The sequence below is a fragment of the Thalassotalea algicola genome (assembly GCF_012932965.1).
GTDB lineage: Bacteria > Pseudomonadota > Gammaproteobacteria > Enterobacterales > Alteromonadaceae > Thalassotalea_F > Thalassotalea_F algicola.
On the sequence record NZ_JABBXH010000002.1, the window covers coordinates 804,651 to 862,321 of the forward strand.

Genomic DNA, 57,671 nt, shown 5'->3' on the forward strand with positions numbered 1-57,671 from the left:
CTGGCTTGCTGGTTTTAAGTAGTTTTTGCAAACCACCCCCAATAACCATAACGACTTTTTGCATTACGTTTAAGTAATAAAGAACAGCAATTAAAGAAGAAAAGAAGATGATAACTGGCAGTACACGAATGGCGAAAACAAACCCAACACCATTATCAAACATCGCATCGGTTCCTAGCCCACCGAATAGGAAGTCAATACCAGCCTTGGCTGAATCAATAACATGTTGAACACCATTTGACATGGAGGCAAGTACATCTTTACCAAATGGAATATATAAAACGAAAGCACCTAGAAATATTTGTAATGCAAAGGCAAAACCTACTGTTCGCCAGTTAATAGCACTTCGTTTATAAGATAAAGCAAACGCTATTGCTAGCAACGCGAGTATCCCTAATACACCTCGTAATGCAGTTAAATCCATAAAATCCTCTTATTATTTTTATTGGCTAAGTTGGCGTATTTTTGCCTTAATGACTTCAATGGCCATTCTATTTTTGCCACCGCGGGTTATTACTATATCAGCATGTATTTTTGCTGGCTCGATAAATTGATAATACATGGGTCTAACGGTAGAAATGTACTGTTCAGTAATCGATTCAATCGTTCTATCTCTTTCAACTGTGTCACGTTCAATTCGTCTTAATAAACAAATATCAAGCGGGGTGTCCATATAAACTTTAATATCGAAGCGATCTCGGAGATTTTTGTCAGTAAGCAGCATAATGCCTTCAATAAGCACTATTTTGGTTGGTTCAATGGTGTTGCTCTTTTCAGTTCTCGTATGATTTTTATAGCAATAAACAGGGCATTCAATCGATTGACTAGACACTAGCTGTTCTAGATGTTGGCTTAGCAATTCATGCTCAAAAGCTTTTGGGTGATCGTAGTTTGTTTTAACACGTTCCTCGAAGGGCATATGTGTTTGATCACGATAATAAGCATCTTCTTTTATTATTGCGATAGAGTTGGCTCCAAGCTCTGGCAATAGCTCGTCGTAAATAGTTTGTGCAAAAAGAGATTTGCCAGAAGCTGAAGCACCAACGATAGCGATAAATGTTGGTTTAGGAGAGTTTTCTTCGGGCATTTTAGTTTGATTCATATAAGTGTGTTAACGCTTTTATTGAATATATTGTGGCTTATCTTCCATTAAATTTCACAAGCAAAAATTAATTGAACCCAGTAATTTTTGAAAAATTAATAGTAAAGCGGAAAAATTTGCGTAACACTAACATAAGTTGACCGACTGGTCATGTTTATTGTTAAAATAAATAAGTATTTCATTTATTATAGCGTATTACTATTTAGTGATTTGTATTAGCTTAATCATAAGCTGGTCTATATTTACTACTAGTAGATAGCGAAATTTATCTTAGGAGAACAAATGGCACGAGTCATTTTGATGGTGATTGATAGCTTTGGTATTGGTCATGCCCCTGATGCCGACAAATTTGGTGACGTCGGTGCTAATACATTCGCTAATTTATCTAAAGCGTTAGAAAAAGAAAAGGGTAGGCCTATCCACCTTCCAAATTTTGCCAAACTAGGTTTGCTGTCTGCTGGTGAACAGGCGTCAGGTGTTCGAGTTAATCATGAAAAAGTAGAGAATGTTAAAGGTGCATATGGTTACGCAGCTGAATTGAGTACAGGAAAAGACACACCGTCAGGTCACTGGGAAATGGCTGGAGTACCTGTTTTATTTGATTGGGGCTATTTTGATAAAAAAGAAAATAGTTTTCCATTAGATTTAATTAATAAAATTAACGAAGCAACGGGTTGCCTGGGAATGCTAGGCAATTGCCATGCCTCAGGAACGGTAATAATAGAACAACTAGGTGAAAAGCATATTAAAACAGGTTTACCTATTTGTTACACCAGCGCTGATAGTGTCTTTCAGGTTGCCGCACATGAAGAGCATTTTGGTTTAGATAACCTATATAGATATTGCGAAATAGTACAAAAAATTGTTGGTCCAATGAACATTGGGCGAGTTATCGCTAGACCATTTGTCGGCGATGACGCAAAGTCCTTTACTCGTACAGGCAATAGACGCGATTATTCTATTTTACCGCCTGCACCTACTGTTTTAGACAATATCCAAAAAGCCGGCGGTACGGTTATAAGTGTTGGAAAAATCGCCGATATATTTGCTCATCAAGGTATTAGTGAAAATACTAAAGCAACTGGCATAGATGCGTTAACTGATGCAACTCTTGACCATATTAATACGGCAAAAGATAACACCATCATTTTTACTAACCTTGTTAATTTCGATCAAGACTTTGGTCATCGTCGTGACCCAGTAGGTTATGGGTTAGCACTAGAAGCGTTTGATAAACGTATTACCGAAATAAAAGCGGCGATGAAAGATGATGATATCTTATTTTTTACGGCAGACCATGGTTGTGATCCAACATGGCCTGGAAGTGATCATACGCGAGAATACGTTCCTGTTCTGGCATATCACCATCACATAGGCCAAGTAAATTTGGCTGAGCGAACAACATTTGCTGACTTAGGACAAACGATTGCGGATATCTTTAATGTAACAAAGTTGTCCTATGGGACAAGTTTTTTAGACGAATTGGTATTTAAGTAGTAAACTTTACTCCCGAAGCATAAGGTTCAGAAAACAAAAATAAAAAGAACCAAAAATAACTTATTTATTTTGAAACACCTTCGGGAGAATATAATGAAACTGTTAAAGCAGTCTTCTATCGCACTATGTGTAAATGCAGCATTGTTTGCATCAGCTACCAATTTTGTTCATGCAGCTGAATCAGCTGATAAAGAAGAAGTAGTTGGTATTGAGGTTATTGAAGTAACCGCACGTAAAAGAACAGAAAATGTTAAAGACGTACCAATTTCTGTTTCTGCTCTAACCCCTAAAAAATTGGAAGTTTTAGGCTCTTCAGGTATGGACGTTCGTGCCTTATCTGGTAAGGTGCCTAGCCTTTTAATTGAATCATCTTTTGGTCGTACTTTCCCACGCTTTTATGTACGTGGTCTAGGTAATACTGATTTTGATTTATTGGCCTCTCAACCTGTTTCACTTGTCTATGACGATGTTGTACTTGAAAATGCCTTAACTAAAGGTATGCCAATGTTCGATATAGAGCGAGTAGAAGTTTTACGTGGTCCGCAAGGTACGCTTTTCGGTCGTAATACAACAGCGGGTATTGTTAAGGTTCAATCTAAAAAGCCAACTCAAGACTTTGATGCAACTGTTTCAGGTTCATATGGTTCATATGGCTCGACGGATTTTCGTTTGGCTGTAGGCGGTGCTTTATCTGATACGCTTTCTGCTCGTATATCTTTATTACAACAAGATAGAGATGACTACATTGATAACAAAGCGCCTGGTTTTGAAAAGAAAGATGAGTTAGGCGGCTACAGCGAAACTGCTGGTAGAATTCAGCTTTTATGGGAGCCTAGTGACGAGTTTAACGCTTTGTTTAACTATCACTTTAGAGATGCAGAAGCAGATTCTCGAATCTTCCGTGCAAACATTATTAAGCCAGGTACAAACGACTTAGTTGACGACTTTGATCGTGAAACGGTTTACCAAGATGCTGCTAGCCGAAATGATCAAACTGTAGACATGAAGGGCGGTAGCTTAAAGTTAGAGTATGACTTTGGTGATTACACATTAACTTCTGTTAGTGGTTATGAATCAGCTGAAATGTTCTCAGTTGGTGATATTGACGGTGGTTACGGTGCAGCGTTTTTACCTGACTACATGGGACCAGGATTTATTCCTTTCCCATCAGAAACTGGCGCAAAAATGCCAGATCATGAACAGCTAACTCAAGAGTTACGTATTGCTAGTAACGAGTTAGGTAAATTAGATTACCAGTTTGGTTTCTTCTATTTTGATGAAGACTTAACGATTAACAACTTGAGTTTTGATACGCTGGGCGGTGGTGCACAAAATGGTATCGCTGTACAAAATATGCAAACAACTGCATGGGCTGTATTTGCGTCAGTAGATTATGAAGTATCTGACAGAGTAAATGTTAACGGTGGTTTACGTTATTCTGACGACGAAAGAGAGTGGGACGGCACATTAGTTCAATCACCATTCGGCGCACCAAGCTTTAGCGAAGAAACTAGCGTAGATGATTCACAAGTAAGTGGTGATTTAAGCGTTAATTACCGCTATAGCGATCAAACAAACTTCTATGGTCGTATTGCTCGTGGTTACCGCGCACCAAGTATTCAAGGTCGTAACTTATTATTCTCTGGGAACGCAACAACAGCTGACTCTGAAACAGTAGTATCTGTTGAAACTGGTTTTAAATCGACAACTGAAGATAATATGGGTCGTTTAGATGGCTCTGTATTTTATTATGAAGTGAGCGACCAGCAATTAACTGCAGTAGGTGGGTCTGGCAATTTAGCAACCTTGCTTAATGCCGACAAAGCTACAGGTTATGGTTTTGAATTAGACGGTGAATACTATGTTACTGCTGACCTAGTGTTTACTGGTAGTTTAAGTTATAACAATACTGAAATTCAGCAAAGTGACTTAGGTGTAGCGCCTTGTGGTGCAAGCTGTACAGTTAAAGATCCAATCAATGATCAAGGTTTTGCGCTTATCGATGGTAACTCGTTACCACAATCGCCAGAATGGATTAGTAATTTTGCTGTTCGTTGGTCAAAAGAGATTGGTGATGGTGAATTATATGTATACAGCGACTGGTCTTACCGTAGCGAAGTAAACTTTTTCTTATATGAGTCGGTAGAATTTGAAGGCGACGCATTACTAGAAGGCGGTATCAGAGTAGGTTATGAATGGTTTGGTGATGATGCTGAATATGAAGTAGCAGCATTTGGTCGAAACATTACTGATGAAGAGCAATTAACAGGTGCAATTGATTTCAATAACTTAACTGGTTATATCAATGAAGGCCGTTTCTTCGGTATTGAGTTTAAGGCTAACTTCTTCTAAACATTTCTCATAAGAAAGAAACTAAAAAAGGCTGCAAATGCAGCCTTTTTTATGATCAATGTTTATCTATAAAATACTTTCTAAGGTAAGTTCCATCATATCTTTAAAGGTACTTTCACGCTCGTCAGCTGTGGTTTGCTCACCTGTTTTTATATGATCGCTTACAGTTAATACGGTAAGTGCTTTTTTACCTAGCTCTGCAGCTACGCCATATAAACCAGCAGCTTCCATCTCAACCGCTAAAATGCCGTGTTTTTCCATTAATGCGAACATTTCTGGTTGCGGTGTATAAAATAAGTCAGCAGTGAAAATATTACCTACGTTAACAGGTTTGCCTAACTTTTCAGCAGTGTTTACTACTTTGTGTAGTAAGCCAAAATCTGCACATGCAGCAAAGTCACAATTGTTTAAACGTTTACGGTTAACATTGGAATCCGTGCTTGCTGCCATACCAATAATAACATCACGAACTTTAATATCGTCTCGCACTGCGCCACATGAACCGATACGAATGATGTTTTCTACACCATATTCGTTGTAGAGCTCAGTAGCATAGATCGAAATTGAAGGAACGCCCATGCCCGAACCCATAACGGATATTCGCTCACCTTTGTAGGTACCGGTATAACCAAACATGTTTCTTACACGAGTAATACACTTCGCGTCTTCTAGGAAGTTCTCTGCGATAAATTTGGCGCGTAGAGGGTCGCCAGGCATTAAAACTGTTTCTGCAAAATCGCCAACAGCTGCTTCAATATGTGGTGTTGCCATAATTAAACCTTATGTTGTCTAATGTCAGTAAGTTTCTAGCCAGAAAAATCTGCTATCAAGGGTTTTTTACTGAAGTTTTATAAAAATGAAATCTAGATTAGCTAAAAAATCGTTCAACTAACCAGTTATATCCTATCCCGCCAAGGTATATACCTACAATGCCAGCAATGCCAGAGATTACCGGCGGTGCAGGTAAAGGTAGCTTTAACAGCGAGAAAATCACGCCAACTAATGCACCTGTGGCCAAGGATAAAAGAACTTCAGTCATTTTCTCTCCTTTATATCTTAGTTCTCATTTGTTTTTATGCTTCGCAAAGTTTGTTTTTCAGAGTCTGAAAGAAACGCCATATTAATAGCGTTTTCTTGCAAGACGGTGAAATCTTTCTCTGAAAAATTAAACAGTTGCTTTGCTAATTTGAATTCATCCTTAATTTCAATCCCTTCAACTGCTGGATCGTCAGTGTTTAAGCATACCAAGTTACCATTTTCTAAGAATTTGGTAATAGGATGTTGAGCTAAATCTTTAACAGTGCCAGTTTGAAAATTTGATGTTAAGCATGATTCAAGTCCAATATTATACCTGACCATGTGGTCAAGTAAATCCTGATCTTGATAACTATTTACGCCATGGCCAATTCTTTCAGCACCGAGCATGTTAATTGCTTGCCAAACACTGTCTGGTCCCATTGCTTCACCAGCATGCACTGTAATACGCATGTTTTCATCTCGTGCTTTTTTGAATAAATCGACAAACATAGTACAAGGGTAATTAATTTCGTCGCCTGCTAAGTCAATGCCAGTAATATGATTTTTATGATCAAGTATTGCATTTAGTTCTGTTGTACAGTGCTTTACGCCAAACGTTCGGCTCAAAATACCTAATAAATTAATCTTTATCGCATATTGTTGCTGACCCGCATTTACGCCATCTACTATCGCAGCCACTACGTCAGAGACAGGCAATTGATGGTTCATTGCCATGTAAAACGGGGAAAACCTAAGTTCTGCATAGCTTAAACCAGCATTAAAGGCATCTTCGACATTTTCATATGCAACACGTTTAACATCATCCAGAGTCTTTAATACTTTTACACCCCAATCAAGCTTTGCGAGAAAAGATAACAGATCGGGCTCATTTTTTTGAATTTGCACATGTGGCATTAATTCTTCTAGATTTGAAGCGGGCAACTTTATATTGTTCTGATTCGCTAAATCCCAAATAGTTTGTGGTCTTATATTACCGTCTAAATGACGGTGTAAATCTATTAAAGGAAGTGCTGAATTATAAATGGTCATAACTACCTATTATTTTCATAGCGCCGTTAGTTATTGTGTACATAAATTGACGCATGTTAATGATAGTTAAAATTATACCCTGTTTTTCGTATTTATGGTTGGTATTACCAAGTTATCCTGTTAGATTAACTGCGGGATTACTCATCTAGGCGTCTAGACGTAAATATAAATAAGAAGTTAAGAGAAAACACATGTACCAAACCGACGATATTCGTATAAGTAAAATTAAAGAGTTATTACCGCCAATTGCATTAATTGAGCGATTTCCTGCAACTGAAAAAGCGTCGGAAACAGTGTTTGAGGGCCGTGAGGCTATTAGTAATATTTTTAATGGTAAGGATGACCGTTTATTAGTGGTTATTGGTCCGTGTTCAATTCACGATACCAAAGCAGCGATTGAATATGGAGAGCGTCTTGTTCAATTACGAGAAAAGTATAAAGATAATTTAGAAATTGTGATGCGTGTATATTTTGAAAAACCACGCACAACTGTGGGCTGGAAAGGCCTTATTAACGACCCTTATTTGGATAACAGCTTTAAATTAAATGACGGCTTACGAATGGGGCGCAAGTTATTGCTAGATTTAAATGATCTTGGCTTACCTACTGCTGGTGAATTTTTAGATATGATCACGCCACAATATATGGCGGACTTTATGTGTTGGGGAGCGATTGGTGCTCGTACTACAGAAAGTCAGGTTCATAGAGAACTTGCTTCTGGTTTGTCATGTCCAGTTGGTTTTAAAAATGGCACGGATGGCACGATTAAGATTGCCATTGACGCTATTGGCGCTGCAAGTGCGTCACACCACTTTTTATCGGTAACTAAGCACGGTCACTCTGCTATTGTTGAGACGGCAGGCAACCCTGATTGCCATATTATTTTACGCGGTGGAAAATCAACAAACTTTGATAGCGAAAGTGTAAATGAAGTGACTACTCAACTATCTGGTGCGAATTTAAATACTAAGATTATGATTGATTTTAGCCATGCCAACAGCCAGAAAAAGTTTGAAAATCAAATGCTAGTTAGTGACGATGTTAGTCAGCAAATAGCGTCAGGTAACCATAATATTTTTGGCGTAATGGTAGAAAGTCATTTAGTTGAAGGTCGTCAAGATTTAGTCGACGGTAAAGTACAAACCTATGGGCAGAGTATTACTGATGCCTGTATAGGGTGGCAGGATACTGAAAAATTATTGGCACAATTAGACGAAGCTGTTGCAAAGCGCCGATAAAGGTTAACATTTTATTTTATAGAAGAAAGTCGCGAAAGCGGCTTTTTTTTATGGAGAAAGTTTTATGTGCATTACGGATAATTATACGTTAGTGTTTGCCGACTAAGAGAAGTAAAGAAAGCTATGAATATGGAAAGTTTAATCAACGGCGTTATTAGCCAAGTTAGTAAAGTGGTGTTAGGGAAACCTAACGAAGTTAAGTTATCTGTAGCTTGTTTACTGGCAAAAGGGCACTTATTGTTGGAAGATCTACCAGGTATGGGGAAAACAACCTTAGCTCAAGTATTAGCTAAAGTATTTGGGTTAAGCTTTCAAAGGACACAATTTACTAGCGACATGTTACCTTCTGACGTCACCGGTATCTCGATATTTGATCAAGAGCAAAAAGCTTTTGTCCTTCATAAAGGGCCAATTTTTAGTCAGCTTTTATTAGCCGATGAAATAAATAGAGCGAGCCCAAAAACACAAAGCGCGCTACTTGAAGCCATGGAAGAGCACCAAGTTAGCATTGATGGCACAACCTATGAGCTTGCTTCACCATTTTTTGTCATAGCGACGCAAAACCCGTTATTTCATGCAGGGACTAACCCATTGCCTGAGTCTCAACTAGATCGCTTTATGATGCGACTATCGCTAGGCTTTCCTGATGTAGAAGCAGAAAAACAAATTTTACTTGGTAAAGAGTTAAAACAAAAAATTGAAAATGTTGAAACGGTGTTAACTCATCAACAACTCATAGATATTCAGCAGGCAGTTTCTAAAGTAACGGTTTCTGACGCAGTACTAGAGTATATTATCGCTTTGTGCCAAGTAAGTAGAAATGATGAGTTTTCTGGAAATCCATTATCACCGCGTGCAGGTAAGGCGCTATTAAAGTCTGCGCAAGCTTGGGCATTTATACATCAACGAGATTACATTACACCAACCGACGTGCAGGCAGTGTTTGCAAGTGTCTGTGAACATAGACTCGATGCCGGGGTGATGGAGTTAAATTCTGAAAGCTCGGTGGCAAGCCAAGTTCTCAGTAAAGTTGATGTGCTAGCACCAATTACGCAATAATTATCATGTTAGGGGCGCTTAAGCAGCAAGTTAATCAACGTTTTAATCAATGGTTAATTAAACGTGTACCTACAGCTCAAGTATTTACGCTGTCCAATCGTAATATTTTCATATTTCCTACGTTGTTTGGTTTTGCTTATTTAGTCATTGTCTTGCTGTTGTTCTTGTTAGGTACTAACTACCAAAACAATGTCATCATGCTGTTAAGTTATTTAATGGCAAGCTTTTTTGTGACAACTATGCTTACCGCGTTTTTCAATTTAAAAGGCTTATCGTTACGATCTGCAAAAACGCATAACGGTTTTGTAGGTCAAATGCTGCACCCGTCAGTAACCCTTCAATGTGATAAACCAGTTTTTGACATTAATTTGAGTTATCACAATTCAGCAGTAAGTAAAATTAACACTGTTGAGGATTGCCAAAACGCCAAAATAGCACTGAACACCTCTAAAAGGGGGGTGTTAAGACCAGGCCGACTTAAAGTGCTAAGCGAATATCCCTATGGTTTATTTCAAGTATGGGCAAGATTAGATTTCGACCATCAATTTATAGTTTTTCCAGCACCTAAAGCAATAGCGACTAAGCAACTTAAAGCATTAGTAACCTCTGACCAAGAAGGTGGTGCAAATTTACAAGAAACCTCCGGTGACGAATTTAATGAATTAAGAAGCTTTCTGCCAGGGGAGTCAATGGCAAGAGTTGCTTGGAAACAACTAGCAAGAGGGCAAGGCAAATTTACTAAGCATTATCGTCATAATCTTGGAGAGTCGCGTTATTTGTCACTTGAGATGCTACCGAATGTTAGCCTGGAACGTAAGCTTGAGTATTTAAGTTATCTAGTGCTGCAATATCATCAATTAAACGCACAATATGGTCTTGTATTGACAACGACTAAAATTGAAATTAATAGCGGTGATTTACATCGTGACGAGTGTTTAACAGCGTTGGCTATGTATGCTTTACCTAATGGTGTAATTCATGAGTGAAACTAAGCCATTTTTATTAAATAAGTCCCTTCATTTGCATTTGTTGTTGGTTCAACTTTCGACAGTCGCCTTATTTGCTAACGAGCTAACGGCTTGGATGTTAGCAATAATTGCACTAAGTTTTTTGTGGCAATTTACTCAATTAGCAGTGCCCAAACGCACGAGACAACACCATTCTGTTTCTACACCTAAGTTGGTTACCGTGTTGTTTGCGCTGGCAGGTGCAGGAGTCATCGTTGTTAATAGCAAGTCACTTGGTTTGTTACTGGCTATGGTGCATTTAATTTGTTTTGCTTACGGAATTAAATCTCTTGAAATTAAAAGTCGGAAAGACTTTTACATTATTATTTTAATTGGTTTATTTTTACATGCCTGTGCCTTTATTTTTATACAAAGCATTTGGTATGCGTTAGTCGTACTTACTGTCATATTGTTAAACCTTGCTTTGCTCTATCGTATTTTTTCCGTTAACGTTGCGCATCTAAAAAGCTATCTTAGTTCATTGAAATTGTTAGCCTTTAGTGTTCCTTTTGCGGTTGCTTTGTTTGTTTTCTTTCCAAGGCTTTCTCCATTTTGGCAGGTACCTTTGGCTAATACGGCCAAAACGGGTTTAGGTAGTGACGTACAACCTGGTGATATCGCTAAATTGGCACTTTCCGATGCATTAGCTTTTAGAGTAGAGTTTGCAGGAAAAGCGCCGAGTAAAAGTCAAATGTATTGGCGAGCAATGACTATGTCATATTATGATGGAAAAAAATGGTCACGAAATAATGGCAACCGTTTACCTTTCTATTTAATGCAAAAACCTAATATAAATTACTTATCTGGTGATACTTATCAATACCAAGTAATGGCAGAAGCGAGTAATCGTTCGTGGTTGTTTTCGTTAGATACGGCAAGGTTAGATAATAATAAAATAACCCAACTCGCCGACTTTAGCTTAATAAGTGATAAACCAATTACTAAGACAGTCAATTACCAAGTGGTTAGTTTTGCTAATGCCGGCAAAGAGTTAAATTTAGCTAACCGAGCCAAACGTTTTTACTTGCGAATACCTGAAGACAGTAATCCGAAATTGCAACGTTTAGGTCAAGAATTACGACAACGGTTTAATGATAAGCAACAAATAATTGATCACGTCTTGAATCAATTTAGGCAGCAACCCTATTTTTATACCCTTGAACCTCCTGTGCTTGTTGATAATAGCTTAGATCAATTTTATTTCGATACTCAAACAGGTTTTTGTGAACATTACGCAAGCACCTTTGCATTCTTAATGCGTGCCGCAGGTATTCCTGCTCGATTAGTAACAGGCTATTTGGGAGGGGAATATAATCAACAAGGTAATTATTACAGCATTTATCAATATGACGCACATGCTTGGACAGAAGTGTGGTTAGAAGGGCAAGGTTGGGTAAGTGTTGACCCGACCTCAGCAGTAAGTCCTGAACGTGTAAGTGATGATATGTCGAATGCCCTGCGACAACAACGAGTCAATATTGCCGGAGCATTTAGCTGGCAAGCATTTAGCACTAATGCCTTAATCGCCAAATTAAAAATGCAAATTGAAGCAATTGATTATCAATGGAACCGTTTAGTACTTAGCTATACCGTTGAAAAGCAGACGGAATTCTTAAAAACATTACTTGGACAAGGTCGTTTGTGGAAAGCTGCACTTGTCATGTTACTCACTTTTGTTTTGGTTGTCGGCTTGTTGTGGTATCGAGATCTTAGGCCTAAACAATTAAATCGACGATCTAATTGGCAATTGCAATTTGATAAATTGTTTATACAACTAAGTAAGATTGGCATAACGCGCGAACCTTCGCAATTACCACTGCAGATGATTAATGATATTGAAAAGGTTAATCGTTCGCTTGCTGTAGATTATCAACAACTTTGTTTAAATTATGAACGCTTAAGTTATAGCCAGTTAAATGCTAAAGATAATATGGCGATAGCTAAGCAGTTCATTGAGCAATGTAAAAAGTTTAATAAGCAGCTTAAAAGGCTTTAAGCATCGGTGCCTTTTTTAATTGCGTGACTGTTACATTGATTTAGCAATGTTAAGAAGTCATCTAATGGTCGATCTAGAGACGAGGCAGGTAAAAATAGGTGGTAACCAAACGCCTTTTCTAATGCATCTATATGGTGAAATAATAGCGCTTTAGGACCATTTAACTTAGAGCCGTCACTAAGTCGATAAGGTGCAAAATTAACTTGTGCTTGTTCAATAGTTAATAATTCACTACTAATCGCCAATGTCGCAAGTGGCCTTTGTTCATGAGGTAACCTATTAGCGAGTCGCAAACTGATATTTTTAGCTAAGACTTCACTATTTTTTAATTTTATTCCTATATAAGGTAAAACTTGATGGTTTACGCTCGAGCTTAATTTTACGTTTCCGACACGTTGAATGTTTTGCCAGCTTATTTGCCAATGGCCATATTTATGGAAATAGCTTAAAGCTGTAGGCGTAAGGTGAAAGCTAAATTCAGGTTCTAACCGTTTTGCTATACCAATAAAAATCAATACGATACTAACTAATATCACCAGAATCAGCACTAAACGTAATGCATGCCAATAATGGTGCGATAGCGCAATAGATATGCATAGTAATGCTATACCAGCAACGAGTAAAAATCGGCCATGATAATTTGCAAAAGGTTTAATTTTTATTTCAGGCATATTTTCTAAAGTAATTCAAAATGCTATCTCAAAAGTAGTTTTTTTCGGTCAATATATTAATGAAAAATCACTTGTTTTGAATAAGTTTTAAGTCTAAGTTTAGAGTATGGATGTTAACAAAGGTAATTGCTATGCATTCGCAAATGAGTACCCATACGGAACATGATTATGCTCGCCTTATTGCGGTTTTAGGTTATCTGACAATAGTTGGTTGGCTTGTCGCTATGTTGTGCTATGGAAGCTATAAGAGTAAGCTTGCGGGCTTTCATTTACGCCAATCTTTAGGCTTAATCATTTTAGCGGCTTTATTGTCTTTTATCCCACTTATTGGCTGGGCGTTAAATATCGTTGTAGCGGCGTTCTGGCTGGTTAGCGTTTATCACGCTTTTAAGGCTGACTACTATACCGTTCCTTGGCTGGGTGTAACTTTTCAAACTCACTTAAGATTTATTGTATAAATACAAAATTAAACTAGTGTTCATAATTGGGCTGTGATTAAATTTATAAAAAATAAATTTGTCCGGCACACATTTGATTTATCTTTATCCTGCTAACAAAATGGAAAATTTGTTGGCTCTGTTCAACAAAGTTCAACAAGTTTCACCGCTAACCTTATTCGAACAAGAGCATGTCATTGTTCAAAATGCAGGCATGCAGCATTGGTTAAATATGGCTATTGCTGAATCTCGAGGCATAGCGATGAACATTCAGTTCAGTTTGCCTGCCCAATACCTTTGGAAGCTACTGCGTTCTATCGCTAGTGATGATGACGTTCCGGATCAATCACCATACTCACGAGAAGTGTTGGTTTGGAGAGTTTTTCAATTACTTAAAAGTGACAAAGTGCTTGGTAGCGAATCATTTTCAAAGGCAAATCGATATTGGCAAAGTGAGCAAGGCGAAGCAAATCAACAGCAAAAACGATATCAACTGTCGCTAAAATTAGCAGATTTGTATGAGCAGTATTTAATTTTTAGACCAGAGTGGATAGAAAGCTGGAGTGATGGTGATTTTAATTTGCCACAAGAATTAGCCACACACGAAGAGCTCAGTGAACCATTTCTTTGGCAAGGAAAGTTATGGTTGATGCTTCACCAACAGCAGCCTTATAACCCAATGGAATTGCTTCATTTAGCCAGTAAAAATATAGCAACCAAAACGAGTGAACTACCTAAACGGATTTCATTTTTTGGAATTAATGCGTTAGCGCCAATGTGGCTGGAGTTCCTACAACAAATTGGACAACACATAGATATTCATTTTTTTCATTTAAATCCATGTGCCGATTATTGGGGCGATATACAGTCTGAAAAGCAACTAGCTAAGCAAATAAGTGATTGGACAGGCAGTGTTAAAGATGTTTCTGAGCAAATAGGGAATCCTTTATTAGCAAACTGGGGGCAGCAGGGGCGAGAATTTTTATCCTTGTTACAAAATATCAGTACAATTAATATTGATGTCTTCGATGAGGTGGATGCCAAAAGTAGTACAGAGCAAAGGTTACTTACTGCAATCCAGCACGATATTCTTTGCCTAAAAGATACCAGAATTGAGCCGGTTATTCTTAATGACGACAGCCTGACTATTACAAGCTGTCACAGTGCATTTAGAGAAATTCAAGCGTTACATGACTGGTTACTTCACCAACTTAATCAAGATAAAAACTTAACACCAAAAGATATCTTGGTTATGTGTCCCGAGATAGAGCAGTATGCGCCTTTTATACAAGCAGTATTTACTAGAGGTTGGCAAGATATAGATGAACACATTCCACCTTTACCGTGTTCAATAGCTGATAGAAATGCGCAAGATGCAGACCCTCTTATAGCTAATTTTGTCGACATGCTTTCATTACCAGATAGCCGATTTCAAATTACGTCAATTATAGCCATGCTTCGTTTAGAAGCTGTTCAGCATCAGTTTGGTTTGAATAGTGAAGATATCGAACAACTGAGTTATTGGCTTGAACAGGCCGCAGTTCATTGGGGGTTAAATAGCGAACATAAAAACCAAGTACTAGGAAGTGATAATGCCTCTGGGGTGTTTACTTGGCAACAAGGCTTGTCTAAGTTATTAAAAGGCTTTGCTTACTCAGATGCCACAGCATTAGTTGGCGATGAGCTTTATCTACCATTTGTTGAAGGTGATTCAGCTCGGATTCTTGGGCAATTCATGTTGTTTCTAGAAAGCCTTAGTATAAATAGCAAATCACTCAACCAAGCTAAGTCCGCCAATGAATGGCATCAATATTTAACGTTATTAGTCGAACAGTTTTATCATCCTATAGCAGAAGAAAGTGTTAGCGCTATTCACCATGCGATTGGCCTGTTGTCAGAATTTAATGCCCAAGCAGAAAATCATGCACCATTAACTTTGCCGGTTGTTAGAGAGTTCTTATCCGCGCATTTTTCTACGCCTGATACAGGTCGCCAGTTTATGGTAGGGCAAGTTACATTTTGCTCTATGCTACCAATGCGTAGTATTCCTTTTAAGGTCATTGCTGTACTTGGGCTTAATGACGGTGAATACCCTCGACAAAGACAACCGCTAGCGTTTGATTTAATGGCAATGTCTAACCCTAAACTGGGTGATAGGTCGCGCCGTGGAGATGATCGTTACTTATTTTTAGAAGCATTAATTTCAGCACGTCAAAAACTGTACTTAAGCTATCAAGGCCGAAGTGTCCAAAATAACAAAACACGAGAACCTAGTATCATCTTACAAGAGTTATTTGACTACTTGACTGATGGTTACGGTTGGCAATGTGAATTAACGCCAAACAGCGATATTCGCCAGATGCCGCTACAAGCATTTAGCAAGGGCAATTACCTTAGTGAATTCCCGAGCTTTGACGTTAATTGGCTTAACTTAGCGATAGGTGATTCTCTCAAAGCTAGTGAACAGGCTAAAAAAACCAAAGTAAGCAATTCAATAGTGAGTTCAAGCAATGAATTAACAATTGATATCGATGACTTAGTAAGGTTTTTTCAACACCCGAGTAAGTGGTATGCCCAAAAAGTACTGTCGATATATTTTGAACATTATCAAGCGCAGCTAGAGGATACCGAGCAGTTCAGCTATGACCGGTTAGCGAGTTACCAGCTTAAGCAACAACTTTTAGAAATAGCTTTAGGCAGTGAAGAAGAAGTAGCGGTAAAAGTAGAACAGGCCTTAAAACAAGCAAAACTTAGTGGTCGATTTGCTGACACGCCACTTACTGATGAATACTTTGAAAAGTGGCAAGAGGACAATACTATATTTAGTGAAACGATTTTAAGTGAAGGCTTTGTAAACACTAATTTAGAAAGCTTCTCGGTAATATTAGAAATAGGCGATGAGTTAACCAATAACCCTCCTGTTGACGTCAAAATCAGTGCGCAATTACCTATTGTTAGTAATAAAATTGCTTATTACCGTAGCTCTACCGCTAAAGCAAAAGATCTTTTTACACTGTATTTAAGTAATTTGATCGTAAATGCAGCTTATCAGCAAAGTAGTATTGATAATGATGTAGCTAGTACTGGGTTGTATTTTGATACCAAACAACAAAAAGTCTCTCAATATGCCGTTCCACCAATAGCTGAATCGCTGGTTTTATTAACTAAAATTGTCGAGCAATTTTTAAATGGGCAAACTAATGCATTATTAGTGAGTGCAGAGCTTGCTCACAAAATATTTAATTCAAGGAAATTTGAACAAGCGCAACTAGAGAACTTTTGGTTCGACACAAACAGTTTTAGTGCGCCAATAACCGACCCATACATGCAGTTCTTTTGGCCCGATTGCCCAAACGTAGAAGATGTAATTAGTGAAGCAAACCCAATTTACCAGCATATGTACCAGGTAATGGAAAAGGTTAAACGATGAACTTACTACCATTAGTTGCCGAGCAAATTCCATTAACAGGTAAACATTTAATTGAAGCAAGTGCAGGTACAGGCAAGACATTTAATATCACCCGAATTTATTTGCGGTTATTACTAGAGAAAAAGTTAACTGTAGAGCAAATTTTAGTCATGACCTTTACTAAGGATGCGACTGAGGAAATTCGTAGTCGCATTGGTAATACTTTGAGAGCAACGCTAAGTCAATGGGATGAACTGGTAACTAGCGATCCGTTTTATCAGTCATTGGCACAAAGCGTTGCCAAGGAACAAGCATTTGCTCTTATTAATCGAGCATTGCTTTTTCTAGATGACGCAGCAATATTCACCATACATGGCTTTTGTAAAAGGGTGCTAACCCAATATGCATTTGATAGTGGCTTACTGTTTAACATGCAAATGGAGTCAGGTTGCCAAGATCAAATGCTAGAAGCAGTGCAAGACTGGTATCGACTGCTGTCTAAAAGCCACCCTGAGCAGTATTTGTCTGTGGCAGAGTTTTGGCCAGAACCAACGACATTTATCCAAGTGTTTAGTCGGGCATTAAATCGAAAACACGAAATTTTAGTACCTAATAAACAATCGATATTTGATGTGTATATTCAAGAAGTACAAGTTGCTAAATCTTCATTGTTAGCGAATCAGCCGTTATTATTTGAAGCCTTGGTAGATAACCAAAAAGGTGATAAACGCGACGTTAGAATTCATGAGTATGAGCAACTCATAGGTTGGCTGGAAAAAGCTTCAGTTACAACATTAGATGACGTTACTAAGTATGTAAGTCAGTCCATTCCTGCATCTTTTTGCGATGGACGCCGCTATTCAAAATCTAAAGTTAAGTCGCAACTTGTTGACGCTTTCACTCCGGTTAATACATTAAAAGATACGGTTAAAAGTCTAGAGCAACGTTTAAAGAAAGCCGATGCGTTCCAAATTATTGTTCAGGGTATTAACGATATTAATATCAGTATTGAACAAAAGAAAAAACAAGGTTCTTTATTAAGCTTTGATGACTTAATTGAAGTGCTGGCTGACAAGCTGGATGAAATAGACAATAACAAGCTTAGCCAGCAGCTGTATCAGCAATTTCCTGCGGCAATGGTTGATGAATTTCAAGATACAGATCCTCATCAATTTAGTATTTTACAAGCGATTTACCAACATCAAGCTAAGAGCTGTCTATTCTTAATTGGTGACCCCAAACAGGCTATTTATGGCTTTAGGGGGGGCGATATATTTACTTATCTTTCTGCAAGAGGGTTTTGTCAGTATCAGTGGGTAATGGATACAAACTGGCGTTCGAGTGCTCAGGTGATCCAAGGGTACAATCGACTGTTCTACGGTGGAGACCTAAACAGTGAAGGTAAAGAAATATTTGGTCACGGCATACCTTATAATCCGGTGACCCCTTCATACAAAATACCAGCTGAACAATATAAAGATAATGATTGTGCGCTGCAGTTTGTTCATTTTAGTAATAATGAAGATAAACCGTTTAAACCAGCGTTTCGTGCAACGATGGCTGATTGGTTGTCTAATAAAATTGTTACATTATTAAATGATAATACTGAAGGTGTATCAGCAGCAGATATTGCGATATTGGTGCGCGACGGTACTGAAGCAAATATTGTTAAGGAATCGCTAGAAGCTAAACAATTGGCATCGGTCTATTTAAGTAATCGAAGTAATCTATGGTTAACGGCTCAAGCTAGTCAGTTATTACTTGTGCTTAAAGGAGTATTGTTTTACGAACAAGACAGGTTTTTCAACGCCGCACTTGCTTCTGGTTTACTTGGTTTTAATGCTGATAGCTTATTAGCCTTACAACAGGATGAACTTGCTTGGCAAGATCAAAAGTTTGCCTTTAAAGCATTAAAAGATGAATGGCGATACAAAGGCTTTATCTCAGCTGCGCTAAAACTATTACATCAGCACATTAAACTAGACTCAGGTGGTAAGGAGCGCGCATTAACTAACTTATTACACTTGGTAGAGTTACTACAAAATGCCAGTAAACGTCACCATCAAGCCGAAGAGTTATTGTATTGGTTTGAACAGCAGCAACGTCTTGATTTAAGTGACAATGAAGCTGAACTAAGGCTAGAAAGTGACGAACACCTAATCAAAATTGTTACGCAGCATGGCTCCAAAGGCCTTGAATATCCAATTGTTTTTGTTCCTTTTGCGACTCGACATAAGAACCCCAATATGATTGGTAACCGTAAAGTTACTGTACTTGACTATCACAATGAACAAGGTCAACTTATTACGGCACTAGAGGGAAGTGATGAAGCTCGTCAGCATATGTGCGAAGAAGCTTATGCAGAATCAATAAGATTACTATATGTAGCCGTTACACGTGCTGTTCAGCGTTGTTATATGCTGACGGCGAACTTTGAACAATGTCATTTATCACCGCTAGGTATAACTCTAGGTTGGCAAGAAGATACCGATCTTCAAAATGCGCTATCTACGCTTTCTGTTAATAATCCTGACTCAATCGGGTTAGAACTGGTGGACGATGGTGAGAGTAATCAAGTTGACATTAATAATTCACAATTTGAAGAAACTCTAGTAATTCACGCTGCTAGGTTTTTAGGCAGTATCGAACGTGATTGGTGGTTAAGTTCGTTTACTGCATTGAGCCGAAATTTGCGACATGGCGGTGTTTCATTGCCCGATAGAGATACCAATGAGACAGCAGAGCAGTTTATAGCGTCCAAAGGTGTTGAAATGCGATTTGAGTTAGCTAAAGGTGCTCATACTGGTAATTTGCTTCATGATTTATTAGAGCAAGTAAGCTTTGATGAATGGGACTGGTTTGCAATTGCACAGAGGCTACAAACTAAGTACCTAAGTATATTAGACGGTTGGCAATTAGACACTTTGGTAGATTGGCTAAGAAGCATAGCATCTTCTCCGTTATCGGACTCTTTAACCCTTGAATCATTAACTGAAAAAAATGTGTTAAAAGAACAAGAGTTTTATTTTCCAATGAAAAAAGCGAGTAGCCAAAAATTAGCTTCGCTTCTTTACCAACATCGAAATCGAATTTCGCCAAATATGGCTAGCGGAGCGATAAAATTACCCGCATATCAACAGTTAAAAGGCATGATGCATGGCTTCATTGATTTAATATTTGAACATAAAGGAAAATATTACGTCTGTGATTACAAATCGAGTCACCTAGGTAATCAATTTGCTCATTATGAGAATGAAGCGCTCAACAGTAATATTGCTAAGAATTATTATGACCTACAGTACTTAATTTATAGTTTGGCTTTACATCGCTTACTTAAGTCTCGGCTGCCTAACTATGATAGTGAAATACACTTTGGTGGGGTTTATTATTTATACTTACGTGGCATGGCACCCAATACTACTAGTGGTGTCTTTTATTCCGACATTTCCACTCAAGAGCTAGATGCATTAGACATGTTGTTCGACGGAGAAAGTTGCTAATGAGTTATTCAACTTTCCACAAAGCAAGTGAGCAATTAGCAGGCATAACAGCGATAGATTATTTTTTTGCAAATGAATTTTGTGAAATTGCAGACAAAAACCAAGGCGATATTTGGTTTCATTTGCTGTTAGCACTTAGCGAATCTGTGCGTTTAGGTCATAGTTGCTTACCTACTTCCGTACTTGCCAATCACCGTTTTGGATTTAAAAGTGAGCAGGAATTAGTTACCCATCATGGTTTTCAGTTCCCAAGCGAAAAGCACCTCGATGATTTACTTAAACAGCTTCCGATATTTAGCGATGACAGTGCAATTATCTATCATCAACATTGTTTGTATATGCGACGAAATTTTAGCTTTGAACAGGCGCTAATAAGTTATTTCAGCGAAAAAATGAGCCAGCCATCGCCATTTAAACGTGAACAAATACAGAGGGTTATTAGAGAGCTGTTTCCTGATCAAGATAACGAGATCGATTGGCAGAAAATTGCAGTAGCTAATAGTGTCGATAAAGGTTTAAGTATAATTGCTGGCGGGCCAGGGACAGGTAAAACCTATACCGTAACTAAATTATTGGCTGCGCTAATTTCATTGTTCAATGAACCTAAGCAAATCAATTTAGTAGCGCCAACCGGTAAGGCCGCCCAGCGGTTATCTGAATCAATAGTCAATGCTGTAAAGGGCTTTGAAGGAGTAATAGATCAAAAAATACTCGCGAAAATCCCAACTTCAGCACAAACGATTCATCGCCTATTAAAAGTGGTACCTAATCAGGTAAATTTTAAGCATGGTCAAAACCAGCCATTACAATGTGACGTATTAATTATTGATGAAGTATCAATGGTCGATTTAGCGCTAATGACTCGTTTGTTTCGAGCATTACCAGATCATTGCCAAGTTATCATGCTAGGCGATGCTGATCAGTTACCTTCTGTTGCGCTTGGTAGTGTTTTAGCTGATATTGCGATTCGGCCTCATCTAGGTTATAGCAAAGAGAACTTGAGCTATTTGAAAGATGTTTGCCAACTATCTGTAGCGCATACGAAGGTGTTACCAAGCATGAAAAAGCAAAGCGCTGATCACTTGTCCTTGCTACTTAAAAGTAGGCGCTTTGATGGTGAAGGAGCAATTGGTAAAATTGCCACTGCAACTATAAATGGCGAAGGAGAAAAAAGCTGGCAGTATATTAATCAAAATAGCTGTCAAGGTAGTGACTTATATTTAGCACCGGCCAATTTAAGTTCATGGTTGCCAGGTTATATACAAGAGTATTTTTTACCTATTCAACAATCAGAGACGTTAATAGAAGCTTTTCAACGCCTTGGCCAATTCAGAGTGCTTTGTGCTACACGTGTCGGCAGTGAAGGTGTGGAGCAAATTAATGAACAAGTGATAACGCAATTAAAAGGTATGCAATTTATCGAAAAGCTTTATCATGGTTTGCCAATCATGGTGAATGAAAACCATTATGGATTGAACCTGTATAACGGCGATATAGGCTTAATTTGGCAAAATGAACATGGTCAATTAATGGCATATTTTGAAAGCACAGATGAACAAGGTAACATTGGTTTTAGAGCCGTTATTCCTACTAGGCTACCTAGTATTGAGCCTGTTTACGCGATGACTATCCATAAAACACAAGGTAGTGAATTTAACCATGTGGCCTTGTTACTCCCTTCACAAGCCGATAACAACTTACTTTCTCGAGAGCTAATATATACTGGCATTACTCGGGCTAAACAACAGCTTACCTTAAGTTGTTTAGAGAATGTCTGGCATAGCGGCTTAGAAACTAAAGTAAAACGACATTCAAACTTAACTATCTAATTATTATATTTTATGAACATTCAAACTATTAATAAATCTACGTACCGTAAAAGGCTTAATCATGTTTCTGTTGGCTTTGTACTTGTGTTTGCGCTTTTTGCACTGATATTTGGTAGCTTTTTTATTTGGGCTTTCGCAGAGCCAATTACTGATCCAGAAACACAAAGCAACTTTCGTTATAACTTAGCCGGCGTAGTCTTGGCATTAGCTACTATGGCAATGATAGCTAACAGCATTAAACGACATAAATATTTACAAGAAATTTATTATGTTTGGCAATTAAAACAACTACATAATCGTATCTATAGAAAGCTTGCCAATATAAAAGCTAAACAAATTGAAGGTGATGATAACGCTAAGATTACATTAGCTTTTTATTATAAAACGTTAAAACAAGTATATGAGTTAGATAACAATACTTTGACTATTTCTAATGTCAATTTGGAAATAAATAAACTGCAGCAACATTTAGGTGTTGAGGAATTTGACGTGATGGCCGAACAATTTGACAAAAAGCTGCTAGATTCTTTCTAGTGATATTCATTAAAAAGGACATAAAAAATGATTGGATATGTAACAGTAGGCACTAATGACTTACCTAGAGCAACCGCGTTTTTCGATAAACTATTTGCAACGATAGGAGCAGGGCGTTTTCTAGAAAGTGATAAGTTTATTGCCTGGGCAACATCACCAGAAGCGGCAGGAGTTTGTGTGACAACACCGTTTGACGAAGGGGAGGCGACAGTAGGAAATGGTGTCATGGTAGCTTTAGTTGTTGATTCTACGGAGAAGGTAGATGAGGTATATAACAAAGCCATTGAGCTAGGAGCAAGCGATGAAGGAAAACCTGGACCACGAGGCGAGTTGTCAGGTTTTTATGCGGGTTATTTTAGAGACTTAGATGGTAATAAGTTCAATGTTTTTCATATGGATATGCCAGAAGGCTAACACTTTATAATAATGTTGAATAAAAAAAGGCGAAATAAAAATTCGCCTTTTTTTATTGGTTATACATTGACCCGATCATAACTTTATAGTTCACACTTCCTCTATTATTTAATAAGAGGTTCCACTATATGACTCCCGTTACTATTGAGCTTAGCGATACAAAATTTCGTCAGCAATTTGAATCATGTACCCTTGATCCAGCATATTTTAATCATTTGGGTCATTTACGTATTGCATGGTTGTATTTAAGTGAGTTTCCGCTTGAAAAAGCAGTTGATTTAGCCTGCAGTGGTATTAAATTTTATGCTGAGAGTTTAGGGGCAACAGATAAATTCAATTACACCATAACCGATGCAATAATAAGGATTATCCATCGGCGAATAAAGCTACAGGAAATAAAAGAGTGGTCGCTTTTTCTATCAAACAATGAAGACCTTGTTCTTAACGCGTTAGAAGTGTTACTCAATCACTATTCTAAAGCGTTGCTCTTTTCTAATAGAGCACGCCAATCTCTAGTTCAACCTGATATTAAGACAATCTGACGGCTTGGTTGATTACCATTTTTATAATCTAGCAAAAAATTAATCGCTAAAAATATTTTTGATGTTATATTGTCACAAAGTCTAAAGGTGTTATAGTATCACCATTGTTTGACGGAACACCTGCTTCATTAGGAAATTTAATGTGTTTCAAGGTGTGCACTGAGATTCTTAATATGGGTGCGCTAATAATGACGGTGATAATATAACGAATGGAAGGCTTAACTCTAAAACCTAATTCGAAGAACAACATCGAAAAATATCGGGAATCGGTCGTATCACGTTACCCTGACGTCTTGACAGAGATCTATCAAGAAAAAGTCAATATCGCTATCTGGCAAAGAACGCTTTCTAATTCATGCTTAGAAAATGTATCTGAGCTTTTAACCCAGCAGCCGAACTTCAAAGTCGTAGTGACTGTGACGCCAGACGAAGCTTACCAACACTTGGCCGAGCATTTGTCTAGCTTTCAAAATCAACATGAGCTTTGCCAGCAAGTGAGCTTATTAGTTGATATGTTCTGTACGCTATTTGAGTTAAAACGGGTTGGTCTTCGATTAACTGCACTGGATCGACCTATGTGCCCCAAATTTCACGTAGATAAAGTGCCTTGCCGACTAGTAACAACTTTTACTGGTAGCGCGACACAATGGCTAGAGAACAACGTTATCGATAGAACAAAGCTCGGTGCTGGTAGTATAGGTTTGCCAGATGAAGAGTCCGGTGTGTATGAAAGCGAAGAACAAATTAATCAGCTTTTAACCGGCGATGTGGCGTTATTAAAAGGTGAAGGTTGGTTTGATAATCTCGATGGAGGTTTGGTTCATCGCTCACCAGCAGTGAAAGTCAATGAGCGTAGGTTGTTATTAACGCTTGATTTCATTGATTAAATAGTACGCGATATGAAAAAAATCACCTGTGAAAATTCAACAAGTAAGTTGGACGTAAGCTTGAAGAAAGCAGCAGAGCATTGCCATCGACATGGCAGTAAGTTAACGCTTAAAAGAAAACAAGTACTTTCAATTCTAATCGATGCCGGCAAAGCCATCTCTGCTTATGAACTTATTGATTTATTTGAAAGCATTTGTGAGCAAAAAATACCGCCTATGTCGGCTTACCGTATTTTAGATTATCTCGTTAGTGTTGATTTAGTACATAAAATAAATTTGGCAAATAAGTTTGTTGCATGTGCTCATATAGGCTGTAAATCACACCATGAAATCTCACAATTATTATTTTGCCAGCAATGTCAGCGTGTTGAAGAGGTTCCAGTAAACTCCTTCATCTATAAAAGCTTTAAAGATGAAATTAATAACTTTGGTTATCAACTTGACTCTCAACAAATAGAGCTTGGTTGTATCTGTAATGCATGTTCAAGTGACAATGTAACCTCTAATAAAAATTTCCCCGCATTAACTCAAGGTTAAATTAATGAATTTAAGCTCACAACTTATCGATAAGCTCGCAATAGGGATATCTAGTCTTTGCGTAGCACATTGTCTTATCTTTCCTCTCTTAGTGACTGTAGTGCCTAGTTTTGTCGCGTTGGGGCTCACATCCGAAAGCTTTCACTTTTGGATGGTGGTTTCAGTGATTCCGTCGAGTATTTACGCGCTAGCATTAGGCTGTAAAAAGCATGAGAAATGGCTAGTTTTTAGTATAGGAGCATTAGGCCTTAGCTTTTTACTATTGGCACTTGTGTTAGAGGGGGCATCGCTTGGAGAACTTGGTGAAAAAACAGTAACATTAACGGGAGCCTTACTTATTGCGTTTGCACATGTAAGAAATTTCAAATTGTGTCAAAATCAAGATGCTTGCCATTGTCACAGTGCTCACGATATCAAGAACGATTAAGATGAAACTCAAGTAGAAATGAAATTACGTGTCTAGCATAAATAACGAAAAAATCACCTCGGTTCCAACAAACATTATTACTGGTTTTCTTGGCGTTGGTAAAACTTCGGCCATTTTACATTTATTAAAACAAAAACCTTCGAATGAGCGCTGGGCGGTATTGGTAAATGAGTTTGGCGAAATCGGTGTTGATGGCAGCCTAATTAAAGGGCAACTAAACAAAGAGCAATCAGTATTTATTCGTGAAGTAACTGGTGGCTGTATGTGTTGTGCATCTGGGTTACCAATGCAAATAGCGCTAAACCAGCTTCTTAATGAGGCTAAACCCGATAGATTGCTCATTGAGCCCACCGGGTTAGGCCATCCGGTAGAAGTGTTGCAGGTTTTATCGAATCAATATTATAAGGATATTCTTAACCTACAAAAGACGATAACGTTAGTTGATGCAAGAAACCTCTCAGATAGCCGGTATACAGATCATGAAGCTTTTAATCAACAGTTAGGTATTGCGGATATTATTGTTGGTAGTAAAAAAGACCTTTATCGCGAATCTGATGAACAGGCTTTAGTTGATTACATGTCTTCCAACACAGATAAGCCTAAAGATATTGTCTTTATTGAGCATGGTAAACTGCCATTTGAATTGCTTGCTGGCAAGTCGCAGTTTCAGGTTACGACGAAACAGCACCATCACAAACATCGTACTTCAGCTAATGAACTTCAGCCTATTCCTGAATCTGGTTTTATTAAGGCAATCAATAAAGGTGAAGGGTTTGAAAGTATCGGATGGCGCTTTGCGCCGTATAAAATTTTTGATCGTGTTCAGTTACATGCATTCTTAACAAGTTTGAAGGTTAATCGACTAAAAGCGGTGTTTATTACTTCTGACGGCATATTTGGCTATAACACTGTAAATGATGGCATAGTCGAATTTGAAATAGATGAATGCGTGGAAAGCCGCATTGAAATAATTTGTGAGCACATAGACAAACTTTGGGAAGCAAAACTAATTAGTATGCTTTGCAATTAGCGTATATTTTTAGATTAAAGTCATAAATAATTGTTAGGTGAATTAACTCAACCGTAAGTTTATCCTTTCAAGTAAAACATCGAACAAATCAATTAAATGCTTCTAGACTCATGTTTTAATATTCATATTATTTGTTACCTATACAAGCAATTAGAAAAATAAAAGATTATGAGTAAGACAGCGAAGATTATATTGTTAGCACTAGCCACCTTGTTTCTTGTAATTGGTGTTATGAGTTCGTTTCACGCAAAACCTTATGCAGAACTTACTAACATTGAAACGTTTGATGGCACCATTTATAAACTCCATTGCCCAACTAAAGGTGCGGCTGCCTTGAGTCTTGTCGACTCAGACTTTACCTATAACTTAACACTGAAATTTAAACGTGATTATTGTGATGATGAATCTTCACAACCTCTGCTAGGGAAGAAGGTATCAATAAAAGCGGTAAAGGTTAACGACAACTATTATCAAGTGTATGTGCTTAAATCAGGTGAGTATAACGTCGTAGAACCTAGTGAAGTAGAAGCTGACCAATCAAGCTCTACATTTGGTTTGTACTTATTGGCGTTTCTCTTAGTCTCTTTGGTTATCTACAAAAGTAGAGCACCTAGCGCAAAGTAGAATATCGAGAGAAATAGCAAACGATATTAATGAGCGCATTGCTTTTGCTTAGTTTTTATTGAACTCATACGGAGTATTCCCGAGCAAAAGCAAAACGCTTTTAAATAATGGAACTTGAAATTTACCAATTGCGACGTTGTTTAAATGGCTTTTCTTTTTCAGGGTGAGTTTGATTATAGGTTTTCAAACGTTGGTTTTTACCCATCAATATGCGTACTTGGTACCATGACTCTCTAGCTAACGCAAAGGCCTTACTTTGCCACCAGGCATTCTTGTAGAGTTTTTTCACTGCCGCGACCGAATCCGGTGATTGCTGACTGATCTCTTCAGCTAACGCTAAAGCTGTTTCCATAGGTACATCGGACACTTTGGTAATCACGTTAAGATTTAATGCTTGCTGAGCGTTAAACTCGCGACCGGTCATAGCCAAAAGTTTTGCTTTGTCTGTAGGTAGTTGCTCCTTTAATGCAATCGTGCCGCCCATGTCAGGTAATAAGCCCCAACGAGCTTCCATTACGGAAAAAGTTGTCTCATCATGTGCTATACGAAAATCACCGCCAAGTGCTATTTGTAAGCCGCCACCCCAAACACGCCCGTGCAGAACCATGATTACCGGTACTGGTATTTCCTGCCAACCTGTTGAAACATATTGTGCTAAATTAGCATGGCCAGGCCACCACTTAAAAAGTAACTTTAGTGCATTTGATTGAGACTGCATTACCGATTTTACATCTAGACCCGTGCAAAAATCGACACCATTGCCTTTTACAATTACTGCTCGTATGTGTTTATTTTTCTTTAATGATTTTATCGTGTCACGAATGGTGAAAAACATACTCATATCAAGCGCGTTATGTTTATCGGCACGATCAAGGCTTACAATCGCAATGTTATTTTTTATGGAAACTTCAACAGGTAATTGACTCATAATTTTTTATTGTTATCTGGTATGACCACAAAACATTAAACAAGTTAATGACATTTGTAAACTACTTGCGCTATTTACAAGCTTTGTTTTGGCTACTACATTGGTTACATCTTTCTAACTAATGACCTAACAATGATAAAAACATCTTCAATAGTATTAATCACAACATTAGCAGCAATTATTTTACAACCTGTAAAGGCCGAAGAAACAATAGCAATAGCAATTCATGGTGGTGCAGGCACAATTAATAAAGCAAAAATGACACCCGAGCGTCGTGCTAAATATGAGGCTAAGTTGCTTGAGGCTGTAAATATTGGTTATGAGCTATTAGAAAGCGGTAAGACAAGTCAGCAAGCAGTTATAGCAGCCATACAAGTGTTGGAAGACTCACCTTTATTCAATGCTGGTCGAGGTGCCGTATACACATATGAAGGCCATCATGAATTAGATGCTTCAATAATGAATGGTAAAACGTTAAACGCTGGCGCTGTTTCCGGAGTTAAAACTGTAAAAAGCCCAATAGCCTTAGCAGAAGCGGTGATGGAAAAGTCGGTACATGTAATGTTAAGTGGTGAAGGTGCAGAAACGTTTGCAAAGCAACAAAACTTGGACTTAGTAGATAATAGCTATTTTAATAGCGAGTTTCGTTATAAGTCTTTAATTAAGGCAAAGAAAAAGTTAGCTGAAAAAGAGAAAGAATTAAAAGATTTTCAAGCTGCACATCAAACACTAAGTAACGAATACAAATATGGTACGGTTGGTGCCGTAGCACTAGATAAATCAGGCACTATTGTCGCAGGAACAAGTACTGGTGGAATGACCGCTAAACGTTTTGGTAGGGTGGGTGATGCACCGATAATAGGAGCTGGAACTTATGCTAATAACGAAAGTTGTGCGGTATCAGCGACTGGTCATGGTGAGTACTTTATTCGCTACCATGTCGCGGCAGATATATGCGCACGTATGCAATATCAAGGTTTATCTTTAGCTGTAGCTGCCGATACCGTAGTAAATCAAGTTCTCGTAGAGGCTGGCGGCTCTGGTGGAGTCATTGCAATCGATACTAAAGGTAATATTACTATGCCATTTAATAGTAAAGGTATGTATCGCGCGAGTAGAAAATCAAGGCAAGCTGCTAAAGCGGCAATTTTTGCTGACGAATAATTAAATAATGATTTTAGTTAATACGAAAAAATTGTTGATATTAATATGAATTATTAAGTATTTAAGTCTAAAGTTAAGAAGAAGCAATAAGGTTTTTGAGAGATAGGCAACGCATGGAATCAGTACAAATAAAAGAATATATGAACCATTATCCAGTCACTTTCACGCCAGAAATGGTGATTGAAGAGGCGTCGTTTAGGTTGTTAAAAACAAAACAACTAGGTGGGCCAGTCGTAGACGCCGCTAAAAAATTAGTAGGATATCTATCAGAAAGTGACCTACTAAGGAAGATGCTAGAGTCGAGTTACCATCATGAGCATATAGCGAATGTGGCTGATCTGATGCAAAAGAATGTGTTATCGGTAAAACCTTATGACAGTATTGTTGAACTTGCTCAAAATATGTTGGGTGATAAACCTAAAGTTTACCCAGTCGTTGATGACGACGGTAATTTATTAGGTACAATAAGCCGAAACGATGTACTAATGGCAGTAGATAAACATTTACGAGCAGCATATCACCTAAGTAACCAGTAGCTTTATATATATTAAATAAAAGGGAGCTTGGCTCCCTTTTTCTTTTTGAGCTACAGCATTTTATTTGAAATTTTGATAATATCTTGCCAACTTTTCTATTAATCAAATAAGTCTGTATACATCTAGTAGTAACAGGCCGCTACATTTCTCGTTTATGGCAATCGAACAACAACTATTTTCTCAACTAACACTCGTTAAATCATCTGACAGAGCGCGCATAAAGAAGCGATTGTTTGGTGTTAAAAAAATTAAAACACAAGACAAGCGTGAAAAAGCCTACGAAAAAATTCAATTAGCCATAGAGCAATCCATTGCGAGTAAAGCTTTTAAACAAGAAAACAAACCTACCGTCACTTATGCACCAGGTCTGCCTGTTTCTGAAAATGTTGATGAAATTGCAGAGGCTATACAAAACAATCAAGTGGTTATAATTGCAGGTGAAACAGGCTCTGGTAAAACGACACAAATACCCAAAATATGTCTTGCTTTAGGCCGTGGTGTTGATGGCATTATTGGTCATACGCAACCACGAAGAATTGCTGCTCGAACCGTAGCTAATCGTATTGCTGAAGAGTTGAACTCTCCTTTAGGTCAAGCTGTAGGCTATAAAGTTAGGTTTAACGACCAAGTAAGCGACAATAGCTACATTAAATTGATGACTGACGGTATCTTGCTAGCTGAAATGCAAAATGATCGCCTATTACGTCAATACGACACCATCATTATTGATGAAGCTCACGAGCGCAGCTTAAACATTGACTTTATCTTGGGCTATTTAAGGCAAACATTACCCAAACGCCCCGATCTAAAAGTCATTATTACCTCAGCAACAATAGATCCTGAAAGATTTGCAAAGCATTTTGCTATTAATGGCAAACAGGCGCCAATTATCAGTGTCTCAGGTCGAACATATCCTGTTGAAATGCGATATAGACCACTGGTGCGAGCTGATGAAAATATTGACGTAATTTCTGGAATTATTGATGCTGTTGATGAAGTTTCAAATATTAGCCAAGGCGATATATTGATCTTTTTAAATGGCGAGCGAGAAATTCGAGACACCGCAGCGGCCTTAGAAAAAGAAAATTATCGAAATACTAATGTACTGCCATTGTACGCACGATTAACGGTAGCGGAACAAAATAAAATATTTCAGTCTCATAGTGGTCGTAATATTGTTTTAGCTACAAACGTGGCGGAAACGAGTTTAACGGTTCCCGGTATTAAATATGTGATTGATCCTGGTACGGCACGTATTTCAAGGTACAGCTATCGAACTAAGGTACAGCGTTTACCTATTGAAGCAATATCACAAGCGAGCGCCAATCAACGAGCAGGTCGTTGTGGTCGTGTATCTGCTGGTATTTGTATTCGTCTTTATTCTGAAGATGACTTCTTATCACGTGATGAATTTACCGATCCAGAAATTCTACGCACGAATTTAGCGATGGTTATCTTACAAATGCTATCGCTTGATTTAGGTGATATTCAAGACTTTCCATTTGTACAAGCACCAGACAATAGAAACATTAACGATGGTGTTCGATTACTCGAAGAATTAGCGGCGATATCAGTAGCTCCAAAAGGGCAAAGTAAGAGAAAGCTAACCAAAGCGGGGCAACAACTCGCTAGGTTCCCAATTGATCCTCGTTTGGCAAAAATGGTACTTACTGCCATTGATTTGGGGTGTTTGGAGCAGGCATTTATTATTGTTAGTGCACTGAGTATTCAAGATCCAAGAGAGCGACCACATGAAAAGCAGCAAGCTGCAGACGAAAAGCATAGTCGCTTTAAAGATAAACAGTCAGATTATAAGTCACTATTAAATTTATGGCGTTATATACAAGAGCAGCAAAAAGCATTATCAAATAATCAATTTCGCAAACTTTGCCAGAAAGAATACCTTTCATATATTCGAATTCGAGAGTGGCAAGATATTATTGCTCAACTAAAACAGACATTGAAGGAAATGAACGTTTCAATGTCTAGTATTGATGAAGAAGACGAAGGTCAGATGGCAATTGTCCATCAAGCCATTTTATCAGGGTTGCTTAGTCATATTGGTCAGTTAGATGAAAATCGTGAATTTAAAGGTGCTAGGGGCAGTAAATTTTATATTTTCCCTGGCTCGCCGCTATCGAAAAAACCACCTAAATGGCTAATGGCTGCTGAGCTCGTCGAAACTAGTCGTTTATTCGGTCGCATGGTCGCCAAGATAGATCCACATTGGTTAGAACCCATGGCTGAGCATTTATTAAAACGCAGCTACAGTGAGCCTCACTGGGAAAAGAAACAAGGCGCGGTAATGGCGTTTGAACAAGTTAGTTTATACGGACTTGTTATTGTGCCTAAACGTAAAGTCAATTTTAACCAAATTGAGCCACACACTTGCCATGAGTTGTTTATAAGGGAAGCGTTAGTTAATGGCGAAAGCTCAATCAAAGAAGACTTCCTTAAGTTCAACCAGCAACTAGTAGCTGATATAGAGAAATTAGAGCAAAAAGCACGAACTAAGGGTTTTTTAGTTGATGAAGAACTCATGTTCGATTTCTATCATCAACGATTACCAGAAACTGTTATATGTCAGCGAAGCTTCTTATCTTGGTGGAAGAAAGCTAAACAGCAAGATGCTAAACAACTTAACTTTACAAAAGCATTTCTCCTACAAGAAGATGAATCTAAGGTATCAAAGGCTAATTATCCAGATCTTTGGCAGCAAGAAAATATTACCTTACCATTGTCGTATCATTTTGCTCCTGGCGATGAAGACGACGGTATTTCAGTACATATTCCAATTGGAATTTTGAATCAGGTTATTAATGAAGGTTTTGATTGGCTGATTCCTGCATTAAGAGAAGAGTTAGCAATTGCCTTAATTAAAGCATTACCTAAAACGCTACGTAGAAATTTTGTGCCTGCTCCTAATTATGCTCAAGCAAGTTTAGCCAAAATGAATGAAACTGACGGTTCATTTGAGCAAGCCCTTGCCAAGCAGCTCCTTAGGATGACTGGCGTAAGGTTAGAAGAAGATGTATGGGCTTCGATAAATTTGCCCGTCCATTTGCGAATGAATTTTAAAGTAGTCGATGAAAAGGGCAAGGTTATTAAGCAAGGACGTGACTTAATCCAGCTTCAGCAATCGTTGCAAGGTAAAGTCAAATCGACCATTAAAAAGGTTGCTGAAAAAGGGATTGAACAACAAAACTTAACAACGTGGGATTTTGGTGAGTTGCCAATTGGCTATGAAAAAAAGATGGCCAATATTACCGTAAAGGCATTTCCAGCATTAGTCGATAAAAAGAGCTCAGTAGCCGTAGAGCTTTTTGAGCAAGAAAGTATGGCACAGGAAGCAATGCTTTTTGGGGTGTCTAGATTAGTATTACTCAATATCCCTTCGCCAATTAAATACCTTCAGGAAAAATTACCGAATAAGGCTAAGCTTGGCTTATATTTTAATCCGTTTGGTGCCATAAATGATTTATTGCAAGACTGTATAAGCGCCGCAGCACAGTATTTAGTAAAACAGAACCCTATACCTAGAAATGAAGCAGAATTTGCGATAACTAGAGACAAAGTTAGAGCAGAAATCGCTGATTGTGTGCTAGATGCGGCAATAAAGGTCGAACAGGCACTTAATCTACATCACGATATTCGAAAAAAGTTAAAAGGCTCTGTGCCGCTAAATATGATTCAAAACCAAGGTGATATTAAAGATCAGTTAGAGAAATTAATCTTTAAAGGTTTTGTTACCACCTCAGGTCTCAATAAGCTTGACGATGTGATTCGTTATTTAACAGCAATCGTCAGGCGTTTGGAAAAAATGCCAATTGATCCTAACCAAGATAGATTAAAAATGTTGGAAGTGGATAAAGTAGCCGAACAACTTGATGATTTAATTGCGAAACAACGAAAAGATTTACCGTTACCAGCAGAGCTCATGGATTGTCGCTGGATGATAGAAGAGTTAAGAGTAAGTTTGTTTGCGCAAAACTTAGGAACTTCGTATCCCATTTCAGTAAAGCGAATTCAAAATCATTTAAAATCAATGATTCAGTAAACGTTACTCGATATAAATAACGTTGACATAAATGGAGACGAGCAAGTATAACTACTATAGTAGAAATAGAAAAACAACAAAATAGCTGACGCATCAGAGGGGAAAAGATGGTTAATTTTGATGATAAGCGCAATTTCTATCGTATGTTGCTTAACAGTGAGGTAAACCTCACAATCATTGATGATGAAATTAATAGTAAGTTTGTAGCTACATGTCGAGACTTAAGCGCAACAGGAATAGCAATTGAAATGAGCCACCCGTTAGAGTTGGGCACACGACTTAAGGCTAAAGTAGAGTCGGCAAATTCGGCGGTGCAATCGCTTGATGTGACAGGCAAGGTAGTACGTGTCGAAGAAGAGTCTACAGACTTATACCTTGTAGGCGTATCAATTGACGATATAGATTAAATTCATAAGATGTAGAAAGCTATTGCCGAGCATCTAGGTTACCTTAGCATTAAAAATCAGTAATAAATGAATTGTTATTGATAGCGAAGGAGAAAAATTAAGGGATGAAGGTTATAGCTTTTAACGTCAATCTAAATTTAAAACAGCGAGCATAGAGCTCGCTTTTTTTATGCCTTTAATTTGATCTAATTAGACAAATTGAACGTAAGTGATCGTAATGTTTCTATAGCTAAATATTGATATGTTGCTGAACGCGCTTTTATTTAATATCTCTTGGTTTGGGTTGATATTAATGGGTAATAGTTTTATTCCGTTTACCTTTTTATGGTTAGCGGTGCACTTTTACCAATGTGAAAATGTCAAAAAAGATTTAACTATAGTTGCTTGGGTAACCTTCATAGGTGTAGTTACAGATTCTACACTTACTTTATTAGGTGTGTTCGAATTTTCTTCTTCGGTTTTTATCATTCCTTTTTGGTTAGTCGCATTATGGATGAGCTTTGCTGCAACACTAAATCATAGTTTACGACTCGTCGCTAATTCGAAACTAGCTCAGAAATTTGTAGGCCTTATAGGTGTCCCACTAAGTTATTTTGCCGGTCAAAAATTAGGTGCAGTTAAATTTGGTTTCGATGTAATTCCGTCATTAGTGATTTTAGGGTTCGTTTGGTTCTATTTGTTTAGTTTTTTTATGTCGTTGACTAAAAAGGAAAATGTTGGTTATGCGTAACTTTTTTTTGGTAGTGTCGGTTTTGTTATTTGCAAACATTTTTTTTGTAAATGCAAAAGAATTTCCAAATGACATAACGGATTATAAAGAGTCGTTAAATCAAGTTGGGCAAGCAAGATTTAAGGTTTTATTTTGGAATATCTACGATAGTGCCTTGTTTACGCCATCAGGTGACTTCAAGCAAGAAGAAGATTATGTATTTGAAATAACCTATTTAAGAGATATTGAAAAAGAAGAGTTAATAAAACGAACAGTAGAGCAATGGCAACATTTAGGTTTATTAAATGAAGACTATCAAATATATGTTCCGATGCTCATGGATATATGGCCGGATATTAGCGAAGGTGATCGTTTGGCTATTTGGGTTTCGCAAAAAGGGGCTGCATTTTATTTTAATCAGCAATTAGCTGGCGTCGTTGAACATAAGTACTTTGGTAAACAATTTGTAGCGATTTGGCTTTCTCCTAAGACCAGCCAGCCTGAGTTGAGAAATAAACTGTTAGGCAAAATGCCGCTTTAAGGTTAATTAAATGAATATGAAAGCTCTATTGATTTGTATATTAGCGATGACATTATCTAGTTGTGGTACGCATATAAAAGAATATGAAAATGCTTTACCTCAATTGAATTTAACTGAATATTTTGATGGACCAATGACGGCTTGGGGGATTGTTCAAGATTATAACCAAAAAGTTACACGAAGATTTTGTGTCGAATTACTTGGTAGTTGGCATGAAAATCAAGGAGAGCTTAAAGAAAAGTTCTATTTCAATGATGGAGAAGTAAGCTACCGTACTTGGCAGTTAACTCGCAAGGGTAACTCCTATCGAGGTACAGCAGAAGATGTGACAGGGGTAGCAAACGGAATGACTGTAGGGTTTGCTTTTCAATGGCAATACAACCTGCAACTATCGATAGATGGACATGAATTTGAATTTTTCCTTGATGATTGGATGTACCAAATTGATCCCTACAGAGTATTTAATCGTACAGTCATGAAGAAATTTGGTATTGAAGTCGCAGAGATAACGATATTCTTTGACAAGCAAAAACCTATTAGAACGTGTAAATAAACTAAAATAAAGCGCTGTTTTATTCATTGTGTTCTTCACAAGGTTCTTTTGTGTAATGCCATTAACTACTTGAATTTACATGTAAAAAATAAAAAAATCTTTTGAACTTTTTAAGGGGCTCTCTCGTACTATTGGTTGTCATTACTAATATGAGAGGGCATGACATTGAAAACGTCAAAAATAATATTAACTGCACTAGTCAGTGCTTTGTTTTTACAGGGTTGTGGCAGCGACTCTAATAACTCAAAATCGAACGAAGTCGTTACGCCAGAGCCAGAAATTAAGACCATTGTTGATGTAGCTGTAGAGAATGGTAGTTTTACAACGTTGGTGGCAGCGCTACAGGCAACTGGATTAGATGAAACACTCGATGATGCTAGCGCTACTTTTACCGTATTTGCACCAACCGATACTGCGTTCGAATTGCTTGGTCAAGATGCAATAGATGCACTGTTGGCAGACACAGCTACACTTTCTGATATATTAACCTACCATGTTATAGGCGCTGCTGTAGACTCAACAGCTGCAATTGCAAGTGCCGGCACTACTGTTGAAATGGTTAATGGCGATTTGGTTGGATTGTCATTAAGTGGAGATAGTTTGCTTGTTAACACTTCGACGGTAACCTCGACTGATATACAAACAAGTAATGGTATTATTCATGTTATAGACGCTGTTTTAATGCCACCTGAAGATAAAGGGACACCTACTACTAATATTGTTGATACCGCAGTAGCTGCAGGATCATATACAACACTTGTTGCTGCACTTCAGGCGACAAATCTTGATGTGGTTTTAGCTGATGAAAGTGCTACGTTTACCGTTTTTGCGCCAACAGATGATGCATTTGCTACTTTAGGTGAAGAAACAATCGCCGCTTTATTGGCGGCTCCCGATTTGTTAAGTAATGTTTTACTTCAACATGTTGTCAGTGGTGAGGTCAACTCAGTAACTGCGTACACTTTGAATGGTCAACAGGCGGAAACCGCTTCTGGTGCAATGGTTGACATAGCGATTAATACGGACTCAGATACGCTAACTATCGGCGGTGTAAGTGTCGTTACCAAAGACATTTATGCGTCTAATGGCGTTATCCATGTAATTGATGCCGTCATTGTAGGAGATGCAGAGGTACCAACACCTTCAGCTAACATAGTAGAAGTAGCTCAAAGTGCAGGCTCATTTAATACTTTGGTTGCTGCATTACAAGCGACTGGACTTGATAGTGTATTAGCTGACGCTGATTCAACATTTACCGTATTTGCACCTACCGATGAAGCATTTGCTCAATTGGGCCAAGCGACGATAGATTCTTTATTGGCAGATACGGATACCTTGTCTAATATTTTGCTTTATCATGTAATTAGCGGTGCAGAAGTCTTGCAAGATGGCGCATTAGCTGTTGCACAGTCTAGTGATAACAAAGTGGAAATGGCAAATGGACAAATGACGGCATTGTCATTATCAGGCTCGACACTATTTGTTAATCAAAGTGCTGTTTCATCAGCCGACGTAATGGCTGATAATGGTGTTATACATGTTGTTAACCAAGTCATAATTCCTCCGTCAGATAAAGGCGCTCCCACACAATCAATTGTTGATGTTGCCCTGGCAGATACAAATTTCTCTACACTAGTCTCTGCGTTAACCACTGCTAATTTAGTAGACACGTTAGCTGATGAATCTGCTACCTTTACTGTTTTTGCTCCTACTGATGCGGCATTTTCGAAAATAGAAGCAAGTACATTGTCTGCGTTAATTGGCGATGTCGATGCGTTAACTAACGTATTATTGAAGCACGTAGTATCTGGTGCCGAAATAGACTCGGTATCAGCTTATGCAGCAAATGGCACTATGGTTGAAGCAGCCAACGGAGAAAATGTTAGTGTTGCAATTGTAGATTTCGGTCAATATATGGATGGCACAACTGAAGAAGTTACATATGATAGTGTGAATCAGCGCTTTGTAGGCGGTATGGGGTCAAGCATGCCAGGGTTAAGCTTATATGTATTTGACAATGACTTAACAACAGGCACAAGTAGTTGTATTGATACTTGCGCTGAAAACTGGCCTCCACTGTTAGTAGAAGATGGTTCAGTTAGCCAAATTCCTGGTGTAAGTACAATTACTCGACAAGACGGATATGTTCAAGCTACTTATCAAGGCAGACCTTTATATTTCTATGTAGGAGATGAAATGGCAGGTGATATTAATGGTCAAGGTCTAAACGGTACTTGGTGGTTATCGGAACAGAGTCAAACATCGCTTCAGGTTAATGGCAGCAATGTTGTTACGAAAGACATATATACAACCAATGGCGTAATCCACGTAATTGATACGGTAATAACAAATTAAGTACAGACATTAACAATTGACAAGAAGCCACTAGTTAATAGTGGCTTTTTTGTTTTTAATCCTACTTGATATGATCGTCTTGTATGATTAAAACGTATTATAGTTAGTTATCAATGATAGTTGGTTTTATGATTCTACCTTTATTTCCTTTACCTATATTTTTGCTTCCGGCTGGCGTTACTCAACTTAGGATCTTTGAGCAACGTTACTTAACTATGATTAAAAATGCTAACAAGACTGATGGATTTATTATCGGATATGCTAACAATGATGATGAAATTTCAAATTGGGGAAGTTGGGTTGATATCATAGATTTTGATACGGGTGACGATGGTATGCTAAATATCTTGGTTCGATGCAAGAAGCTCGTTAAAGTAAGTCAACATAAACGCCAGCAAGATAAACTAATAACAGTTAAAGCTACCCCATTATTACATTGGCCTGAAATTAATAGTAACAAACGCTGTATTCCTCTGCGCACGCAGCTACAGCAATTATTTAAACAACATGACACTTTAAATAAATTGTATGCCACTCCGGCGTTTTACCGCGATGACTGGGTTGTAGCTCGTTGGTTAGAGTTGTTGCCAGTAAGCTTTGAAAACAAAAAACTATTTGTACACCCGAATAGTTTTATCAGTGCAGTTGATTTTTTAACAACGGTTATACTCGAAGAAAATAACTTAATTACATAGTGATCCAAGAAGTAATTCACATCGTATTACAGTTAAACCATCTTTTTAGTGGGAAAATAAATGGGTCAATCAATCGACTCGATGTTGCAAAATAAAGCTCAGCACGCTAAAGCTATATCTATGGAAAAAGAGATAGAACACAAAGCGATAGCTGATTGGCTAACTAACGTAGCTCAGAAACGGGACAAACGGGCCTTTACCGAATTGTTCAGGTTTTTTGCTCCCAAAATACAACGTATTGCGACAAGTAAATATGGAAACGAATCACTTGCTGCGGAAGTTGTTCAAGAAACAATGACAAATGTTTGGCGAAAAGCACATTTGTTTGATGCGTCAAAAGGTGCTCCTACGACTTGGGTCTACACCGTAATGCGCAATGTCTCATTTGATTTACTACGAAAAATCAAATCGAAAAAAGAAGATAATCTAAGTGATGATTTCTGGCCATTAGTTGAAAGTGTCGAAGAAGACGTAAAAGTTTTTGAAGATCATTTAGCAAGTAAAGAAATGATGGCATGTATTGATAAATTGCCTGACCCACAAAAAAGTGTCGTTAAGGGTTTTTATTTTATGGAAATGTCACAAGAGCAACTCGCAGAGCATTTAGATGTGCCGTTAGGAACGATTAAATCAAGATTGCGTTTAGCACTCGCTAGATTAAAGCAGCACATGGGAGAAATTCATGATTAAACACCACCCAAATTCTGAGTTATTGGAGAAATTTGCAGATGGTGAACTTCCAGCATCAATTGCCGCCGGAATAGCAATACATGTTGAAATGTGTCCTGTTTGTAAAGTAGCGGTAGCTGAGTTAACTGAGCAACGATCAGCAATACACTTTGAATCTTCCGATTTAGAAATGCCGATGTCAGAGCTAAATATTGCAAGTATGGTTGAGGAAATTACCTTATCAGACGAGATTGATATCGCGATAGCTGACAAAGAAAAGTCAATTTCAGTTAAAGGAGAAGAGTATATTTTACCAAGAGCATTGACAAACATGGCGATGAGTAAATGGAGTAGCATTGGTCATTTAGCAAGAGCAAGGTTTTCTATTGACGAAGAGCCTTTAAGAGCGAGCTTGTTACAAATTCAAGCTGGTGGCAGTGTTCCTGAGCATACTCATAAAGGTTTCGAGTTAACAGTTTTAGTTGATGGACATTTTGAAGATGAGCTTGGAATATATGGTCCAGGAGATTTTATTTTACTTGATGCAGAGCATACACATAGCCCCGTAACAAAAGATGGCTGTCTTTGCTACACGGTAGCTAATGATGCTCAGCACTTTACACAAGGTATTAATAAACTATTGAACCCTATAGGTTCTTTTATCTACTAATTCTAAACATGTATAGCAGGTGTAAACATGAATGAGCAACAGTTGAATGATATTGGCACTATAACCATAGGTATTAGTGCATGTGTTCATGGTGAGAATGTGCGGTTTGACGCAAGTGCTAAGCCTTCTCATTTTTGTTTGAAAGAGCTTGGCCAATACGTAAACTACAAGCCTATTTGTCCAGAAGTCGCTATAGGTTTACCTGTACCAAGACCTACTATTCGCCAAATTAAGCGTGGTGAAGTAATTCATGTATCTCGTCCAGATGGCAGCTGTGATGTGACCGACGAATTAAAAGCATACGGTAAAAAGATAGCGAAGATTGCACAAGACTTTAGTGGCTTTATTTTTTGCGCTAAAAGCCCTAGTTGTGGAATGGAGCGAGTTAAAGTTTACGATGAAGATGGCAAAGGTTCTACGTCTGATGGAATTGGTGCATTCGCAAAAGAGATAATGAATGAAAACCCATTGCTTCCCTATGAAGAAAATGGTCGTTTAAATGACGCTGTGATTAGAGAGAATTTTGTCTCCCGCGTATTTGCCTATCGTCAATGGCAATCTCTACTTGCGTCAGGTTTAACTAAACATAAGCTAACCAACTTTCATGCAAAGTTTAAATATACAGTGATGAGCCATGATTTAGTGGCGTACAAAACGCTTGGTCGGTTATTAGCAAGAGCTGATTTACCTATTTCTCAAATGGGCGATGAATACATATTAGGCCTAATGAATGCGTTGAAAGTTAAAGCTACGCGAAAGAATCATACTAATACTCTGCAACATATTCAGGGCTACTTTTCTAAAGAACTCGATAGACAAGAAAAGCAGGAGTTATGTGAAAATATTGATGAGTATCGTAGAGGGATTGTTCCCCTGTTCGTACCTTTAACTTTGATTAAACATCACTTAATGAGGTTTCCAAAACAGTACTTAAAGCAACAGTTTTATTTGTCACCTCATCCATCTCAATTAAAGCTCAGGTACAGTTTGTAAGGTTTCATATATGATGTTGTTGTGGTTTAGAAACGACATAAGAGTTGCTGACAATCCCGCGCTTTCATTTGCACTAGAAAATGGCGTCACTGACGCTATTTTTTTTGTATCTAAAAAGCAGTGGCAATTGCATAATTGGTCGACTATCAAGATTGATTTTTTACTTCGTCACGTCAATTTATTAAACGAACAATTAAAAGCGTTAGGGGTTAATCTGTCATTAGTTGATGCTTCAGACTTTTCCTCACAATCGAATTACTTATTGGAAAACCATCGAAAAACTACATTAATCGTCAATACAGAACTTGAACTGAATGAGAATTTGCGTGATCAAGCATTAATGAATGAAGGCGTTAAATTTATTTCATTTGAGTCTGATGTCATTGTGCCCAAAGGAGCAATTTTAAATAATTCCGAGAAAATGTATAAGGTATTTACGCCTTTTAAACGAGCTTGGCTAAAGTGGGTTCAACAAAACGGCTGTGATGTACCGAATAGCATAACCGTTAAAGACGCAAGAGATGAAAATTTAAAAGACAATAAATCGTGTTCGTATAAATGGCCGTTGGCTAATCAATATGAACAAGAAGTGCTTCCTCGATTCTTTAATGAAAATATTACTAGTTATAAAAGCGCAAGGAACTTTCCTGCACTTAAAGGAACTTCTGGAATATCAGCATACTTAGCGATTGGCGCGATTGGCCCAAGATTGCTTTTAAAAAGGCTCTCACTAGCCTTTCCTGAGATCTTAATGCAAACACCGGAACAAGCATTTACCTGGCTTAACGAGTTAATATGGCGTGAGTTTTATAGGCACCTGTTATTTCATTATCCGAATTTAATAAAAGGAAATAATTTTAACAATAAATACGATGGACTACTTTGGTCCGAAAATAAACGCTTTGAACTCGCATGGAAACAAGGAAGGACAGGCTACCCAATTGTCGATGCTGCAATGAGGCAGTTGAATCAAACGGGCTGGATGCATAACAGATTAAGAATGATAGTTGCCAGCTTTCTTACTAAACATTTATTGATAAATTGGCGAGTAGGAGAGCGATATTTTGCTAATAACCTGATTGATTATGATTTTGCTGCCAACAATGGAGGGTGGCAGTGGTCATCGGGTACTGGTTGTGATGCTCAACCTTACTTTCGAATTTTTAACCCTATAACGCAAAGTAAAAAATTTGATCCAAATGGCGACTTTATTCGTAAATATTTACCAGAGTTGGCGGTCGTACCCAATAAACATATTCACTTCCCCCATGATTATATTGAACAAGAGCAACTGAACGTTTATTGGCCGGCTATTGTTGAACACAAGGTAGCAAGAGAGCAAGCGCTATCATTTTATAAACAATATTTATAATACGTTCTCGTACGTGTTTTTTACTTATCTAGTTTTAAAGGTTGTTGTATGGAACTTACCGGTGAAGTGACTATGTGTTCTTTTCCACCATGGCTATCAAGGTTTATAGAGACTTATCAGCGTCTAGGGACAGAAAACTTATCACTGTTAAGTGATATTTATGCCAATGACGTTGTATTTATCGACCCAATGCATCACATTTCTGGTTTTAGTAATTTAGAAGATTATTTTACAAGCCTTTATACCAACCTCACAAGTTGTACTTTTAGTGTGCATGAAGTTATTTATCAAGATGACGATGCTGCAATTTATTGGACAATGACTTATAGACACCCGAAGTTAAATAAAGGCAAGTCGGTCTCTGTTGAGGGGCATTCTAAACTTAAAGGCTTGGAAGATAAGGTCATTTATCACCGAGATTATTTAGACCTAGGTGCAATGATTTATGAGCATGTTCCTTTATTAGGAAGTGTCATTAAATTAGTTAAAAATAGAGCAAACAAGTGAAGGTTTTAATTACAGGTGCAACGTCGGGAATAGGGCGTGCTTTGGTTGAACGTTTCATCATGCATGGGCATCACGTAATAGCATGTGGGCGTTCTGAAGAAAAACTAAAGGCACTGCAAAACGATTTTTCTGAAGGTCTTGATTGCTTATGTTTCGACATTACTAAGCCAGAAGAAATTTCTACGCAACTAGCACTGGTTACAACTATTGATATTGCTATATTAAATGCTGGAGATTGCGAATACATTCAAGATGTTATGGCTTTTGATGCCAGCTTGTTCGAACGAATTATCAATATCAATTTAGTCGCCATGGGTCATTTATTGGCACAAGTGCTACCTAAAGTTTCGTCACACGGGCAGCTAGGACTAATGAGTTCAAGTGTGACGTACTTACCTTTTCCAAAAGCTCAAGCTTATGGCGCATCAAAAGCAGGTATAGACTACCTTGCAAAATCAATGGCTCTTGAATTAAAACAACATAATATAGGTGTTTCGTTGATAAAGCCTGGTTTTATTAAAACGCCACTTACTGATAAAAATGACTTTTCCATGCCGTTTTTAATGTCATCAGAAAAGGCCGCTTTGCGTATTTACCGTGGCCTACTACTCAAAAAAAATCAGATAGTATTTCCCAAACGATTTATTTTTCTTATGAAATTGATCGCCATTCTTCCAAAAAGTTTTTGGCAGTGGGTTAGTGACTTAACTAATACCAAGAAAACTAACAAAAATGTGACCGACAAAGAGACCGTTAAATAATGAAGAATATAGCCGTAATTGGATCTGGAATTGCAGGAATGACAACTGCATATTTGCTGTCTAAGAAACATAGAGTCACGGTGTTTGAACAAAATAACTATATAGGCGGGCATACGGCGACCATCGATGTTGAGTATGAAGGCGAACATCTCGCAATAGATACCGGCTTCATTGTTTTCAACAATAAGACATACCCTAATTTCTTAAAGTTACTTGATGCTATTGGCGTTGGTAAGCAAGAAACAGAAATGAGCTTTTCAGTTCACAATCAAAAAACAGGCTTTGAATACAATGGGCACAACTTGGATACATTGTTTGCTCAACGTCGTAATTTGTTTAAACCTAAGTTTTGGCTACTGATACGAGAGATTATTCGCTTTAACAAACAATGTAAGGCGTTATATCAGAAAGGGATGACTGATGACCTTCGAAGCTTAGGGGTATTTCTTGAAGAACATCAGTATAGTCGTTTCTTCTGTGAACACTATATTTTGCCGATGGGTGCTGCAATTTGGTCTAGTTCAATTGAAGAAATGGAGCAATTTGAATTACGATTTTTTATTCAATTTTTTAATAACCATGGATTACTGAATATTACAGATAGACCTCAATGGTATGTTATACCTGGTGGCTCAAAACAATATATCAAACCTTTAACAGAAAGTTTCTCAGATAATATTCTGCTTAATGCGCGTATTAAATCAGTTTCGAGAGTAGATAATGGGGTTAAAATTAACTTTAAATGCGGTGATGTTAGACATTTCGATGAAGTAATATTTGCTTGTCACTCAGATCAAGCTTTGGCGCTACTAGCGGACGCTACGGCTGACGAGCATAAAGTTCTAGGTGCAATTTCGTACAAAGCCAATAGTGTTGTGTTACATACTGATATAAATTTGTTACCCGATCGCCAGAAAGCGTGGGCTAGTTGGAATTATCAGTTATCAGGTAACAGAAGTTCTGCTGCTAGCGTCACATACAACATGAACATCCTGCAAGGTATTCATTCTAAACATACATACTGTGTAACATTAAACCAAGACGATGCTATTGACCCTAGTAAAGTAATACAAAAATTCGAATATTATCATCCAGTATTTAATTTGGTTTCCATGCAAGGACAAAAGCAAAGAAAGCTAATTTGTGGTAAACAGCATACACACTTTGTCGGTGCGTACTGGTATAACGGCTTCCATGAAGATGGCGTAAGAAGCGCTGTTGACGTGGGAGAGCGGTTTGGCGTTCGCCTATAAGGTATCCACATGATTGTTCAAAGCCAAAACCAAGAACAAAGTAAAAAAGCAATTAAAAGTGCTATTTATAGTGGCATTGTTCGCCATCGCCGCTATTCACCTAGGTCAAACCAATTTAGCTACAAATTGTATATGTTAGCTTTGGATATTGATGAAGTAGCGAATAATGAGGTAAACCAAGGTTTAATCGGTAAATCTTGGTACAAGCCTATTCGAATTGAACAAAAAGATTATTTAAAAGGTGAACCAGGAACACTAAAGCAACGTATAAAAGATAAAGTAGCTTCTTTAGGTGGTACAAAACCACTAGAGCGCATAACGATGCTAGTTCAGGTAAGGTGTTTAGGATTGTACTTTAGCCCGGCTAATTTTTATTTTTGTTATAACAAGCATAATAATTGCGAGTATATGTTGGTAGAGGTTAGCAACACTCCTTGGAATAAACGTCATTACTATTTGGTTGATATGTTACAGATTTCGCCGACAGACAAGGAATTTCATGTTTCTCCATTTATGGACTTAGCTATGCAATATCACTGGAAAGTTAAAGCACCTCAAAGTGAAGTTAACAGCAAGATGTTGGTACACATAGAGAATGTTAAACAAGACAGCGGAAAAGTCTTTGACGCAACGTTAGCATTGGCTAATCAACAGTTAACTTCGTTAAGCAGTACAAAATTATTTTTAACATATCCAATGATGACACTAAAAGTGATCTTAGGAATTTACTACCAAGCGATAAGGTTATTTGCAAAGCGAATACCTTTTGTATCATACCAAACAAAGAAGCTTTAAATAGTAGTTTTACAACTTGTTCGTTCAGGAGACAAAGGTGAATAGTATTGCAAGCACTGAGAAAACATTAAACAGCTCAACACGCGGAGCTTCATCAGTAACTTTAGACGCTAACTCTTGGTTGATTACCCGATGTCGAAATATTGTTTTCAGAATATTCTCGCAACTTCCTTCTGGTTATGTAGAAGTTATAGATAGGGGGACGCGCTATTCATTCGGTAAAGATAAAAATGACCCATTAAAAGCCACGATTGAAATACATAACCCAAAAACTTATCTACAACTGGTTAAAGGTGGCAGTATAGGCGCTTCAGAAGCCTATATTGATAATATGTGGGACACACCTGATTTAACCTCGCTAATCCGAGTATTTGCCAGAGCTCAAAAGGTAACAGATAAATTTGAAAAATACGTAAGCTGGCTAAGTAAACTTAAAAATAAATGGTTTCATTTTCAAAATAGAAATTCAAAAAGTGGCTCAAAGAAAAATATTTTGGCACATTACGATTTAGGTAATGAGCTTTATACTCGCTTCCTAGATAAAGAGATGATGTATTCCGCTGCTATTTATCCCAATCCATCGGCTACCTTAGAGCAAGCACAAATACATAAACTTGAGAAAATTTGTCAACGTCTCTCACTTACTGAGACAGATCACCTACTTGAGATAGGGACTGGCTGGGGAGGTTTAGCGATTTATGCAGCAAAAAATTATGGTTGTAAAGTAACGACAACTACAATTTCTGATGCTCAATACTGTTACGCCAAGAGTCGAGTAGAAGCGTTAGGATTAGCGGGGCAAATTACCTTACTCAAAAATGATTATCGAAATTTAACGGGACAATATGACAAACTTGTATCGATAGAAATGATAGAAGCTGTCGGGTACAACTATATGGATAGCTTTTTCAAGCAATGTAATGCGAGGTTAAAACCTGGCGGTAAATTGCTAATACAGGCTATTACTATTGCAGATCAACGCTTTGAACATTATTTAAACAATGTCGACTTTATTCAACGGTACATATTTCCGGGTGGATTCTTGCCATCAATTAATTTGATGGCAAATAAAGTCGCAGAAAAAACAGATTTAGTGATTGAAGAGTTACACGATATTGGGCTCGACTATGCAAAAACCTTAGCGCATTGGCGACAAAGTTTTTTAGCTAATTGGCCTGGATTAACTGAGTTCGGTTATGACGAAAAATTCAAACGATTGTGGTTGTTTTATTTAGGTTATTGCGAAGGGGCGTTCTTAGAACGTTCAACGAGTACTGTACATTTAATTGCACGTAAATAAATATATTAGGTGGAGATAGACCACTTTCTAATTGTCGTTATTTCGTCTTGACTACAACCTAATGATTCCAAAAAATCGTGATGCATTTCTGGCAGATCTCGTTCAAATTCTATATGCCAGTTATGCATTGCTTTTTCGTCCATACCAGAAGCTTTTAAAATATTAACCCATTGCTCCTTGTTCATTGTTTTCGTTTTCCTTATCAACGAATCCTTGCCTAGCAATTTAACAATATATTGCTGTTGCTGGCGTAATTTACTTATCTCATGGTTGAGACTTATTAATCGCTGCTCAAGCACTTCGGTTGGTTTAGTATTATCAGCATTTACAATGTCATTAATGTACGTAAGTGATAAACCTGCGTCTCTAAAAGAAGCAATTTTTTGCATTTTTTCTATATCGGCAGAAGAATATAGACGATAACCAGTTTCAGATCTTGTCGAAGGTTTTAGCAGTCCTATTTTATCGTAGTACAACAATGTACTGCGAGATAACCTGAATTTATTTGCTAATTGGCTGATGGTTAACATGGATACCCTCTTTGAAGGTAGATATTTAGTCAGCGCTTAATAAGCGACAGACATAACGTTTATATTTTACAGCTTACTCGCAATGTTATTGCTCATAATGTTCGTTGTCTATCTGACTACCTTTTGGCATTGCGTTAGCGTGATCTGCTTATCTCTTGATGTCAAAAGTGCCAATCTAACGTATTAATCATTTGTAAACTTAACGAGAAGATGTAGTGTTAAGCGCGAAAATGTTAATGTAAAAGAGTAGCTTATTAAGTATAGTGAAAAAATATTGTAAATATAATTAGGTGTTTAACATCTATTGTATACAAAGCTTTATTGTTGGTGTTATAAGAGTCTTTCTTTATTATTTGTTTGTAAAAAATTAAGTGGTTATGAAGTCTCGGTTATTATTTCTTCTTTTCACATTATTATTAGTTGCTAATCAAGCAAGCGGCTATTCAATTCAAGAAAAAATTAGTCAAATCTCTAGTTTAGATCCTGAGCAACAACAAATTGCTTTTCAAGAATTATTAGATGATCAAAACATATCTGTAACTGAAAAATTTGATGCGCTTAAATTTTTCGCGTTCAATCTTGTTATGGGTAATCAACTTTCTTTAGCTATGGAAAAGGCAAATCAGGCTAAAGATTTTGCAATTAAACATGGCTTACCGAGAGCCGAAGCTACTAGCAATAAACTTATTGGTATTGTGTTTTATTATCAAGGTGAGCACAAAACAGCTCTGTCTTTTTATGAAAAGGCCCTCACTTATTTCGAGGTTAATGATGCGCCAATCGAAACAGCTAATGTACTCAATAATATTGGCTTAGTTCAAAAGCAGTTAAGTCGTTACTCTGCTGCTATAGATAGCTATAAACGAGCAGTGCCTTTATATTTGAATCATGGCTCAGAGTACGATGCGGTAGATGTAAGGTATAATATTGCAGGTTTATATCTGTCGCTAAAAAGATTTGATAAAGCGATAGAAATCCTCAACCAATCTATTGCTTATTATCATGAGCAAAAAGCCTATTTGGACTTGGCCAGAGCGCAAGGTGATTTGGGGGTTGCTTATAAAGGAGCAGGTAATAATGTCGAAGCGCTTCAAAATATAAATAAAGCGCTCGATTATTTTTTGCAGCAAGAAGATAGCTATAATTTAGCTGCTACTCTTCATAATCTTTCCGAAGTGCATTTAAATATGGGCTTACCATTAAAAGCGATAGCGGTGGCGCAACGAGGGCTTGAATACAGTCAATTAAGTGGTCACAAGAATGCTCATGTTGGTAATTTACATGCGTTAAGTAAAGGTCACTTTTTAGTTGAAGAGTATGTTAAGGCAGAGCTTTTCATAGAAGAAGCCTTAGAGTTAGCAGATTCTATCGACTATCACACGTCTGGGAGTCCGTTAGCCATTAAAGCGCTTGTTAGCGCTAGCCGGAAAAACCCTAGTTTAGCGATAAAATTTCTAGATGAGTATATTGAGCATACACGTTTGCGTTATACCGCAGAACTTAATGAACAGTTAGCAGAATTTGAAGCACTTCAACTTAATCAAAAACTTGAATTGTTAGAGCAAAAAAGTGCGCTTAATAATCAAATTCAAGCGCAACAATCTATGGAGTTTAAATTCTCGATAGTAGCGATAACACTATTAGGTTTATTGCTTTTAGTTACCTATAAAAAAATCAAAGACTCTCAGGTTAAAAAAGAGTTGGCTTTGCAGGTTCGTAATAGGACTCAACAATTATCAGAAGCAAATAAGCAACTACTTGAATTAAGTTTGCTTGATGGATTGTCGGGCTTGCATAATAGACGTAGCTTTGAGCGCGATATTAGTAATCTGTGGTCAGAATACCATGCCGGTAATGGCAAATTTTTATTAATGCTAGTAGACGTTGATCACTTTAAAGCGATAAACGATCAGTATGGTCACTTGTTCGGTGATGAAGTTATTAAGAGTCTTGCAAGTATATTAAAAACTAATGTTAGGGCAACCGATCGCGTTTATCGCTATGGTGGTGAAGAGTTTGCTATTTTATTCACTCATCACGAACAACAAGCAGTTAAAGAAACGTTTAAACGTATACAATACCAGCTAGAGCAACTAGAAAATATAGATGATACGTCAATTAGTGTCACTATTAGTGCTGGATTGACAGCGATAGAAGAAGCGCCTGAATCTATCAATTCGCTCATTGCAGAAACAGACAAGCGGCTATATAACGCCAAAGGTGCTGGTAGAAATCTGTTGGTTTGTAGCTAGCAATTTTTATTCATTCGTCATACAAGCAAAGGAAGAGTCCGCTTTAAATAGCAAACTCTTCCATTTATTGCGTTCGTTGACTAATTAACCTGACAAACAAAGCCTTTTAAGTAGTAACCCTCTGGGTAATTACTTGAAACTGGATGATCAGCAGCTTGATGTAATCGTTCAACGAAATGACAGTCTTTACCTGCATCTAATGCAGCATCAGCAACAACTTTTTGGAATAAGCTCGCATCAAGTAGACCGGAGCAACTGAAAGTTAACAATAGGCCATTTGGATTTAGCAGTTGCATTGCCAGCATGTTAATGTCTTTATAGCCTCGGCATGCACTGGTTAGTTGTGACTTAGATTCAACAAATTTTGGTGGATCCATTATGATCATATCAAATTTTTCACCTTGCTCTTTGTATTTTCTAAGTAGCTTAAATACATCTTCTTTAACAAAGGTTACAGAAGCACTATCGAGTTCATTTACCTGTAAGTTCCTTGCTGCTATGTCAAGGGCAGGTTGCGATACGTCGACATTGGTGACTGACTTTGCGCCAGCAGCTGCGCAATGAAGTGAGAAAGTTCCCGTATAAGAAAAGCAGTTAAGTATCTTTTTATCTTTGGCATATTTTCCTGCCGCAATTCGAGAATCTCGCTGATCTAAATAAAACCCTGTTTTGTGTCCGGTGGCAACATCTACAATAATTTTAATACCGTGCTCTTCGATTATTCTTTCAGTAGATGCTTTTTCATTGGCAAGCCAACCTGTTTGCTTTTCTAGGCCTTCTTTTTTCCTTACATCAACGTCTGAGCGTTCATATATTCCACACTCTGGATAAAGTTCTTTAAGTACGTCTACAATAGTGAATCGTTGAAATTCCGCGCCGGCACTTAGAAGCTGGCAGACAATGATATCGTCATATTTGTCGATGGTAATGCCTGGCATTCCATCAGATTCGCCAGCTATTAATCGATAGCCGCTTAAACCACCTTGCTCGATGAACCAATCACGCCTTTTTTGTGCCTGTTTAAATTTTCTAACAAAAAATTCTCGATTAATTTCTTCGTTTTCTTTAAAGCTCCAAATACGAATTCGCATTTGTGATTCAGGAGAATATGCTCCTCTGGCAAGCCAGTTTCCCTTGGCGTCAAGCACTTCGACTGTTTCTCCTAACATAGGCTTACCTTTAATTTTATTTATTGCTTTTGAGAAAACCCAAGGGTGTTTTCTTCGTAAAGATTTATCTCTACCAATATTTAAAAAAATTCTTGCTGACATGTGCCTATACTTAGAGAAAAGAAAAGTGTGCAAATTGTATTGAAACCCTGAACAGGGTGCAATGAAAGGAGTAGAAAAATGGCAATATGCTATCTTGCTAATGTCGCAGGAAAAGTACAGGGCGTTTACTTTAGAGCCTCTTGTCAACAAAAAGCGATTGATTTACATCTAAGTGGCTATGCAAAAAACTTAGCTGATGGCGATGTTCAGGTGCTAATGTGTGGAGAAGAAGGTAATGTGAAGAAAATGCTTGATTGGCTAGAAGAAGGTCCAAGTCAAGCAGAGGTGGCCTCTGTTCAACACAATCAAGTGGACTACCAAACGTTTAATCATTTTTCCATTGGGTGAATTAGTATAGCCAGAATTTAATGCTGGTTTTGACATTTTTCATTAAAAACCGTAGAAATTGTTTTGCATTTTAAATTCTGATTATTAGTATGGCTTCACTAGAAATAAGAGAAGCCAGCTATGACTACCATGCGCTTTTTAGATGTTCAAAGAGAACGTCTTTGTATAGCGAATACGACATTCCCCGCGTTATTGTCTAAACAATGCTTAATTAAAGTAAAAGCAATTGGCGTAAATAGAGCAGATATTTTACAAAGGCAAGGAAAGTACCCTGCGCCAAAAGGCGAATCTCCCATATTAGGGCTTGAAGTATCAGGAATATTAACTGAAGTTCCCAACAACAATTTGGGTTATAAAGTTGGCGATAGGGTTTGTGGGCTTGTTGCAGGTGGCGGCTACGCGGAATATGTCGCTATAAACATCGAACATATAATCAAAATTCCAGAGCACTATTCTTTCGAACAGGGTGCTGGTATCGCGGAAGTTTTCTTAACGGCATATCAAAGCCTATTTTCTATAGCACAGTTAAAGCCCCAGCAAAAAGTATTAATTCACGCCGGAGCAAGCGGTGTAGGTAGTGCGGCAATACAATTAGCAAAAGCGCTTAATTGTTACGTGGTAACTACGGTAGGTAGTGATGAAAAAGCAAAAGCTTGTACAGTACTAGGGGCGGATATCACGATAAATTACCAAAAATTGGACTATGTACAATGGGCAAAGGAACATCAGTGTAATTTTGATGTCATACTTGATGTGGTCGCGGGAGAATACTTAAATAAAAACCTGAAAGTGGCTGCGTTTGACGCTCGTATAGTGATCTTATCGATGCTAGGAGGGCGATTTGCTGAACAAGTAGATATTGCTCGTATGTTGCAAAAAAGAGTTCAAATTACAGCATCGACATTAAGAAACAGAAGCGACGAATATAAAGCGATGCTAGTAAATGGCTTTAGCCATGACTTTATGTATTTACTAGAGAATAAAAGCATAATGCCAGTCATTGATCATTGCTATACATGGTTAGCTGCTGAAGATGCCCATCAAAAAATGATGAGCAATAAGAATATCGGTAAATTAATTTTAACAATCGATGAATAGTTGGTATGGCAGCAGCTTAATCTCAAGATATTAGTTCAAAACGTTTCATTGTCTTCCCGTTACGTTCGATTGTTTCGTTGAACATTGCTAAAGGGCGGACCCAATACTCAGGCTCACCTGTTTTTTCTATGCTGCCATATAATGGATAATAAACTACCATATATTCTTCAGTTTCACTGTGTTTAGCAATTTGTGTGACTTGATATTCACTACCTTTAAAGTGACGATATTTTCCTGTGGAAATCATAAATTCAAACCTTATAGTAATTGACGGTAGTTTAACAAAAGCTATTCGTTTTAATCATAGCTTTTGTTAATAGAACGATAATATTTGTCTTTTTTCGGTGCCTATCTGACCTTTTTCCCGTTTTTATTACTTTTTCTGACACAACTCTATTCATTTTACGAATAATAAATATTGTGAATAATAAATATAAATACAGTTTATGTGGTTCTGTGTTTTTACTCTAATCATCCTGTAATCCTTTTAAATTCAGGTGGATTTTTATACGAATACTTTCGGTGTTGCTATTTGCGTTACTTAATAGAGTTAGCACTCTATAAGAGTTGTTGACTTAATCTCTGCTCGTCAACAAATTAATAATTGATAAATATCAAAAACAAAAAGCTGAACAATCAGTAATTTTAAAATCAAACGAAAAATAATAATTATAACTAGCAAATCGCTAGATGCTTTTGGGGAGAAGCGAATGAATTCAGGCAGTAAATTCCAGCGCAATAAGATAGTGATAGCATTAACAGCATCTATGAGCCTTGTAGGTTTTTCAGCTCTAGCTGAAGACCCAGCTTTAAAAGATGGTGAGTCAAATTTAGAACACATAACAGTTGTTGCTCAAAAGAGAGTACAAAACTTACAAGAAGTACCTGTTGCTGTATCAGCAATTTCAGGCGACCAAATGTCTGAAGCTGTTATTAAAGATATGTACGATCTGCAAAGTAATGTACCTGCACTTGGTGCATTTCAAAGCCAGAGTGCTACAAATTCAAGCTTTTCAATACGTGGGGTTGGTACTTCTTCTCAAAATTTCGGCTTAGAGTCGTCAGTAGGTTTATATGTTGACGGAGTCTATCGAGCTCGTCAAAACTCAATGATAAATAATTTGGTTGATGTTGAAGCTGTTGAAGTGTTGAGGGGCCCACAAGGTACTCTGTTCGGTAAGAACACGCCTTCTGGAGCTATATTATTACGCACGGTAAAGCCTAGTCATGACGGTAATGATGGCTTTATCGAAATTACAGCAGGCAATTACGGCTTAGTGAACTATGCCGGTGCAGCTTCACTCTCAGCAATCGATGATGTGTTAGCGTTTCGTTTGACAGCTTTTGGTAGTGAAAGAGATGGTATTATTAGTGATGTGAACTTAGGTGATGATGTTGTCAACGATAGAGACCGGTGGGGAGCTAGATTACAAGCGCTTTATACACCAAGTGATGACTTATCAATTCGCCTTATTGCTGATCATTCCGAAATCGATGAAATATGTTGTGGTGCACCGGTACAGCTAAGTAATTTTCAAGCGACTGAAATTCCAAATAAGTTTGGTAGTGATGCTGTTCTTCCTTCGTTAGGTGGTACCGTATTTCCAGGTGGTGATGCTTTTTACGATAGAGAAATAGCGGTATCTTTCTTGCCAGAATCTTCAATGACTGATAAAGGCCTGTCGGCTGAAATTAACTGGGATATTGATGATAACTATTCTTTGGTTTTTATCTCGGCCTATCGTAATTTTGAATCTTACGACAATATTGATTCAGACTTTACTGATGCAGACTTATTTGGCACTTCGAATGATTCTGAACAAAGCTCTTTCTCACAAGAAATTAGGCTTGATTATACCAGCGAAAACCTAAATGCAATTGTTGGACTTTACTACTTTTCACAAGATTTAGATCTAGATTACAGCTTATATACAGATACATTGTTCAATCCATTCTATATGTCTAATTTTAGTGGCGCGTTAGATCCATTGTTAGGCGGAATAGACGCTATTAGCGCATTAACGGGGGGAGCAATTGCACCTTCAGCAGAAGGTGCTCCTGCAGGAACTGGATTTGATCATATTGCCGAGCAAGAGCATGAAAGCTATGCGATCTTTGGTCAATTTGATTATAAACTTACCGACGCTTTAACCTTAACGGCAGGCTTACGTTATACCGACGAATCTAAAGACTTAAGTACTAAATTCTATGAAAATATGGCCGGTGGAACAGAGTTTCCGACAGATTTTTCGTCGATAGGTGACCCAAGTAACCCGTCAACGATAGTGCCTGGTACTTTACTCTATAGTGCAACTGTAGCTGGTACTATGCTAGGGGCAGTTGGTCAAGGTTTGATGAGTCCATTTGATCCGGCTTTTCTTCAAGCTATTGCGCCTTTTCAAACACCAGGATGGGGATTTAAATCGCTTGGTGCGACTACTTCAGACAGACCTGATATAAATGAAACACTTGATGATGAGCAAGTAACAGGCACAGTTAAACTTAGCTATATGTATGATGAAGATACGATGATGTACATATCTTATGGTACAGGTTATAAATCTGGCGGTACTAACACTGACAGAATTACTGCTGGCTTTAATCCATTATTTGATGCAGAAACGTCTCAATCATTTGAGTTTGGTTTTAAGAAAGACTTTGTAGATCAGGATCTTCGCATAAACTTTGCTGCCCACCACACAACAGTAGATGATTTTCAAGCGAATACCTTTACCGGCAATGGCTTTAATTTACAGAACGCTGGTGACTATAAAATTTCAGGTTTTGAACTTGAAGCGACGTGGTTACCGATCGACGGTATGGAAATCAACTTAACTTATGCTCTAGTTAATGCTGAATATGACAGTTTCGAGCGAGGAAATTGTTGGAATGCTTATACTTGGCATACCGGTATAATAGATCCAGGACAGGAAAGCGCAGATCCAGCTAACCCTAACCCTTATTGTAACCGCTCAGGTGATCGTCCGTCAGGTGAACCAGAAGACTCTGCAACACTAAGTGTTAAGCAAGATTTCAATTTATCAGAGTCTATTTACTCATATATCCAGCTAGATTACTCCTATACAGGTGAGATGATCTTAGATGGTAGTAATGACCCATATGCAGTCCAAGATTCATATAATGTGCTAAATGCACGTTTTTACATGAGCATTGAAAATTTAGATATGGATGTGATCCTATGGGGACGCAATGTATTAGATGAAGAGTATATAAACCGTACTAACTTTAATACACCGCTTCAGAGCGGTAAGTTGAATGCCTATGTAACGGAACCTGTAACATACGGTATTACGGTGAAAAAACGCTTTTAGCGGTTAAAGTTATGGTTTTAGAGGCATGGTAAGTAAAGGAAAACCCCAGCTTCTTTCACCGCTAAGCTTCTAAAACCGTATTTATTTTAAATGCCCTAATTTAGGGCATTTTTATTAGAGAGAAAGATATGTCTGTAAGTGAGATTCTAAACAAACGTTATTCAGTGCGCTCTTTTGAACAACGGCCTATCGAGCAAAGTCTGCTGGATGAAATATTTACTAATGCGCAATTAGCGCCGTCTAATTGTAATGTACAACCATGGCAAGTTTGTGTTGTATCGGGAAATACTAAACAAGTTTTGCAAGACAAATTTATCGGGCTATTGATGGGAGGCGCAAAACCTAACCCTGATTTTAATTGGGCGCCCCAATATCAAGGTCAGCATCGTGAACGCCAATTTGGATCCGCTAATGCGCTGTATTCGGCAATTGGAGTTTCCCGTGAAGATAAAAAAGGTCGCCATATGGCGATGCTTAGAAATTGGCAGTTTTTTGATGCACCACATGCCGCATTTTTTACTATGGATAAGTATTTAGACATTATGGGGGCAGTGGATTTGGGGATTTATGCTCAAACGTTATCGTTAGTGCTTGCAGAGCATGGAATCAGCAATTGTATGCAAGGCGCGTTAGGTCAGTTTCCTGATCCAGTTCGTGAAGTGCTCGGATTACCTGAAGAACGAGGCATTTTATTTGGAATGTCTTTTGGTTATCCAAAGCTTGATGCGCCAGTAAATCAAACAAGAACAGAACGAATACAATTAAGCGATGCCGTAACGTTTTATGGCTAATGTGGAATCAACAGTTAACTTGCTATCCGACTCAACGGGTTTGAAAAGCAAGTATATCGATATAGCGGGATGCAATATTCACTATGTTGAGCAAGGTAATATAGCAATAGATAATTCTACATTTGTATTTTTACATGGCTTTCCTGAATACTGGGGGACTTGGCGAAATCAGTTATCGTATTTCGCACAATCACATCATGTTATTGCTCCAGATTTACCAGGTTATAATTTAAGCGATAAGCCAGAAGCACTTAGTTTTTATGAAGTTCCTAACTTAATCGATTTTTTTGCCGAGTTTATTCGTCAAATATCACCAAATAGAAAAATCATATTAGTTGCTCATGATTGGGGTGGTGCAATCGCTTGGCCTTTAGCGGCATTTCATTCCGCTTTAATAGAAAAACTTGTCATTATTAATGCTGCACACCCAAGCACTTTTACACGTGAAATGATAAATAGCAGTGAACAGCGCGAGAAAAGTGGTTATATCCATCAATTAATTGCTCACGGTGCAGAACAGGAATTGTTAGCTAATAATTGCCTTTATCTACAAAATAAAATATTTGCCACTATGAGGTCCTCATTTGTTACTGATGAACTTATACAAAGTTACATTGAGCTTTGG

At 37.8% G+C, this 57,671-nt stretch carries 52 protein-coding genes (2 of these 52 cut by a window edge); 42 read left to right on the forward strand and 10 right to left on the reverse strand.

Annotation, left to right across the window (positions count from 1 at the left end):
* Nucleotides 1–424, reverse strand: the start of a protein-coding gene (locus HII17_RS08275) for a NupC/NupG family nucleoside CNT transporter (protein ID WP_169074860.1). The gene continues 824 nt to the left of window position 1, outside the view; the window shows 424 of its 1,248 coding nt (coding positions 1–424); it begins with the start codon at nucleotides 422–424; the stop codon falls past the left edge of the window.
* 18 nt (nucleotides 425–442) lie between these two features.
* Entirely contained in the window at nucleotides 443–1,102 is a 660-nt protein-coding gene (udk, locus tag HII17_RS08280) for a uridine kinase (RefSeq protein WP_235938674.1), read from the reverse strand.
* A gap of 282 nt (nucleotides 1,103–1,384) precedes the next feature.
* Between udk and HII17_RS08285 the strand changes: the two genes are divergently transcribed.
* Together HII17_RS08285 and HII17_RS08290 are read left to right on the forward strand one after the other, a co-directional pair.
* Nucleotides 1,385–2,599, forward strand: coding sequence for a phosphopentomutase (locus tag HII17_RS08285; protein ID WP_169074861.1), 1,215 nt, complete (start codon nucleotides 1,385–1,387; stop codon nucleotides 2,597–2,599).
* Nucleotides 2,600–2,692: 93 nt separating this feature from the next.
* Entirely contained in the window at nucleotides 2,693–4,951 is a 2,259-nt protein-coding gene (locus HII17_RS08290) for a TonB-dependent receptor (RefSeq protein ID WP_169074862.1), read from the forward strand.
* A gap of 66 nt (nucleotides 4,952–5,017) precedes the next feature.
* Here HII17_RS08290 and deoD read toward each other — a convergent pair whose 3' ends face one another.
* The 3 genes from deoD to add form a co-directional block, all read right to left on the reverse strand.
* On the reverse strand, nucleotides 5,018–5,722 hold the full coding sequence (gene deoD / locus HII17_RS08295; protein ID WP_169074863.1) for a purine-nucleoside phosphorylase: 705 nt from the start codon (nucleotides 5,720–5,722) through the stop codon (nucleotides 5,018–5,020).
* 97 nt (nucleotides 5,723–5,819) lie between these two features.
* Complete coding sequence (locus HII17_RS08300) at nucleotides 5,820–5,990, reverse strand: DUF1427 family protein (protein ID WP_169074864.1); 171 nt, start codon at nucleotides 5,988–5,990, stop codon at nucleotides 5,820–5,822.
* Nucleotides 5,991–6,007: 17 nt separating this feature from the next.
* The gene (add, locus tag HII17_RS08305; protein WP_169074967.1) at nucleotides 6,008–7,012 is read right to left on the reverse strand and encodes an adenosine deaminase; all 1,005 of its coding nucleotides are present in this window, start codon (nucleotides 7,010–7,012) and stop codon (nucleotides 6,008–6,010) included.
* A gap of 197 nt (nucleotides 7,013–7,209) precedes the next feature.
* On the opposite strand from add, the gene aroG reads away from it, so the two are divergent.
* The 4 genes from aroG to HII17_RS08325 all read left to right on the forward strand — a co-directional run bounded on the left by aroG (nucleotide 7,210) and on the right by HII17_RS08325 (nucleotide 12,318).
* Nucleotides 7,210–8,256 carry a 3-deoxy-7-phosphoheptulonate synthase AroG gene (aroG, locus tag HII17_RS08310; RefSeq protein WP_169074865.1) on the forward strand — a complete coding sequence of 349 codons (1,047 nt, stop codon included), beginning with the start codon at nucleotides 7,210–7,212 and terminating at the stop codon, nucleotides 8,254–8,256.
* A gap of 123 nt (nucleotides 8,257–8,379) precedes the next feature.
* On the forward strand, nucleotides 8,380–9,315 hold the full coding sequence (locus HII17_RS08315) for an AAA family ATPase (RefSeq protein ID WP_408033880.1): 936 nt from the start codon (nucleotides 8,380–8,382) through the stop codon (nucleotides 9,313–9,315).
* A gap of 5 nt (nucleotides 9,316–9,320) precedes the next feature.
* Nucleotides 9,321–10,301, forward strand: a complete 981-nt coding sequence (locus HII17_RS08320; RefSeq protein ID WP_169074866.1) for a DUF58 domain-containing protein — start codon at nucleotides 9,321–9,323, stop codon at nucleotides 10,299–10,301.
* Nucleotides 10,294–12,318: a transglutaminase family protein gene (locus HII17_RS08325; protein ID WP_169074867.1), complete on the forward strand. Its 2,025-nt coding sequence runs from the start codon at nucleotides 10,294–10,296 to the stop codon at nucleotides 12,316–12,318. The genes HII17_RS08320 and HII17_RS08325 overlap by 8 nt, the downstream gene beginning before the upstream one ends.
* On the opposite strand, the gene HII17_RS08330 is transcribed toward HII17_RS08325, so the two are convergent.
* The gene (locus HII17_RS08330; protein ID WP_169074868.1) at nucleotides 12,315–12,989 is read right to left on the reverse strand and encodes a DUF2982 domain-containing protein; all 675 of its coding nucleotides are present in this window, start codon (nucleotides 12,987–12,989) and stop codon (nucleotides 12,315–12,317) included. The two genes, HII17_RS08325 and HII17_RS08330, sit on opposite strands and share 4 nt — an antisense overlap.
* A gap of 143 nt (nucleotides 12,990–13,132) precedes the next feature.
* Here HII17_RS08330 and HII17_RS08335 point away from each other — a divergent pair, with 143 nt between their 5' ends.
* From HII17_RS08335 to HII17_RS08390, 12 genes are all read left to right on the forward strand, one after another.
* Nucleotides 13,133–13,447, forward strand: coding sequence for a hypothetical protein (locus HII17_RS08335; protein WP_211185286.1), 315 nt, complete (start codon nucleotides 13,133–13,135; stop codon nucleotides 13,445–13,447).
* A 73-nt stretch (nucleotides 13,448–13,520) separates the two neighbouring features.
* The gene (gene recC, locus HII17_RS08340) at nucleotides 13,521–16,856 is read left to right on the forward strand and encodes an exodeoxyribonuclease V subunit gamma (RefSeq protein WP_169074870.1); all 3,336 of its coding nucleotides are present in this window, start codon (nucleotides 13,521–13,523) and stop codon (nucleotides 16,854–16,856) included.
* Nucleotides 16,853–20,335, forward strand: a complete 3,483-nt coding sequence (recB, locus tag HII17_RS08345; RefSeq protein WP_169074871.1) for an exodeoxyribonuclease V subunit beta — start codon at nucleotides 16,853–16,855, stop codon at nucleotides 20,333–20,335. Before recC ends, recB begins: the two co-directional genes overlap by 4 nt.
* Entirely contained in the window at nucleotides 20,335–22,164 is a 1,830-nt protein-coding gene (gene recD / locus HII17_RS08350; RefSeq protein ID WP_169074872.1) for an exodeoxyribonuclease V subunit alpha, read from the forward strand. Before recB ends, recD begins: the two co-directional genes overlap by 1 nt.
* A 12-nt stretch (nucleotides 22,165–22,176) precedes the next feature.
* On the forward strand, nucleotides 22,177–22,698 hold the full coding sequence (locus HII17_RS08355) for a DUF3087 family protein (protein WP_169074873.1): 522 nt from the start codon (nucleotides 22,177–22,179) through the stop codon (nucleotides 22,696–22,698).
* Between the two features lie 27 nt (nucleotides 22,699–22,725).
* Nucleotides 22,726–23,112, forward strand: coding sequence for a VOC family protein (locus HII17_RS08360; RefSeq protein ID WP_169074874.1), 387 nt, complete (start codon nucleotides 22,726–22,728; stop codon nucleotides 23,110–23,112).
* 128 nt (nucleotides 23,113–23,240) lie between these two features.
* Nucleotides 23,241–23,654 (forward strand): hypothetical protein, encoded by a 414-nt coding sequence (locus HII17_RS08365; protein ID WP_169074875.1) that lies wholly within the window; start codon nucleotides 23,241–23,243, stop codon nucleotides 23,652–23,654.
* A gap of 209 nt (nucleotides 23,655–23,863) precedes the next feature.
* Complete coding sequence (locus tag HII17_RS08370; RefSeq protein WP_169074876.1) at nucleotides 23,864–24,541, forward strand: DUF1826 domain-containing protein; 678 nt, start codon at nucleotides 23,864–23,866, stop codon at nucleotides 24,539–24,541.
* Nucleotides 24,542–24,553: 12 nt separating this feature from the next.
* Nucleotides 24,554–25,078 carry a Fur family transcriptional regulator gene (locus HII17_RS08375; protein WP_169074877.1) on the forward strand — a complete coding sequence of 175 codons (525 nt, stop codon included), beginning with the start codon at nucleotides 24,554–24,556 and terminating at the stop codon, nucleotides 25,076–25,078.
* 4 nt (nucleotides 25,079–25,082) lie between these two features.
* The gene (locus HII17_RS08380) at nucleotides 25,083–25,505 is read left to right on the forward strand and encodes a MerC domain-containing protein (protein ID WP_169074878.1); all 423 of its coding nucleotides are present in this window, start codon (nucleotides 25,083–25,085) and stop codon (nucleotides 25,503–25,505) included.
* A gap of 28 nt (nucleotides 25,506–25,533) precedes the next feature.
* Nucleotides 25,534–26,535, forward strand: coding sequence for a CobW family GTP-binding protein (locus HII17_RS08385; protein WP_328824499.1), 1,002 nt, complete (start codon nucleotides 25,534–25,536; stop codon nucleotides 26,533–26,535).
* A 168-nt stretch (nucleotides 26,536–26,703) separates the two neighbouring features.
* On the forward strand, nucleotides 26,704–27,159 hold the full coding sequence (locus HII17_RS08390) for a hypothetical protein (protein ID WP_211185287.1): 456 nt from the start codon (nucleotides 26,704–26,706) through the stop codon (nucleotides 27,157–27,159).
* A 121-nt stretch (nucleotides 27,160–27,280) separates the two neighbouring features.
* Here HII17_RS08390 and HII17_RS08395 read toward each other — a convergent pair whose 3' ends face one another.
* A complete protein-coding gene (locus HII17_RS08395) occupies nucleotides 27,281–28,087 on the reverse strand; it encodes a crotonase/enoyl-CoA hydratase family protein (protein ID WP_169074880.1) in 807 nt (268 codons plus the stop codon).
* A 132-nt stretch (nucleotides 28,088–28,219) separates the two neighbouring features.
* On the opposite strand from HII17_RS08395, the gene HII17_RS08400 reads away from it, so the two are divergent.
* The 18 genes from HII17_RS08400 (at nucleotide 28,220) to HII17_RS08485 (ending at nucleotide 47,424) form a co-directional block, all read left to right on the forward strand.
* Nucleotides 28,220–29,251, forward strand: a complete 1,032-nt coding sequence (locus tag HII17_RS08400; RefSeq protein WP_169074881.1) for an isoaspartyl peptidase/L-asparaginase family protein — start codon at nucleotides 28,220–28,222, stop codon at nucleotides 29,249–29,251.
* Nucleotides 29,252–29,364: 113 nt separating this feature from the next.
* Complete coding sequence (locus HII17_RS08405; RefSeq protein ID WP_169074882.1) at nucleotides 29,365–29,787, forward strand: CBS domain-containing protein; 423 nt, start codon at nucleotides 29,365–29,367, stop codon at nucleotides 29,785–29,787.
* A 154-nt stretch (nucleotides 29,788–29,941) separates the two neighbouring features.
* The gene (gene hrpA, locus HII17_RS08410) at nucleotides 29,942–33,844 is read left to right on the forward strand and encodes an ATP-dependent RNA helicase HrpA (protein ID WP_169074883.1); all 3,903 of its coding nucleotides are present in this window, start codon (nucleotides 29,942–29,944) and stop codon (nucleotides 33,842–33,844) included.
* Between the two features lie 107 nt (nucleotides 33,845–33,951).
* Complete coding sequence (locus tag HII17_RS08415) at nucleotides 33,952–34,251, forward strand: PilZ domain-containing protein (protein ID WP_169074884.1); 300 nt, start codon at nucleotides 33,952–33,954, stop codon at nucleotides 34,249–34,251.
* 241 nt (nucleotides 34,252–34,492) lie between these two features.
* Nucleotides 34,493–34,981 (forward strand): DUF2878 domain-containing protein, encoded by a 489-nt coding sequence (locus tag HII17_RS08420; protein ID WP_169074885.1) that lies wholly within the window; start codon nucleotides 34,493–34,495, stop codon nucleotides 34,979–34,981.
* Nucleotides 34,974–35,501 (forward strand): chalcone isomerase family protein, encoded by a 528-nt coding sequence (locus HII17_RS08425; protein WP_169074886.1) that lies wholly within the window; start codon nucleotides 34,974–34,976, stop codon nucleotides 35,499–35,501. The genes HII17_RS08420 and HII17_RS08425 overlap by 8 nt, the downstream gene beginning before the upstream one ends.
* Nucleotides 35,502–35,511: 10 nt before the next feature.
* Entirely contained in the window at nucleotides 35,512–36,054 is a 543-nt protein-coding gene (locus HII17_RS08430) for a DUF3833 domain-containing protein (RefSeq protein WP_169074887.1), read from the forward strand.
* Between the two features lie 159 nt (nucleotides 36,055–36,213).
* Complete coding sequence (locus HII17_RS19310; protein WP_169074888.1) at nucleotides 36,214–38,409, forward strand: fasciclin domain-containing protein; 2,196 nt, start codon at nucleotides 36,214–36,216, stop codon at nucleotides 38,407–38,409.
* A 128-nt stretch (nucleotides 38,410–38,537) separates the two neighbouring features.
* A complete protein-coding gene (locus HII17_RS08440; protein ID WP_169074889.1) occupies nucleotides 38,538–39,104 on the forward strand; it encodes an LON peptidase substrate-binding domain-containing protein in 567 nt (188 codons plus the stop codon).
* Between the two features lie 60 nt (nucleotides 39,105–39,164).
* Nucleotides 39,165–39,794 (forward strand): sigma-70 family RNA polymerase sigma factor, encoded by a 630-nt coding sequence (locus tag HII17_RS08445; protein WP_169074890.1) that lies wholly within the window; start codon nucleotides 39,165–39,167, stop codon nucleotides 39,792–39,794.
* Nucleotides 39,787–40,443, forward strand: coding sequence for a ChrR family anti-sigma-E factor (locus HII17_RS08450; RefSeq protein WP_169074891.1), 657 nt, complete (start codon nucleotides 39,787–39,789; stop codon nucleotides 40,441–40,443). The genes HII17_RS08445 and HII17_RS08450 overlap by 8 nt, the downstream gene beginning before the upstream one ends.
* 27 nt (nucleotides 40,444–40,470) lie before the next feature.
* Nucleotides 40,471–41,436 (forward strand): YbgA family protein, encoded by a 966-nt coding sequence (locus HII17_RS08455; protein ID WP_169074892.1) that lies wholly within the window; start codon nucleotides 40,471–40,473, stop codon nucleotides 41,434–41,436.
* A 10-nt stretch (nucleotides 41,437–41,446) separates the two neighbouring features.
* Entirely contained in the window at nucleotides 41,447–42,808 is a 1,362-nt protein-coding gene (locus tag HII17_RS08460) for a cryptochrome/photolyase family protein (RefSeq protein WP_169074893.1), read from the forward strand.
* Between the two features lie 48 nt (nucleotides 42,809–42,856).
* Nucleotides 42,857–43,315: a nuclear transport factor 2 family protein gene (locus HII17_RS08465; protein WP_169074894.1), complete on the forward strand. Its 459-nt coding sequence runs from the start codon at nucleotides 42,857–42,859 to the stop codon at nucleotides 43,313–43,315.
* On the forward strand, nucleotides 43,312–44,076 hold the full coding sequence (locus HII17_RS08470; RefSeq protein WP_169074895.1) for an SDR family NAD(P)-dependent oxidoreductase: 765 nt from the start codon (nucleotides 43,312–43,314) through the stop codon (nucleotides 44,074–44,076). The genes HII17_RS08465 and HII17_RS08470 overlap by 4 nt, the downstream gene beginning before the upstream one ends.
* The gene (locus HII17_RS08475; protein WP_169074896.1) at nucleotides 44,076–45,329 is read left to right on the forward strand and encodes an NAD(P)/FAD-dependent oxidoreductase; all 1,254 of its coding nucleotides are present in this window, start codon (nucleotides 44,076–44,078) and stop codon (nucleotides 45,327–45,329) included. Before HII17_RS08470 ends, HII17_RS08475 begins: the two co-directional genes overlap by 1 nt.
* Before the next feature lie 9 nt (nucleotides 45,330–45,338).
* On the forward strand, nucleotides 45,339–46,124 hold the full coding sequence (locus HII17_RS08480; protein ID WP_169074897.1) for a DUF1365 domain-containing protein: 786 nt from the start codon (nucleotides 45,339–45,341) through the stop codon (nucleotides 46,122–46,124).
* A 46-nt stretch (nucleotides 46,125–46,170) separates the two neighbouring features.
* Nucleotides 46,171–47,424 carry a class I SAM-dependent methyltransferase gene (locus HII17_RS08485; protein ID WP_408033885.1) on the forward strand — a complete coding sequence of 418 codons (1,254 nt, stop codon included), beginning with the start codon at nucleotides 46,171–46,173 and terminating at the stop codon, nucleotides 47,422–47,424.
* Between the two features lie 5 nt (nucleotides 47,425–47,429).
* Here HII17_RS08485 and HII17_RS08490 read toward each other — a convergent pair whose 3' ends face one another.
* Nucleotides 47,430–47,954 carry a MerR family transcriptional regulator gene (locus HII17_RS08490; RefSeq protein WP_169074899.1) on the reverse strand — a complete coding sequence of 175 codons (525 nt, stop codon included), beginning with the start codon at nucleotides 47,952–47,954 and terminating at the stop codon, nucleotides 47,430–47,432.
* A gap of 377 nt (nucleotides 47,955–48,331) precedes the next feature.
* Between HII17_RS08490 and HII17_RS08495 the strand changes: the two genes are divergently transcribed.
* Nucleotides 48,332–50,206 carry a GGDEF domain-containing protein gene (locus HII17_RS08495; RefSeq protein WP_169074900.1) on the forward strand — a complete coding sequence of 625 codons (1,875 nt, stop codon included), beginning with the start codon at nucleotides 48,332–48,334 and terminating at the stop codon, nucleotides 50,204–50,206.
* An 80-nt stretch (nucleotides 50,207–50,286) separates the two neighbouring features.
* Here HII17_RS08495 and HII17_RS08500 read toward each other — a convergent pair whose 3' ends face one another.
* Entirely contained in the window at nucleotides 50,287–51,477 is a 1,191-nt protein-coding gene (locus tag HII17_RS08500) for a class I SAM-dependent methyltransferase (RefSeq protein ID WP_169074901.1), read from the reverse strand.
* A 78-nt stretch (nucleotides 51,478–51,555) separates the two neighbouring features.
* On the opposite strand from HII17_RS08500, the gene HII17_RS08505 reads away from it, so the two are divergent.
* Nucleotides 51,556–51,825 carry an acylphosphatase gene (locus tag HII17_RS08505; RefSeq protein WP_169074902.1) on the forward strand — a complete coding sequence of 90 codons (270 nt, stop codon included), beginning with the start codon at nucleotides 51,556–51,558 and terminating at the stop codon, nucleotides 51,823–51,825.
* Nucleotides 51,826–51,945: 120 nt separating this feature from the next.
* The gene (locus tag HII17_RS08510; protein WP_235938677.1) at nucleotides 51,946–52,923 is read left to right on the forward strand and encodes an NAD(P)H-quinone oxidoreductase; all 978 of its coding nucleotides are present in this window, start codon (nucleotides 51,946–51,948) and stop codon (nucleotides 52,921–52,923) included.
* 22 nt (nucleotides 52,924–52,945) lie between these two features.
* Here HII17_RS08510 and HII17_RS08515 read toward each other — a convergent pair whose 3' ends face one another.
* Nucleotides 52,946–53,170 (reverse strand): DUF1653 domain-containing protein, encoded by a 225-nt coding sequence (locus HII17_RS08515; protein WP_169074903.1) that lies wholly within the window; start codon nucleotides 53,168–53,170, stop codon nucleotides 52,946–52,948.
* Between the two features lie 463 nt (nucleotides 53,171–53,633).
* On the opposite strand from HII17_RS08515, the gene HII17_RS08520 reads away from it, so the two are divergent.
* The 3 genes from HII17_RS08520 to HII17_RS08530 all read left to right on the forward strand — a co-directional run.
* Complete coding sequence (locus tag HII17_RS08520; RefSeq protein ID WP_169074904.1) at nucleotides 53,634–56,255, forward strand: TonB-dependent receptor; 2,622 nt, start codon at nucleotides 53,634–53,636, stop codon at nucleotides 56,253–56,255.
* Nucleotides 56,256–56,383: 128 nt separating this feature from the next.
* Nucleotides 56,384–57,046: a nitroreductase gene (locus HII17_RS08525; RefSeq protein ID WP_169074905.1), complete on the forward strand. Its 663-nt coding sequence runs from the start codon at nucleotides 56,384–56,386 to the stop codon at nucleotides 57,044–57,046.
* Nucleotides 57,039–57,671, forward strand: partial view of an alpha/beta fold hydrolase gene (locus tag HII17_RS08530; protein WP_235938678.1) — the 5' portion only. 324 nt of this gene lie beyond the right edge of the window; the window shows 633 of its 957 coding nt (coding positions 1–633); it begins with the start codon at nucleotides 57,039–57,041; its stop codon lies off the right edge, out of view. The genes HII17_RS08525 and HII17_RS08530 overlap by 8 nt, the downstream gene beginning before the upstream one ends.

Excerpts from the sequence above, each read along its gene's own strand:
- HII17_RS08495 (WP_169074900.1), top strand. The coding sequence starts at position 48,332 with ATGAAGTCTCGGTTATTATTTCTTCTTTTCACATTATTATTAGTTGCT.
- HII17_RS08285 (WP_169074861.1), top strand. The coding sequence starts at position 1,385 with ATGGCACGAGTCATTTTGATGGTGATTGATAGCTTTGGTATTGGTCAT.
- HII17_RS08455 (WP_169074892.1), top strand. The coding sequence starts at position 40,471 with ATGAATGAGCAACAGTTGAATGATATTGGCACTATAACCATAGGTATT.
- HII17_RS08515 (WP_169074903.1), bottom strand. The coding sequence starts at position 53,170 with ATGATTTCCACAGGAAAATATCGTCACTTTAAAGGTAGTGAATATCAA.
- HII17_RS08460 (WP_169074893.1), top strand. The coding sequence starts at position 41,447 with ATGATGTTGTTGTGGTTTAGAAACGACATAAGAGTTGCTGACAATCCC.
- HII17_RS08290 (WP_169074862.1), top strand. The coding sequence starts at position 2,693 with ATGAAACTGTTAAAGCAGTCTTCTATCGCACTATGTGTAAATGCAGCA.
- HII17_RS08320 (WP_169074866.1), top strand. The coding sequence starts at position 9,321 with ATGTTAGGGGCGCTTAAGCAGCAAGTTAATCAACGTTTTAATCAATGG.
- HII17_RS08335 (WP_211185286.1), top strand. The coding sequence starts at position 13,133 with ATGAGTACCCATACGGAACATGATTATGCTCGCCTTATTGCGGTTTTA.
- HII17_RS08390 (WP_211185287.1), top strand. The coding sequence starts at position 26,704 with ATGAGTAAGACAGCGAAGATTATATTGTTAGCACTAGCCACCTTGTTT.
- recD (WP_169074872.1), top strand. The coding sequence starts at position 20,335 with ATGAGTTATTCAACTTTCCACAAAGCAAGTGAGCAATTAGCAGGCATA.
- HII17_RS08325 (WP_169074867.1), top strand. The coding sequence starts at position 10,294 with ATGAGTGAAACTAAGCCATTTTTATTAAATAAGTCCCTTCATTTGCAT.
- HII17_RS08430 (WP_169074887.1), top strand. The coding sequence starts at position 35,512 with ATGAATATGAAAGCTCTATTGATTTGTATATTAGCGATGACATTATCT.
- HII17_RS08425 (WP_169074886.1), top strand. The coding sequence starts at position 34,974 with ATGCGTAACTTTTTTTTGGTAGTGTCGGTTTTGTTATTTGCAAACATT.
- HII17_RS08510 (WP_235938677.1), top strand. The coding sequence starts at position 51,946 with ATGACTACCATGCGCTTTTTAGATGTTCAAAGAGAACGTCTTTGTATA.
- HII17_RS08490 (WP_169074899.1), bottom strand. The coding sequence starts at position 47,954 with ATGTTAACCATCAGCCAATTAGCAAATAAATTCAGGTTATCTCGCAGT.
- udk (WP_235938674.1), bottom strand. The coding sequence starts at position 1,102 with ATGAATCAAACTAAAATGCCCGAAGAAAACTCTCCTAAACCAACATTT.
- HII17_RS08330 (WP_169074868.1), bottom strand. The coding sequence starts at position 12,989 with ATGCCTGAAATAAAAATTAAACCTTTTGCAAATTATCATGGCCGATTT.
- HII17_RS19310 (WP_169074888.1), top strand. The coding sequence starts at position 36,214 with ATGACATTGAAAACGTCAAAAATAATATTAACTGCACTAGTCAGTGCT.
- recB (WP_169074871.1), top strand. The coding sequence starts at position 16,853 with ATGAACTTACTACCATTAGTTGCCGAGCAAATTCCATTAACAGGTAAA.
- HII17_RS08445 (WP_169074890.1), top strand. The coding sequence starts at position 39,165 with ATGGGTCAATCAATCGACTCGATGTTGCAAAATAAAGCTCAGCACGCT.
- deoD (WP_169074863.1), bottom strand. The coding sequence starts at position 5,722 with ATGGCAACACCACATATTGAAGCAGCTGTTGGCGATTTTGCAGAAACA.
- aroG (WP_169074865.1), top strand. The coding sequence starts at position 7,210 with ATGTACCAAACCGACGATATTCGTATAAGTAAAATTAAAGAGTTATTA.
- HII17_RS08500 (WP_169074901.1), bottom strand. The coding sequence starts at position 51,477 with ATGTCAGCAAGAATTTTTTTAAATATTGGTAGAGATAAATCTTTACGA.
- HII17_RS08360 (WP_169074874.1), top strand. The coding sequence starts at position 22,726 with ATGATTGGATATGTAACAGTAGGCACTAATGACTTACCTAGAGCAACC.
- HII17_RS08480 (WP_169074897.1), top strand. The coding sequence starts at position 45,339 with ATGATTGTTCAAAGCCAAAACCAAGAACAAAGTAAAAAAGCAATTAAA.
- HII17_RS08355 (WP_169074873.1), top strand. The coding sequence starts at position 22,177 with ATGAACATTCAAACTATTAATAAATCTACGTACCGTAAAAGGCTTAAT.
- HII17_RS08520 (WP_169074904.1), top strand. The coding sequence starts at position 53,634 with ATGAATTCAGGCAGTAAATTCCAGCGCAATAAGATAGTGATAGCATTA.
- HII17_RS08300 (WP_169074864.1), bottom strand. The coding sequence starts at position 5,990 with ATGACTGAAGTTCTTTTATCCTTGGCCACAGGTGCATTAGTTGGCGTG.
- HII17_RS08450 (WP_169074891.1), top strand. The coding sequence starts at position 39,787 with ATGATTAAACACCACCCAAATTCTGAGTTATTGGAGAAATTTGCAGAT.
- HII17_RS08420 (WP_169074885.1), top strand. The coding sequence starts at position 34,493 with ATGTTGCTGAACGCGCTTTTATTTAATATCTCTTGGTTTGGGTTGATA.
- HII17_RS08375 (WP_169074877.1), top strand. The coding sequence starts at position 24,554 with ATGAAAAAAATCACCTGTGAAAATTCAACAAGTAAGTTGGACGTAAGC.
- HII17_RS08400 (WP_169074881.1), top strand. The coding sequence starts at position 28,220 with ATGATAAAAACATCTTCAATAGTATTAATCACAACATTAGCAGCAATT.
- HII17_RS08465 (WP_169074894.1), top strand. The coding sequence starts at position 42,857 with ATGGAACTTACCGGTGAAGTGACTATGTGTTCTTTTCCACCATGGCTA.
- HII17_RS08475 (WP_169074896.1), top strand. The coding sequence starts at position 44,076 with ATGAAGAATATAGCCGTAATTGGATCTGGAATTGCAGGAATGACAACT.
- HII17_RS08505 (WP_169074902.1), top strand. The coding sequence starts at position 51,556 with ATGGCAATATGCTATCTTGCTAATGTCGCAGGAAAAGTACAGGGCGTT.
- HII17_RS08440 (WP_169074889.1), top strand. The coding sequence starts at position 38,538 with ATGATTCTACCTTTATTTCCTTTACCTATATTTTTGCTTCCGGCTGGC.
- HII17_RS08315 (WP_408033880.1), top strand. The coding sequence starts at position 8,380 with ATGAATATGGAAAGTTTAATCAACGGCGTTATTAGCCAAGTTAGTAAA.
- HII17_RS08395 (WP_169074880.1), bottom strand. The coding sequence starts at position 28,087 with ATGAGTCAATTACCTGTTGAAGTTTCCATAAAAAATAACATTGCGATT.
- HII17_RS08370 (WP_169074876.1), top strand. The coding sequence starts at position 23,864 with ATGGAAGGCTTAACTCTAAAACCTAATTCGAAGAACAACATCGAAAAA.
- HII17_RS08380 (WP_169074878.1), top strand. The coding sequence starts at position 25,083 with ATGAATTTAAGCTCACAACTTATCGATAAGCTCGCAATAGGGATATCT.
- hrpA (WP_169074883.1), top strand. The coding sequence starts at position 29,942 with ATGGCAATCGAACAACAACTATTTTCTCAACTAACACTCGTTAAATCA.
- HII17_RS08415 (WP_169074884.1), top strand. The coding sequence starts at position 33,952 with ATGGTTAATTTTGATGATAAGCGCAATTTCTATCGTATGTTGCTTAAC.
- HII17_RS08525 (WP_169074905.1), top strand. The coding sequence starts at position 56,384 with ATGTCTGTAAGTGAGATTCTAAACAAACGTTATTCAGTGCGCTCTTTT.
- HII17_RS08365 (WP_169074875.1), top strand. The coding sequence starts at position 23,241 with ATGACTCCCGTTACTATTGAGCTTAGCGATACAAAATTTCGTCAGCAA.
- HII17_RS08405 (WP_169074882.1), top strand. The coding sequence starts at position 29,365 with ATGGAATCAGTACAAATAAAAGAATATATGAACCATTATCCAGTCACT.